At 62.4% G+C, this 54857-nt stretch carries 59 protein-coding genes and 2 pseudogenes; 24 read left to right on the top strand and 37 right to left on the bottom strand.

The genetic code is table 11. From position 1 onward, the window contains the following. Window positions 1-508: 508 nt before the first annotated feature. The 3 genes from CK221_RS24000 to CK221_RS23995 all read right to left on the bottom strand — a co-directional run bounded on the left by CK221_RS24000 (window position 509) and on the right by CK221_RS23995 (window position 1593). Window positions 509-721, bottom strand: a complete 213-nt coding sequence (locus CK221_RS24000) for a hypothetical protein (RefSeq protein WP_095779495.1) — start codon at window positions 719-721, stop codon at window positions 509-511. A gap of 225 nt (window positions 722-946) precedes the next feature. Then, window positions 947-1111 (bottom strand): hypothetical protein, encoded by a 165-nt coding sequence (locus tag CK221_RS30415; RefSeq protein ID WP_156752636.1) that lies wholly within the window; start codon window positions 1109-1111, stop codon window positions 947-949. Window positions 1112-1125: 14 nt separating this feature from the next. Further along, window positions 1126-1593: a hypothetical protein gene (locus tag CK221_RS23995; RefSeq protein ID WP_245430722.1), complete on the bottom strand. Its 468-nt coding sequence runs from the start codon at window positions 1591-1593 to the stop codon at window positions 1126-1128. A gap of 150 nt (window positions 1594-1743) precedes the next feature. Here CK221_RS23995 and CK221_RS23990 point away from each other — a divergent pair, with 150 nt between their 5' ends. Together CK221_RS23990 and CK221_RS23985 are read left to right on the top strand one after the other, a co-directional pair. Beyond that, window positions 1744-2037, top strand: coding sequence for a hypothetical protein (locus CK221_RS23990; protein ID WP_066994860.1), 294 nt, complete (start codon window positions 1744-1746; stop codon window positions 2035-2037). Window positions 2038-2700: 663 nt separating this feature from the next. Continuing rightward, window positions 2701-3615 (top strand): YihY/virulence factor BrkB family protein, encoded by a 915-nt coding sequence (locus tag CK221_RS23985; RefSeq protein WP_095779494.1) that lies wholly within the window; start codon window positions 2701-2703, stop codon window positions 3613-3615. Between the two features lie 199 nt (window positions 3616-3814). Here the strand turns inward: CK221_RS23985 and CK221_RS23980 are convergent, their stop codons facing one another. Continuing rightward, window positions 3815-4252, bottom strand: a complete 438-nt coding sequence (locus CK221_RS23980; protein WP_095779493.1) for a CBS domain-containing protein — start codon at window positions 4250-4252, stop codon at window positions 3815-3817. A gap of 53 nt (window positions 4253-4305) precedes the next feature. Here CK221_RS23980 and CK221_RS23975 point away from each other — a divergent pair, with 53 nt between their 5' ends. The 4 genes from CK221_RS23975 (at window position 4306) to CK221_RS23960 (ending at window position 10543) form a co-directional block, all read left to right on the top strand. After that, window positions 4306-5670 (top strand): chemotaxis protein CheB, encoded by a 1365-nt coding sequence (locus CK221_RS23975; protein WP_348628445.1) that lies wholly within the window; start codon window positions 4306-4308, stop codon window positions 5668-5670. After that, on the top strand, window positions 5624-9217 hold the full coding sequence (locus CK221_RS23970) for a CheR family methyltransferase (RefSeq protein WP_095779492.1): 3594 nt from the start codon (window positions 5624-5626) through the stop codon (window positions 9215-9217). The genes CK221_RS23975 and CK221_RS23970 overlap by 47 nt, the downstream gene beginning before the upstream one ends. Further along, window positions 9214-9618, top strand: coding sequence for a response regulator (locus CK221_RS23965; protein ID WP_066991949.1), 405 nt, complete (start codon window positions 9214-9216; stop codon window positions 9616-9618). Before CK221_RS23970 ends, CK221_RS23965 begins: the two co-directional genes overlap by 4 nt. 361 nt (window positions 9619-9979) lie before the next feature. Then, window positions 9980-10543, top strand: a complete 564-nt coding sequence (locus CK221_RS23960) for a sigma-70 family RNA polymerase sigma factor (protein WP_066992285.1) — start codon at window positions 9980-9982, stop codon at window positions 10541-10543. Window positions 10544-10552: 9 nt separating this feature from the next. On the opposite strand, the gene CK221_RS30410 is transcribed toward CK221_RS23960, so the two are convergent. The 20 genes and pseudogenes from CK221_RS30410 to CK221_RS23860 all read right to left on the bottom strand — a co-directional run bounded on the left by CK221_RS30410 (window position 10553) and on the right by CK221_RS23860 (window position 29139). Further along, window positions 10553-10729, bottom strand: coding sequence for a hypothetical protein (locus CK221_RS30410; RefSeq protein ID WP_082980368.1), 177 nt, complete (start codon window positions 10727-10729; stop codon window positions 10553-10555). A gap of 183 nt (window positions 10730-10912) precedes the next feature. Further along, window positions 10913-11131 carry a hypothetical protein gene (locus CK221_RS23950; protein ID WP_066992288.1) on the bottom strand — a complete coding sequence of 73 codons (219 nt, stop codon included), beginning with the start codon at window positions 11129-11131 and terminating at the stop codon, window positions 10913-10915. Between the two features lie 64 nt (window positions 11132-11195). Further along, entirely contained in the window at window positions 11196-12050 is an 855-nt protein-coding gene (locus CK221_RS23945; protein ID WP_245430721.1) for a methyltransferase domain-containing protein, read from the bottom strand. A 50-nt stretch (window positions 12051-12100) separates the two neighbouring features. Beyond that, window positions 12101-13093: a GNAT family N-acetyltransferase gene (locus CK221_RS23940; protein WP_095779491.1), complete on the bottom strand. Its 993-nt coding sequence runs from the start codon at window positions 13091-13093 to the stop codon at window positions 12101-12103. Then, window positions 13090-14154, bottom strand: coding sequence for a glycosyltransferase (locus CK221_RS23935; RefSeq protein ID WP_095779490.1), 1065 nt, complete (start codon window positions 14152-14154; stop codon window positions 13090-13092). The genes CK221_RS23940 and CK221_RS23935 overlap by 4 nt, the downstream gene beginning before the upstream one ends. Before the next feature lie 22 nt (window positions 14155-14176). Continuing rightward, the gene (locus CK221_RS23930; RefSeq protein WP_095779562.1) at window positions 14177-15109 is read right to left on the bottom strand and encodes a beta-xylosidase; all 933 of its coding nucleotides are present in this window, start codon (window positions 15107-15109) and stop codon (window positions 14177-14179) included. Next, on the bottom strand, window positions 15102-15863 hold the full coding sequence (locus CK221_RS23925; protein WP_095779489.1) for a TIGR04290 family methyltransferase: 762 nt from the start codon (window positions 15861-15863) through the stop codon (window positions 15102-15104). The genes CK221_RS23930 and CK221_RS23925 overlap by 8 nt, the downstream gene beginning before the upstream one ends. Window positions 15864-15865: 2 nt before the next feature. Then, complete coding sequence (locus CK221_RS23920) at window positions 15866-16669, bottom strand: nucleotidyltransferase family protein (protein WP_095779488.1); 804 nt, start codon at window positions 16667-16669, stop codon at window positions 15866-15868. Beyond that, window positions 16669-17769, bottom strand: a complete 1101-nt coding sequence (locus CK221_RS23915) for a glycosyltransferase (protein ID WP_095779487.1) — start codon at window positions 17767-17769, stop codon at window positions 16669-16671. Before CK221_RS23915 ends, CK221_RS23920 begins: the two co-directional genes overlap by 1 nt. Before the next feature lie 13 nt (window positions 17770-17782). Beyond that, window positions 17783-18376, bottom strand: coding sequence for a histidine phosphatase family protein (locus CK221_RS23910; RefSeq protein WP_066991967.1), 594 nt, complete (start codon window positions 18374-18376; stop codon window positions 17783-17785). Continuing rightward, window positions 18373-19476 carry an inositol-3-phosphate synthase gene (locus CK221_RS23905; protein WP_095779486.1) on the bottom strand — a complete coding sequence of 368 codons (1104 nt, stop codon included), beginning with the start codon at window positions 19474-19476 and terminating at the stop codon, window positions 18373-18375. The genes CK221_RS23910 and CK221_RS23905 overlap by 4 nt, the downstream gene beginning before the upstream one ends. Window positions 19477-19667: 191 nt before the next feature. Next, window positions 19668-19826 (bottom strand): DUF3309 domain-containing protein, encoded by a 159-nt coding sequence (locus CK221_RS23900; RefSeq protein WP_095779485.1) that lies wholly within the window; start codon window positions 19824-19826, stop codon window positions 19668-19670. Window positions 19827-20278: 452 nt separating this feature from the next. Further along, a pseudogene (locus CK221_RS23895) lies at window positions 20279-21235 on the bottom strand (UDP-glucuronic acid decarboxylase family protein); the annotation flags it as partial. Window positions 21236-21258: 23 nt separating this feature from the next. Beyond that, on the bottom strand, window positions 21259-22368 hold the full coding sequence (locus CK221_RS23890) for a glycosyltransferase (protein WP_066991976.1): 1110 nt from the start codon (window positions 22366-22368) through the stop codon (window positions 21259-21261). Then, window positions 22365-23459, bottom strand: coding sequence for a glycosyltransferase (locus CK221_RS23885; RefSeq protein ID WP_095779484.1), 1095 nt, complete (start codon window positions 23457-23459; stop codon window positions 22365-22367). The genes CK221_RS23890 and CK221_RS23885 overlap by 4 nt, the downstream gene beginning before the upstream one ends. Continuing rightward, window positions 23456-24586 carry a glycosyltransferase gene (locus tag CK221_RS23880; RefSeq protein ID WP_095779483.1) on the bottom strand — a complete coding sequence of 377 codons (1131 nt, stop codon included), beginning with the start codon at window positions 24584-24586 and terminating at the stop codon, window positions 23456-23458. Before CK221_RS23880 ends, CK221_RS23885 begins: the two co-directional genes overlap by 4 nt. A gap of 2 nt (window positions 24587-24588) precedes the next feature. Next, a complete protein-coding gene (locus CK221_RS23875) occupies window positions 24589-25689 on the bottom strand; it encodes a glycosyltransferase family 4 protein (RefSeq protein WP_095779482.1) in 1101 nt (366 codons plus the stop codon). Then, entirely contained in the window at window positions 25674-26966 is a 1293-nt protein-coding gene (locus CK221_RS23870; RefSeq protein ID WP_095779481.1) for a TIGR04295 family B12-binding domain-containing radical SAM protein, read from the bottom strand. The genes CK221_RS23875 and CK221_RS23870 overlap by 16 nt, the downstream gene beginning before the upstream one ends. Then, on the bottom strand, window positions 26963-28036 hold the full coding sequence (locus CK221_RS23865) for an NAD-dependent epimerase/dehydratase family protein (RefSeq protein WP_095779480.1): 1074 nt from the start codon (window positions 28034-28036) through the stop codon (window positions 26963-26965). The genes CK221_RS23870 and CK221_RS23865 overlap by 4 nt, the downstream gene beginning before the upstream one ends. Continuing rightward, window positions 28033-29139, bottom strand: coding sequence for an SDR family NAD(P)-dependent oxidoreductase (locus tag CK221_RS23860; protein ID WP_067320618.1), 1107 nt, complete (start codon window positions 29137-29139; stop codon window positions 28033-28035). The genes CK221_RS23865 and CK221_RS23860 overlap by 4 nt, the downstream gene beginning before the upstream one ends. 213 nt (window positions 29140-29352) lie before the next feature. Here CK221_RS23860 and CK221_RS30845 point away from each other — a divergent pair, with 213 nt between their 5' ends. After that, entirely contained in the window at window positions 29353-29625 is a 273-nt protein-coding gene (locus CK221_RS30845) for a hypothetical protein (RefSeq protein ID WP_095779479.1), read from the top strand. Window positions 29626-29705: 80 nt separating this feature from the next. Here CK221_RS30845 and CK221_RS29935 read toward each other — a convergent pair whose 3' ends face one another. From CK221_RS29935 to CK221_RS23845, 3 genes are all read right to left on the bottom strand, one after another. Further along, on the bottom strand, window positions 29706-29948 hold the full coding sequence (locus tag CK221_RS29935; protein ID WP_128292676.1) for a hypothetical protein: 243 nt from the start codon (window positions 29946-29948) through the stop codon (window positions 29706-29708). A 63-nt stretch (window positions 29949-30011) separates the two neighbouring features. After that, window positions 30012-31190 (bottom strand): zinc-dependent alcohol dehydrogenase, encoded by a 1179-nt coding sequence (locus CK221_RS23850; protein ID WP_095779560.1) that lies wholly within the window; start codon window positions 31188-31190, stop codon window positions 30012-30014. A gap of 80 nt (window positions 31191-31270) precedes the next feature. After that, a complete protein-coding gene (locus CK221_RS23845) occupies window positions 31271-32056 on the bottom strand; it encodes an SDR family NAD(P)-dependent oxidoreductase (protein WP_095779559.1) in 786 nt (261 codons plus the stop codon). 160 nt (window positions 32057-32216) lie between these two features. Here CK221_RS23845 and CK221_RS23840 point away from each other — a divergent pair, with 160 nt between their 5' ends. Both CK221_RS23840 and CK221_RS23835 read left to right on the top strand, forming a co-directional pair. After that, window positions 32217-32456 (top strand): hypothetical protein, encoded by a 240-nt coding sequence (locus tag CK221_RS23840; RefSeq protein WP_095779478.1) that lies wholly within the window; start codon window positions 32217-32219, stop codon window positions 32454-32456. Between the two features lie 564 nt (window positions 32457-33020). Next, entirely contained in the window at window positions 33021-33887 is an 867-nt protein-coding gene (locus tag CK221_RS23835; protein WP_095779558.1) for a Ku protein, read from the top strand. A gap of 383 nt (window positions 33888-34270) precedes the next feature. Here CK221_RS23835 and CK221_RS23830 read toward each other — a convergent pair whose 3' ends face one another. Further along, window positions 34271-34591 carry a hypothetical protein gene (locus CK221_RS23830; RefSeq protein ID WP_095779477.1) on the bottom strand — a complete coding sequence of 107 codons (321 nt, stop codon included), beginning with the start codon at window positions 34589-34591 and terminating at the stop codon, window positions 34271-34273. A 197-nt stretch (window positions 34592-34788) separates the two neighbouring features. On the opposite strand from CK221_RS23830, the gene CK221_RS23825 reads away from it, so the two are divergent. Then, window positions 34789-35274, top strand: coding sequence for a hypothetical protein (locus CK221_RS23825; protein WP_095779476.1), 486 nt, complete (start codon window positions 34789-34791; stop codon window positions 35272-35274). 337 nt (window positions 35275-35611) lie between these two features. Then, the gene (locus tag CK221_RS23820; protein ID WP_066992011.1) at window positions 35612-36037 is read left to right on the top strand and encodes a hypothetical protein; all 426 of its coding nucleotides are present in this window, start codon (window positions 35612-35614) and stop codon (window positions 36035-36037) included. A gap of 254 nt (window positions 36038-36291) precedes the next feature. Here the strand turns inward: CK221_RS23820 and CK221_RS30400 are convergent, their stop codons facing one another. Then, window positions 36292-36429 (bottom strand): hypothetical protein, encoded by a 138-nt coding sequence (locus tag CK221_RS30400; protein ID WP_156752600.1) that lies wholly within the window; start codon window positions 36427-36429, stop codon window positions 36292-36294. Between the two features lie 44 nt (window positions 36430-36473). Next, window positions 36474-36566 (bottom strand): annotated as a pseudogene (locus tag CK221_RS23815) (DUF2934 domain-containing protein); the annotation flags it as partial. Between the two features lie 166 nt (window positions 36567-36732). Between CK221_RS23815 and CK221_RS23810 the strand changes: the two are divergent. Then, entirely contained in the window at window positions 36733-37050 is a 318-nt protein-coding gene (locus CK221_RS23810) for a hypothetical protein (RefSeq protein WP_066992311.1), read from the top strand. Between the two features lie 72 nt (window positions 37051-37122). Here CK221_RS23810 and CK221_RS23805 read toward each other — a convergent pair whose 3' ends face one another. Then, window positions 37123-39114 (bottom strand): protein-L-isoaspartate(D-aspartate) O-methyltransferase, encoded by a 1992-nt coding sequence (locus tag CK221_RS23805; RefSeq protein WP_095779557.1) that lies wholly within the window; start codon window positions 39112-39114, stop codon window positions 37123-37125. Between the two features lie 469 nt (window positions 39115-39583). On the opposite strand from CK221_RS23805, the gene CK221_RS23795 reads away from it, so the two are divergent. Beyond that, the gene (locus tag CK221_RS23795) at window positions 39584-39847 is read left to right on the top strand and encodes a hypothetical protein (protein ID WP_095779474.1); all 264 of its coding nucleotides are present in this window, start codon (window positions 39584-39586) and stop codon (window positions 39845-39847) included. Between the two features lie 66 nt (window positions 39848-39913). Here the strand turns inward: CK221_RS23795 and CK221_RS23790 are convergent, their stop codons facing one another. Together CK221_RS23790 and CK221_RS23785 are read right to left on the bottom strand one after the other, a co-directional pair. Next, complete coding sequence (locus tag CK221_RS23790) at window positions 39914-40126, bottom strand: hypothetical protein (RefSeq protein WP_245430720.1); 213 nt, start codon at window positions 40124-40126, stop codon at window positions 39914-39916. An 8-nt stretch (window positions 40127-40134) separates the two neighbouring features. Beyond that, window positions 40135-40695 carry a hypothetical protein gene (locus CK221_RS23785; protein WP_066992020.1) on the bottom strand — a complete coding sequence of 187 codons (561 nt, stop codon included), beginning with the start codon at window positions 40693-40695 and terminating at the stop codon, window positions 40135-40137. A 587-nt stretch (window positions 40696-41282) separates the two neighbouring features. Here CK221_RS23785 and CK221_RS30395 point away from each other — a divergent pair. The 5 genes from CK221_RS30395 to CK221_RS23760 all read left to right on the top strand — a co-directional run bounded on the left by CK221_RS30395 (window position 41283) and on the right by CK221_RS23760 (window position 44251). Beyond that, a complete protein-coding gene (locus CK221_RS30395) occupies window positions 41283-41444 on the top strand; it encodes a hypothetical protein (RefSeq protein WP_082953723.1) in 162 nt (53 codons plus the stop codon). Between the two features lie 181 nt (window positions 41445-41625). Next, window positions 41626-42432, top strand: coding sequence for a nucleotidyltransferase (locus CK221_RS23775; RefSeq protein ID WP_067320790.1), 807 nt, complete (start codon window positions 41626-41628; stop codon window positions 42430-42432). Next, window positions 42425-43168 carry a metallophosphoesterase gene (locus CK221_RS23770; RefSeq protein WP_095779473.1) on the top strand — a complete coding sequence of 248 codons (744 nt, stop codon included), beginning with the start codon at window positions 42425-42427 and terminating at the stop codon, window positions 43166-43168. The genes CK221_RS23775 and CK221_RS23770 overlap by 8 nt, the downstream gene beginning before the upstream one ends. A gap of 76 nt (window positions 43169-43244) precedes the next feature. After that, window positions 43245-43421 carry a hypothetical protein gene (locus CK221_RS30390; protein WP_082980371.1) on the top strand — a complete coding sequence of 59 codons (177 nt, stop codon included), beginning with the start codon at window positions 43245-43247 and terminating at the stop codon, window positions 43419-43421. Window positions 43422-43426: 5 nt separating this feature from the next. Beyond that, a complete protein-coding gene (locus CK221_RS23760; RefSeq protein WP_095779472.1) occupies window positions 43427-44251 on the top strand; it encodes a Ku protein in 825 nt (274 codons plus the stop codon). A 16-nt stretch (window positions 44252-44267) separates the two neighbouring features. On the opposite strand, the gene CK221_RS23755 is transcribed toward CK221_RS23760, so the two are convergent. Further along, complete coding sequence (locus CK221_RS23755) at window positions 44268-44549, bottom strand: hypothetical protein (RefSeq protein ID WP_095779471.1); 282 nt, start codon at window positions 44547-44549, stop codon at window positions 44268-44270. Between the two features lie 131 nt (window positions 44550-44680). Continuing rightward, window positions 44681-45712, bottom strand: a complete 1032-nt coding sequence (locus CK221_RS23750) for an ATP-dependent DNA ligase (protein WP_095779470.1) — start codon at window positions 45710-45712, stop codon at window positions 44681-44683. Window positions 45713-45871: 159 nt separating this feature from the next. On the opposite strand from CK221_RS23750, the gene CK221_RS23745 reads away from it, so the two are divergent. Next, the gene (locus tag CK221_RS23745; protein ID WP_066992037.1) at window positions 45872-46480 is read left to right on the top strand and encodes a cysteine hydrolase family protein; all 609 of its coding nucleotides are present in this window, start codon (window positions 45872-45874) and stop codon (window positions 46478-46480) included. 872 nt (window positions 46481-47352) lie between these two features. Further along, window positions 47353-48111, top strand: a complete 759-nt coding sequence (locus tag CK221_RS23740) for a response regulator transcription factor (RefSeq protein ID WP_067320656.1) — start codon at window positions 47353-47355, stop codon at window positions 48109-48111. 149 nt (window positions 48112-48260) lie between these two features. On the opposite strand, the gene CK221_RS23735 is transcribed toward CK221_RS23740, so the two are convergent. Beyond that, window positions 48261-49343, bottom strand: a complete 1083-nt coding sequence (locus CK221_RS23735; protein ID WP_095827585.1) for a hypothetical protein — start codon at window positions 49341-49343, stop codon at window positions 48261-48263. A 548-nt stretch (window positions 49344-49891) separates the two neighbouring features. Between CK221_RS23735 and CK221_RS23730 the strand changes: the two genes are divergently transcribed. Next, entirely contained in the window at window positions 49892-50479 is a 588-nt protein-coding gene (locus tag CK221_RS23730; RefSeq protein ID WP_170950320.1) for a sugar transferase, read from the top strand. 83 nt (window positions 50480-50562) lie between these two features. On the opposite strand, the gene CK221_RS23725 is transcribed toward CK221_RS23730, so the two are convergent. Then, the gene (locus CK221_RS23725) at window positions 50563-50811 is read right to left on the bottom strand and encodes a hypothetical protein (protein ID WP_066992046.1); all 249 of its coding nucleotides are present in this window, start codon (window positions 50809-50811) and stop codon (window positions 50563-50565) included. Window positions 50812-51222: 411 nt separating this feature from the next. Between CK221_RS23725 and CK221_RS23720 the strand changes: the two genes are divergently transcribed. From CK221_RS23720 to CK221_RS23710, 3 genes are read left to right on the top strand one after another with little or no spacing between them, the layout of a single operon-like run. Next, window positions 51223-52527, top strand: coding sequence for an O-antigen ligase family protein (locus tag CK221_RS23720; RefSeq protein ID WP_066992048.1), 1305 nt, complete (start codon window positions 51223-51225; stop codon window positions 52525-52527). Between the two features lie 43 nt (window positions 52528-52570). Then, complete coding sequence (locus CK221_RS23715) at window positions 52571-53404, top strand: hypothetical protein (protein WP_095779468.1); 834 nt, start codon at window positions 52571-52573, stop codon at window positions 53402-53404. An 8-nt stretch (window positions 53405-53412) separates the two neighbouring features. Beyond that, window positions 53413-54417 (top strand): hypothetical protein, encoded by a 1005-nt coding sequence (locus CK221_RS23710; protein WP_095779554.1) that lies wholly within the window; start codon window positions 53413-53415, stop codon window positions 54415-54417. The last annotated feature ends 440 nt before the right edge of the window (window positions 54418-54857 follow it).

Below are 54857 nucleotides of genomic sequence, written 5' to 3'. Positions count from 1 at the left end.
CCCGGTTGGGTCGCGCGGCGTGTGTCTCCGGCCGAGGTTCACCGCGCCGCGCGGAGGCGTAGCCCGTTCGACCCCAGGCGGCCGGGCTCTCTTGTCTGTCTTGGAACAATTCTGTGCCGCTGCAGTTCGCCTTCCGGGCGCAGCTCCCGGCAAACAGGGACGGTCGAGCGCGCCTTGGTCGGGTTGACCCCGACGCAAAGAGCCCGCTCGCGGAGGAGGTGCGGCGGGCTCTTCTGCGGATCCGGCTAATTCAGCCTGGCCGGCGGCTCGCCGGGATAGCAGTAGTGATTACTATCCGCAGGCCGACCGGGGTATAATCTCCAATGGCCTTTCGGATAGCGGTTGTCCTGGCGCTTCTCGCCGCCTTCGCCTACGGATTCGCAAAACTCGTAGAGCGGTATGGCGGTGCGGGCAATGATCCCGCATCACCCTGCGGAAAGGTGCCAAGCGTCGATTGCCCCGACCCGAATGCGCCGCCTCCTTTTCCCAAGCCCGACCGGACGGAGCCTCAAAGGCAGTCCGGTGCGTCAAGCCTGAAGGCATATTTATAAATTGCGCGGTTTCCCTCATCGGTCACCCGCACCCAGAAATGTTCATCCCGTCTCGCCAAGACGTCTTTGCCGGTGACTTTCTGAGCAGCCTCCCAAGGGGCACGGGCATTGGCAACGTGATAAGCCACCACCTGGTCGCCAGCCATCTCTTCAACTCGGTATGTCTTCATGATCGCTCCAAACAGCGACCCGAACTTGGAGCGACGAGGGTTGTTCCGGGTCTTCCATTTCGCTGGCCATAGCGAGGGCGATTGCAGGGCAGCCTTGTGCGCCTAGAGGACGGGGCAGGTGGCCCGGTAGCCTTGGGTGGCTATGGGGTGGCCACCGGGCCTTGGCCGGCAGGGGCTTAGGGAACACGATGCCGGCAAACGAGTATATGCGCATCTACTAATAAATCAAAATTCAGCCAAAAGGCCGAACTTGCCTTCAATTGCCAACATGACGGCTGGACACTCCAAGCGCCGATCGATGCGGGCATGTGTGCCACGGCCGGCAGCCTCAACTGCCGTCGTCAGAAAGCTCGATTGCCGGCGGTCCGCGACCGCTTCGGGCCAGAACATCAATCTGGCCCCAATCAGCCCGGTTTGGAGAGCCGGTTGAAATTTGTTCGGACGCGGCGGCCGGCAGGTTTGAGTGCTGCGACCATGGACTCTTTCAGCGCACCGCCGCTTAGAAAAGACGGGCTCCGGCCGGATAGAACTTCAGGCCAAGACCTTAAAGCCGATCGTAAGATAACCAATTGCGCGGCGGCCATGCCTTCGGCGAAGGCGAGCGCCTTCTCGTTGACCGCAAGCATTGCCTCGATCCCTTTCGGGGCGCGGCTGCTTGCATCCAAAGCAATCAGCGGAAGGCGCATGGCGACGACAGCGGGTGCCAACATCAAGTCTCCACAAAGCGAGAATGCATTTTGGGTGTGGCGCTTCTTGCGAGTTGACATTGTGCCCCCATCTGGACCGGGCTGTTCAGCCAATACGCACCAATCCGGGGTTTGTTCCTGGAGGACGGCGGCCTTCATGAGCTCATTAAACCGGTTGTCGGCCACCAGCCTGCAACAGCGTCCCGCCCAGCAAGGGACTTGGCGTTTTTTATCATCGTTCCTATAATCACAATCATCGCCGGCGACTGGCAAGGGAAGCCGGCCTGAGAGAACAGCTACCGCGCTCCCGTCTGCAGCAAAGGCCGGAGACGTGCCATGTCCGACGATCCCATATACGAACGGCCGCTCCAATCCGAGCATGACAGGAACGTGATTGCTCAAACCAGAGCATCGATTGACCGTTCAAGAAAATTACTACTCGCCACGAAGCTGCCCGGGGCCAAGCGCGGCACCGTTTCCATCAAGAAAGCCGGCGACGAATGGCACGTTTTGATAGAAGAGACGGGACTGCGTGACCGCGTTCGGTCCTTTGATGTGGAGGCCCATGCGCTCAGCTACGCCGAAGAGCAGAAGGCGCGGCTACGGCTCAACGAAGTGAGGCGCATCTAGGCTGCGTCCACCCCTTTGTGCCGTTTCCAGCAACCTCGACAGGTGCAAGTCGTGGAAGGACTGTAAGCTTTCGAGGACTTCTAGAAATTCTTGCGCTTTGTCGGCCGACAACCCGAGGCGCTCCAGTTCGGCAATACGACCCCGCTGCTCGGCGATGTGTCGCTGGCCTTGTCGAACGTGCTGTCGTGCCATTTGAATGTCATCTGCAAGGGCCATTGCCGATAACGGTCTGGCGGGCGAGGCGTTCCGGCTATTTTCCTGCCGTCCTCTGGACGTGACTTCGCCACCTTTATGGCACCGGGCGGCTCAGGGCGTTAGATTCGCCAACCTTGGCCCGGACTTGCGCTATTAATTCTGGTCTGCAAGGAAGGGACCATGCTCGCCGGCCCAATCAAATGATGCAGCAAAGCGTAGGTTTAGAGGTGTCAGCCTCTCCGACTTCTGTCCGAGTGTGGAACATCGCAATCAAGCAGCGTGACGTCCCGCCGAGACATCGAACAGATCGGAACCTCCCGCCCGCGGCGTCATTGATCTCTGCGGGCCGCGTCAGCCGGACCTGGTGGCAAAGAGAACAGGGTGGTTTTTCCGGCTTCACATCCTGGCCAACGAAAAGGCAGTCGAGCTCTTGTCCCACCCGGCCCGCTTCAGTTCGGTGTCGAGCGCATGGCGGAAGACAGGAAATCGAAGATCGGCTGGCTTCAGGAAGCCTGGCTTCTGCTGAAGGAAAGCGTCAGCGGTTATATGGATGACAACGCGCTGAGCCATGGGGCGGCGATTGCCTTTTATGCCGCCACCTCGCTTGCGCCGATCCTTCTCATCGTCGTGGCGGTCGCAGGTCTCGTCGTCGGCAAGGACGCCGCCCAACTCGCGCTATCGGCCCAGATATCGGGCGTGATGGGTCCGCAGAGCGCCGACCTCTTGAAGGCGACGATCGAGACCGCTTCGCGTCCCTGGTCCGGCGCGCTTGCCACCATTATCGGGCTGGTGACGCTCCTGATCACAGCTTCCGGCGTCTTTGGCGAGATGCAGCAGTCGCTGAACGAGATCTGGAAGGTCGAGCCAAGGGCCATGTCGCTCTCGCGTTTGGTGCGGGCGAGGGCGGCGAGCCTTGGTCTCGTCGCCGCGCTCGGCTTCATGCTGCTCGTGTCGCTCGCGGCGAGCACGGCCATCTCGCTGTTGGCCGATGTCATCAACCAACACCTGCCGTTCGGCGAACTGATTGTGAGTTCGATCAATACGATCGTTTCGTTCGCGTTGATCGCGCTGCTCTTCGCGGCGATTTACAAGGTCCTGCCGGACCGCAGTCTCAAATGGCGCGATGTCGCTGTCGGTGCGCTGGTCACCGCGCTTCTCTTCACCATCGGCAAGTCGCTGATCGGCTGGTACATCGGCAGCAGTTCGATCGCAACTTCCTATGGCGCCGCCGGCGCGCTGATGGTGGTGCTGCTATGGGTCTACTACTCGGCTCAGATCTTTCTGTTCGGCGCCGAAATCACGCGCGCCTATTCGGTGAGCAGCGGTAGCCGGGCCGACCTCAGGCGGGTTATGAAGCCGGAGGTCGGAAAGACGGGGAGGTGAGCGTCAAACAATGGCCGGAGAACGCAACACTAGGCGCGACCCTCTGCCTAAAGAGATCAGGCTTTGGGCCAGACAGCGTTGGCTTAGGCTGACATCGCCAGCGGTCGGTCCGCAGGACGTGATCAGGTTGCGAAGCCGCAATGTGGCCGCCGCAACCCAGTCACGCCCGGCGGGCGTCAACCGACGATCGTCGTTGTCATCAATGGGCGGTCTGCGAATGAACACCGCCTGGCGCCGAAATGCCGCTCAAAGCCTCTCCAGCCTCCCGTGTCTCACCCTTTCTTGCGAGGTCTCCAAGGGAGATGATGCCAACGAGCCGTTTGTCTCGGTTCAGAACCGGGAGCCGGCGCACCTGCAAGTCTCCCATGTTAGCAAGAACATGATCGACGTCTTCGTCATCGAAGCAATATCTTACCTCTTGGCTCATGACATCGCGCACCTTGGTATCGGGACCTTTGCCCAGCGCTATACCGCGGATGACCATGTCCCGGTCGGTGATCATCCCCACCAGCCGGTCATTTTCACCGACAGGCACGACGCCGGCGTCGAGCTTGCCCATCATCAGCGCCACCTCGCGGATCGACTGTTCGGGATTCGCGACGGCAACGTCCTTTGTCATGCAACTGCCGACCTTCATGGCTCTCTCCCTTTGTTGCGGAGCCCACCGCCGAACCTGAACTGAGAAAACAAATGCTTGGCGCTATTGGTTCCTTCAAATCTCGCGCGGCGGAAGGGCATGGAAATGTTCCGCCGTGGGGCTCGAATGACAGCCGGACAGGCGACCGGTCCTTGCGGAGGCCCGAGGGAAGCAGGCCGGCACCCCATTGCGCATGTTCGGCCGAGACCCGTTCGTGCTGTTGCCGATCCGGCGATCGTTGCGTGCGCCGCCCATGGAACAGAGTCCTGCCTTCGCCCATTGTGTTATGGGCCGGGGGGCGACCCGATAGGGGTGCCATGGCCGACTTTCGAAACCGAATCTCACCTGCCCGCGAGGCCGAGACGAGTTCGCGGCAAGGAGAGGCGCGCAATCGCTGCATCATCGTCATCGGCGCGTCGGCGGGCGGCGTCGAGCCGCTGAGGAAGATCGTGAGCGACCTTCCCGCCGATCTGCCGGCGGCCGTCTTCATCGTGCTTCATGTCGGCCAGATCAGCTATCTGCCCGAAATCCTCGATCGCGCGGGAGCGCTGAAGGCCTCTGTCGCCAAGAACGGCGCGTGCTTCAAGATGGGAAATATCTATGTCGCGCCGCCCGGCTTCCACCTGCTCCTCCACGGCGATCACATGATGCTGCGGCGTGGGCCGCGTGAGAACCTGGCCCGGCCGTCGATCGACCCGTTGTTCCGCTCGGCAGCGCTGACCTTCGGCGCAAGCGTCATCGGCGTGCTGCTGTCGGGCTCGCTTTCCGACGGCACCGCCGGCTTGCGGGCGATCAAGGCGGTCGGCGGTCTCGCGGTGATCCAGCACCCGAAAGACGCGCTGGTGCCGTCCATGGTGGAAAGCGCGCAGCTTTATGTCGAAATCGATCATTGCGAACCCGCCGCCAGACTGGGCGGCCTGCTGACGAAGCTGGCGGCCGAGCCGGCGGGCGAAACCTTACCGGCGCCGTCAGGCGTGCGGTTGGAAGCGGCCATCGCCGCGCAGGAGCATTCCACCATGAAAGAACCAGATCGACTTGGCGAACTGTCGGTGTTTACATGCCCGGAATGCCATGGGCCGCTGTGGGAGATCGAAGACGGTGACATGCTGCGCTATCGGTGCCATACCGGGCATGCTTTCACCGCCGACGCGGTGATGGAGGCGCAGGCCAGCGAGGCGGATGAGATTCTGTGGAGCCTGCTGCGGTCGCATCAGCAGCGGGCAGAGTTTGCCAGGCGGAGAGCAGAGCGGGAAAAGGCGCAGAATCGCTCCAAACTCGCCAGCGAGATTGGCCGGCGCGCGAAGGAATACGAAGCGGATGCAGCTGTGATCGAGCGCATCCTGGAAAGCAGGCGGGCACGGGTAGCAGACAATGGCGCAGGCGGCGACGAAGGCAACGGCAAGGAAAGCGAAGGCTAGCTCGCGCGGTGGCGCGAGGGAAGCCGCGCCATTCCCCATCATCGGCATCGGCGCCTCGGCGGGCGGCATCGCGGCGTTGCAGAAGTTCTTTCCGGAAGTGCCGGCCGACAGCGGCTTTGCCTTTGTAGTGATCCAGCATCTGGACGCCGAGCATGAAAGCGTTCTGGCCAAGATCATCCAGCGCTCCACCGCGATTGAAACGCAAACCGCGGCCGAGGGCCTGGAGATCGAGCCCGACCACATCTACGTAACGCCGCCCGGTGTCTCGGTAACCACTGAGGGGCAGCATTTTCATGTAGCCAAGATGGCCGCCATGCGCTCCAAACGGACGCCGATCGATGATTTCTTCACGTCCCTGGCACAGGATCAAGGGGAGGATGCGGCCGGCATCATTCTTTCCGGAACGGGCAGCGACGGCACCATCGGTCTGAGGGCGATCAAGGAGCACGGCGGGCTGACGCTTGCGCAGGCAGGCGCCGAATATGACGGCATGATGCGCAGCGCCGTGCAGAGCGGCATGATCGACATGGTGCTTCCGGCGGAAGAAATGGCGACGAAGCTGGTTGGTTATTTCAGCCACGCCACCCGCGACGAAAGTGAGCGCGACCGACGCAAGCGCGACGTGGCCGAGCAGCTTTCGCGCATCGCGGCGCTGCTTCGCGTGCGCACGGGCCATGATTTCAGCGGCTACAAGGACAACACCATCCTGAGGCGCATCCAGCGGCGCATGCAGGTGCTCCAGATCGACGATCCCACCGCGTTCTACGACAGGTTGCGCGACGAGCCGCAGCAGGTCGATCTCCTGTTCCAGGACCTGCTCATCGGGGTGACCAGCTTCTTCCGGGACCCGCAGGCTTTCAATGCGCTCGAACGCTTCGTCGTCCCCAAGCTCTTCGAGAACCGAAAGCCCGACGAGACGATCAGGGTGTGGGTGCCTGGCTGTGCCACCGGAGAGGAAGCCTATTCGATCGCTATGCTTCTGAAGGAGAACGCGCCGCGCGGCGCCGCTTCTCCCAACCTGCAGATCTTCGCCACCGACATCGACGAGCGCGCGCTGGAAGTGGCGCGCGCCGGGCGCTACCCGGCAACGATGGCGAGCGACGTGGCGCCGAAGCGGCTAAAGGAGTTCTTCTCACGCGAGGACGGCACCTACCGCGTTTCCGCCGATTTGCGAGAGGCTTGCCTGTTTTCGGCGCACAATCTGTTACGCGATCCGCCGTTTTCCAAGCTCGACCTGGTCGCGTGCCGCAATCTCTTGATCTATATGGGGCCGGAACTGCAGGAAAAGATCATCCCGATCTTCCATTACGCGCTGCGCAGCAACGGCTATCTCTTTCTCGGATCTTCTGAGAACGTCACGCGCCATGCGCGCCTGTTCTCGACCGTCGACAAGGCGAGCCGTATCTTCCAGAAGCGCAGCGGCGTCGCTGCGCAACGGCTGCCGGAATTCCCGCTTGCCGCCGCGGCCAGACAGGCTGCGCCGGCCGTGCGGCAACGGACGACGACAGGAACTGTGCAGGAAGTCGCCGAGCGTTTTCTCGTCGAGCGCTATGCGCCGGCCTATGTGGTCATCAACGCGGCGGGCGAACTGATGCACAGTTCCGGAGGCACGGGCAAATACCTCGAGCTCGCGGCCGGTGCTCCCGACCACAACGTTTTTTCCATGGCGCGGCGCGGGCTGCGCATGGATCTAAGGGCTGCGCTTCACAAAGCCGTCAGCACCGGCCAGGTGGCGGTTCAGAACAAGATCAACGTCGGTACCAATGGCGGCCGCCAGACGATCAGCCTCGCCGTGCAGCCGCTGCCGGCCGAGGGCGGGACGGACCCACTCTACATGCTGGTCTTCCGGGACATCGGCGGCATCAAGGCGGAGACCGAGGACGAGCCCGTCCACACGACCGACGATGTCGAAAGCGCCAATGTCAGTCAGCTCGAAAAGGAGCTGCGGGAGACCAAGGAGCGGCTCCAGATCACGACGGAGGAGCTCGAATCGTCCAACGAGGAGTTGAAGTCCTCCAACGAGGAACTGTCCTCCATCAACGAGGAGCTGCAGTCCTCGAACGAGGAACTGGAAACCTCGAAGGAAGAACTGCAATCGATCAACGAGGAACTGCAGACCGTCAATGCCGAGCTCAACATCCGCGTCGACGAGCTCAGCCGCGCCAACAACGACATGTCCAACCTGCTCGAAAGCACGCAGATCGCGACCGTGTTCCTCGACCGCGATCTTTGCGTCAAGAACTTCACGCCGACGGCGCGGGACCTGTTCAGGCTGGTCGAAAGCGATGTCGGCCGGCCGCTCGCGCATGTGCGGCCGCGCTTTGCCGCGGACCGGCTGCAGGCAGACATGGAGCAGGTGCTGCAGCGGCTGGGGACGATAGAAAGGCAGGTGGAAGTCATCGAAAGCGCCAAGCGCTACATCATGCGCGTGATGCCCTACCGCACCGTGGACAATGTCATCGCCGGCGTCGTCGTCACCTTCGTCGACATTACCCAGATCGCGCAGGCGGAGGAAAAGATCGGCGCGCTGTCGCACGACCTGCGCAACCGCCTCGAAAGCCTGGAGACTGTTCTGGATCTTGTGCCTGTCGGCATCTTGATCGCCGAAGACGACGACGGCGATGCCATCCGCGCCAATCGCCGCGCGGCCGAGCTCGCCGGCCGGCGCGCCGCGGACGGCAAGCTCAGCACTGTGCCGGCGGTCCTGCCGCTGATGGTGAACGGCTCCGTGGTGGAAACGCACGAGCAGCCGCTGCAGAAGGCGATGCGAACGGGCAAGCCCGTCCCCGGCTACGAAGCCCGAATCGCGCAGGGGGACGGCTCAAGCATCGACGTGATGATGTCGGCCAATCCGCTGTTTGACGAGTCCGGCAGGGTTCGGGGCGCTATTGCGGCCCTGGTCGATGTCTCGAACCATAAGGAGGCCGAGCGCGCTCAGGAGAGGCTGCTGCACGAGCTGCAGCATCGTGTGAAGAACATCCTAGCCACGATCACCGCACTGACCTCGCGCATGATCCGCTCGTCAAGCTCAATGGGGGAATTCGCGACATCATTCCATGAGCGACTGCACGCGATGGCGCGCACGCATGAGGTCCTGTCTTCCCACAATTGGGGCGACGCCGACCTCGAGGAACTGCTGAGGGCGACGTTTTCCCCCTACAGCAGCACGGGACGCCAGAACCTAGTCGTTCACGGCCGGCCGTTCCACCTCGATGCGGCAACGGCGGCGGCACTCGGCATGGTGTTCTTCGAGCTTGCCAGCAACGCCGCCAAATATGGGGCGCTTTCCGCCGAGACCGGACGCGTCGAGGTCTCCTGGAACGTGGTGAAGCCGGGCATGCTTTCGATCAGCTGGAAGGAACTCGGCGGTCCGGCCGTGGAAGAGCCATCCCGCAGAAATTTTGGAACCACTTTCATCCAGCAGAGTTTGGAGTACGAGCTGAGGGGGAGTGTCGAATTGAACTTCCGGCCCACCGGCCTGGAGTGCCTGCTTGAAATCCCCCTTGCCCGAACCGAAGCCTTCGAGCCGCTGCCCGGCTACGCATGAACAAGAGCGCTCCATTATCGGGCCTGCGAATCCTCGTCGTCGAGGACGCTTTCCTGGTTGCGCTCGACCTCTCCGACGAATTGACCGATGCAGGCTGCCATGTCGTGGGGCCCGCGCCTTCGGTCCAACAGGCGCTCGAGCAGATCGATGGCGTCGAGCTGGATGGCGCGGTGCTCGACGTCAACCTACAGGGCGAACGCAGCTTTCCGCTGGCCGAGCACCTCGCCGCGCGAGACGTGCCGTTCCTCTTCCTCACCGGCTATGACAGCGCGACGGTCTTTCCGGATCGGTTCCGGGATTCGCCGAGGCTGTCTAAGCCCGTGGAGACCAAAGTGCTGATCGAGGCGGTCGCGCGATTGGCGCGCGCAGGCACCGAGGCCGCGCGGCGCTCTCGCCTGTAGCAATCGGGCTCCTGCAAGCGTTTCGCAACATCCGATGCAGGCACTGGTCTGGGCTGGAATCGTGCGAGGCTTTTCCACTCCTCCGCTGCTGTTGATCGAACGATCGCAGGATCATGACCGACCAGGTCATAGGGAACACCAACATCGTTCGGGGGGTACGACCGCGGTGATCTTTGCGGCCGCCAGGGGATTGGTGGGAGTTGGTTCCTCTAGCTCGAACCGCGACGCCACCATCGGTTGGCCCAGGTTCAAGCAAGTTCGCTTACAACAGGAACGATCATCATCGTCACGCATTCTCCCTAATCAATGCCCATCAACTCTCTCTGCTGGGGTGAGAACCGTGTTACCCAAAGGCCATGCCGTGCCTGACTGCGTACCGGGCGAGGTCGCTGTCGTCGACCTCATTCCTGCCTTGCGTGCTTTTGCGCGCACTTTTTGCCGCTTGCCCGATGATGCCGACGATTTGGTGCAGGAGACCCTGACCAAGGGGCTTGCGAACTTGGACAAGTTCGAGCCGGGGACGCGATTGAAGTCCTGGCTTTTCACCATCATGCGCAATACGCATTATACGCGGGTCAAGGCGGCAGCTAGGGAGGCGCCCGGTTTGCTTGACTGCGCCTCCAGCCGGCCGATTTCGGAAGCCTCGCAGGACTGGTCCGTTCGGACCAAGGAAGTCTACCGCGCTATGCAGAAGCTTCCGATACATCAGCGCGAGGTGCTGACGCTGATCGGTGTGCTGGGCGTCAGCTATGAAGAAACCGCGGAGATATGCGATTGCGCGGTCGGTACCGTTAAAAGCCGTCTCAACCGCGCGCGTGCAAGCGTCTTGGAATTCCTTGATGAAAGCTCATCGCAAGCGCTGGTCGAAAGACACGACCATGTTGCGGAAGATCACTGGGACAGAAGCGCTGACAGGCATCGATGAGGCTTGCCGTCAGTTCTCCTTTTTGCACCGGCGCTTCTCGATCAGCGCATTCTGCAACTCGATCGCGAGCTTGGTCAGCCGATCAGGAACTTTTTCCTGCTCAATGGCGGTCAACAACGACGCGATCTCTTGGTCTATGCCCAGGCTTGCCTGGCTTACGGGATCGCGCTGGCTCGGACGAGACATGGCATTCTCTTAGCAAATGTGGCCCCTTCGAGATTCACTTGAGACCATACACGGCCGGAGTTTGCAAGGCGCTTACAGCCGCCGATCAGCTTCAGCCCCGCAGCAGATCGTGGCGGAGCGAAAACCCTTTGCCTGAACTGATCCGTTGCGAGCCGGCAAAGTCTTGCGATAGTCCCCGCAAGATCAGTCTTCCGGAATCCGGTTTGCCGCGTGGTCTTGATACTGATCGGACTTGATCCGATTGCTGTCGAGGCCGCGTTCTTTTGTATGCTGCTTCTTATCCCGGTTCGACAGGACGTCATTTTCGCCAATCATGTCTTTCGGAACCGTCGTCTTCGCTCCGGTCCCGGCACCTTTGCCCTGACTGCCGCGTCCCATGTGTTTCTTACCGCCGGACGCCATCTTCTTCTCCTGGGTCTTCCAGATTCTGCGCAAGTGGTCTGGGAGCCGAACTTCGGTCCGTCGGTTATGTTCCGCCGGTACGACGAATAAGAAAGGCGGTGCCGTCCCATCGACGGAAAGGCATCTCGCCATCGATGAGGACGTCCATGGCGCATATTCGGGCGAGATGGCGGATGTCGGAGGAATCGGCGGCGGGCGACATCCGGTATGAATAATTGAGGATTGCCACCATCCCTCCTGGCCGCAACACGCGCGCCACTTCGATAAAGTGCCGCTCGGCGACGCCGGCAAGTACCAGGTAAGGGAAGCTATCGACCGCCAACACGCCATCAAAACCCGCATCGACGAATTCGCCAAGGTCGAGGCCGGAGGTCCGGCGGAATCCAACATTGCCAAGACCGGCGCAGCGTCGGCGCGCGACGGCAACCATCCTTGGCGAGATATCGATGCCGACGATATGCTTAGCTCTGGCGTGGAGCGGGCATTCGAAGCGGCCGATGCCGGAGCCGATATCGAGTATTGTCTTGTCCGCGCCGGTAAAATCCTGTCGCTCCAGCCAAGCGACGATTTCGGCCGTTGCAGCCGAAAGCTTTTCCTCATCGCCAAGCGACGAAAGTTGGACGCTGGCTGCCGGAGAGATGGCGACCGCCTCGTCAAAGCCCTCGGCCAGCCGGCGGATCGTCATCTCACCGGTTTCGCCGCGCAGACGGTCATGACAAACCGAAGCTGCCGTTAACCTCAGACTATCGAAGGCATCTGCCTTGCCTGAAAGAAGCACGGCTATGTCCTCGAGCCAGCCCCTTTGCTCGACAGCGCTTGTACGCATGTCCAATGCGACGTCCGCCAATTCTGGCGCGCGCATATCCGTCTCGACTGCCAATCTGGCGACCGCGACTTCGGCGGACAGGTCGGTCGCCATGCAATTCTCGAGGATATGCCTCGCGGTCGACCTCACTCGCTCTGCTGTGGTCATGGCGAGGCGCTCCGGGTCCAGACCCTTTGCACCGTCCATCGGTCCTCTGCTCCCCAACTGTATTTGTAGCTCTCCCGGCCGCGTAGAAAATCGAACTCTCGCGCGCCGTCCTGAACGGCTTCGGCGATAGCCTTGCCGATCAGAATGGCGCCGGGGCTCTCCGATGCATAGGAGGGGTCGAAGCCGCCGAGGTAGGCATAAGCGCGGTCGCGGTGATGAAAACCGTAATAGGCGCCGACGACGGCGCCGTCGATTTCCATCAGCCAACATCGCGCCAAATGGCTCGCGGCGAGGCGGGGCAAGGCATTGCGATGAAACTCGATCGCGCTTTTGGTCAGCACGCCGCCGCCCTGTCCGGCCCAGCGGGCGTCGTGCAGGCGGATCAGCTGACCGAGAAATATCTCCGGCGCGGCCTCCGCCCGGTTGATCGTCACCCGGCCTCTCCGTTGCGCGGCTCGCAGCGCGCGACGCAGCTGGCGTCTTCGCCGCGCGGGAACGCACCCTGCAAGCGTCTCGTCGCCAGCCAAGGCAAGCACGGGGCAGGCGGCATGGCAGGTAGATCGGCTCTCGTCGATCCCAGGCAGCAAAAGCTCCAGGGATGCGGCTTCACCCGAAAGGTCCGGCAGGATCCATTGCGACCATTTGAGCGAAAGCACAGTCTCAGCAATCAAGGTACCGACGGCTTCTTCGAACTTGGGTGCGCAAAGAATATCGAGATAGTCGCTCAGCGATATTCCGATCGGAAGCAGGCGCAAACCGGAAGTGTGCCGTTCGAGGTAGAGGGGTGCCAGGCCGACGAGATCGTTTCCGTTCCACACGGCGATCGCCGAGAGATCGCCCGGCGCAAATGTCCGCCACCATGGCAGGAGCCAGGCGGGTGACTGGAAAGGCGTAGCAGAGCCGCATTGCGACCAGAGCGACCACCAATGCTGCTCTAGACCGTCGAGCGCATCTTGGTCGCCGATGACATCGGCACGCAGGCCGCTCACCCGACGGCTCCCAATCGTGCGCGGGAATCGCCGAGCTTTGCCAATGCCCGATAGGCATCCATATAGGCCGAAACCATGCGATCGAGCGAAAACCGGTCTCGCGCCTCTGCCCGGCATGTTTCGTTGTCGAGGTCGGCCGAAGCGTCGATGGCTATCGCCATCTCGTCGATATCATTGACCAGGAACCCGGTCTTGCCGTGCTCAACGACATTGGGCAGGGCGCCATTCGGGAAGGCCACAACCGGAGTGCCGCAGGCGAGGGCTTCCATGGCAACGAGCGAGCTCGTCTCCGCGGCGAGGCTCGGAATGACCAGGCAGCGGGCGGCGTTGAGAAGCCGCCGCTTGGCGAAAAACCCGAGCGGTCCCAGGAAACGCCGCCGCCTGTCGAGGCGAGGCTCCACCTCGTCGGCGAAATACTGAACATGTGTCCGGTAGGGATATATCTGCCCTCCAATTGCAAGCGGCACTCCAGCGCGCTTCGCGGCGTCGATCGCCAGGTGGATGCCTTTTTCCGGGCATATTCGGCTTAATACGAGCGCGAAATTGCGATGCGACCGGGGATCGGTAAGCGCATTGACGTCAACCCCGTTTGGGATGGGCGCGATCAGTCTCGATCCGGCCGGCGCGGTTGCTTGCTGCGCCTCCGAGACCGCGTGCAGCCACAGGTCTTCACGGGCCGGGCTCAGCACTCCGGCCGGATACCAGGCAAGCGGCAGGTGCAGTGTCACGAGCGTGGGGCCGTCATCGGGAAGATAGGCATCGAAATCGATGCCATGCAGATGGACGACATCGATCGGCCAGCGCGCACGCGCGGCTGCGATCGCCGCGCGGTGCGCGTCCTGGGCGCGGCTCTTTGCCGTCTCGTCGAGCGCGCCTGTTTCGGCAGGCGTCTCGACCAGGGTCCCGGCCGCGCTGGAGCCCCGGCAGGCGACGACGATGGATTGATGACCTTGCCTGACCAGTGCGTGATCCAGCATCGACAGCACCTGCTCGGCGCCGCCGACCGCATCGAGGCCGACAGGCGCAAGCGGATAGGCGACGTTGAGCACGGTAAGCGTCATGGCTGATCGAGCCGAAGTGACCTCATGCGGCCGAGATCCGCCGCATCGGCATCGCGGCGTCGCGCACGCCAGGTGCGTAGCGGCGCACCATCTTCGCGCAGAATTCGGCGAACTCTTCGGGCGCCTGTGGCGGGCTGGTGTGATGAGGCTGCAGGCCTCGGTGCTCGGGCGTGAAGCAGAAAGTGATGGTGACGTTGAAGTCTGCCAGGGCTTCCATCTGGCGATCGAACCAATCGAGGGCATTCGGTCTGAAACTGTCGGCCCAAGAGAGGCCGGTGCGCAGACTGGTGACGCCCAGCCGCTTCATCCAGGCAACGGCGTCGTCCAGTCGGTGGTCCTCGAAATGGAACCACTGGACGAGGCCCATTTCCGGAGTGTGCCGCACGAACTCTTCGAGCGCGGGCTTGGGCGAGCCATCCTCGCGCAGAAGACCCATGTAGAAATGACGGTAATAGGAGGAGCCTTCCACCTCGCGATGCCGTGTGGTCGCTCCCCAAGCGTGAGGCAAATCATAAAGGCTATACCATTGGACGCGGGGCGCGTTGCCAAGCAGAAGCTCCGCCGTCCGCCGCAGGCCCCAGACCTGGACCTCCTCGGCGCCGAAGCTCGACACGCCGACTTCGCTGATCCAAATCGGCAGATCGGTGACTTCGGCGATCTCGCCGAGCTTTTGCGGCCATTCGTGGATCTGCCAAAGGTTCCAGTCGAGCGGGAAGCCGTGCACGGCGACGGCGTCGACATGGTCGAGGACACCATATCCCTTGATCAGCGACATGAAGCCGGCATCGATCGGCGAAATGCCGCCAAGCACCCTGGTGATCGCCGGGTTTTCAAGCCCGATCGCGTCCGCCGCCAGGATAGTCATGCCGGCGAAGCGGCTCCAGTCCGGATCGAGCTCTGGGTCCCAATGCGACTTGTTGTTGGGCTCGTTCCAGATCATGGCGGCTTCAATCATCATTTCGTCCTTTCGACGGGTAGACCGCACCTTCACCCGCCGGCTCATCGGACGCGCGGCAGAAGTAGACCTCGTCTTCCGGGTGAAGCAGGATCTGGAAGCCGGCGCTGCGCAGCATCGCCTCGATGCAGCCGCGGTTCGGGATCCACCAGTTGGTCGGATCGTCGGCGTAGCGGTGCTCGATGAAGTGCAGCTTCGGGAATTCGGTTCGATCGAACAGGTCGAGCGTCCAAAAATCATAGTTCTGTTCGAGCGCGAGGATTTCGCTGCTCCCGCGTTGCATCGACTGGAAGATCATCAAGTCGCGCGCAACATGCTCGCGGATGAGGTCGAGCGCCAGCAACGGGTGGCGTAGATGGTAAAGCACGCCCATGAAGAGCACGATGTCGAAGGTCTCGCCGAGAGCGCCGACGTCGTAGACCGATAATTGCTGGAATTCGATGTCGCACTCGGCGATTTCGGCGGCGAAACGCGCTTGTGTCAGATAGTCCACGTCGAAATCGATGCCGAGCACGCGATCGGCGCCTCGCTTCTTCATTTCAATGGAATAGAACCCGGCGTTGCAGCCGATATCGAGCACCGATTTGCCCGAGAGATCGGCCGGGATCGCATCCGCGAATTTCTGCCATTTCACCAGAGGATAGTTGCCGAGGAAATGGTCGGGAGCGGTCTCCACGCCCGCCAGTTGCATGTTGTGGAACCACGGTCCAAGCGCATCGATGCGGCGGCGAATTTCCGCGTCGGAATGCAGCATGGTCAGCCTCCTTCGCCTGGCAAGGATGGCACGTGCGAGCGGCTCGGCGGCACGAATATCGCTGTGCCATCGTCTTCCGAGGCGTCGTTGTTTTCAAGCAGTCGGAGCGCCGTGCGGTAGCCGTTGAAGGTGCCGACATCGACATAGGCCGAGCCCGCCTTGATGCCCCAGGCTTTACCACCGGCCGCAAGGTAAGCATTGACCAGCGTTCCGAAATACTCGTCGCAGCCGTCCCGCTCGCGCCAAAGCGCCGCGAGCCGCTGAAAGATGCAGCCCGGCATCTTGAACGCGCCCCAGACCCAGTCCGTGGCTGCGTCCTGCTGCTTGACCTGGATCTGCTCGACGCGGCCGTCCTGATCGACGACCACGGCGTCGAAAAGCTCCGGACGGTCTACAGGAAACAGCAGGAAAGACAGCCGGTCGTCCGGCAGGTGGCAGAAGCCGTCCTCGGGAAACCAGATCGTGTCCGGCAGACCGATCAGGACGGTCTCTTCCGGGGCCACGAGAGGGGCGGCGCGGAAGATCGCGTCGCAAAGACCGACCGGAGAGGGCTGCGCCACGAAGATAGCGGCCGCGCTGTCATAGCCGGCCGCATAGTATTCGAGGATATCGGACTTACCCGAACCGATGATAAAGCAGATCCTGTCGACGCCGTTGCGCACCATTCGGCGCACCAGATACTCGCTGACCGCGCACGGACGCTCGGTTTGCCCGTCCATCCGGCTGCCAACCGGGAGCAGCTCCTTGGAAAAACCCAGTGGTTGAATGCGGCTGCCGCGCCCTGCCGCAGGCACGATACCCAACATCAGACGGTTTCCTTCATCGGTTCGCTTGCTGGCGCGGTGGCGGCTTCGACTAGAATCCGGTCCAGTTCCGCGGCGCGGCGTGCGGATGTGTGTTCGTCGAGGACGCGTTCGCGGGCTCGGCGGCGCAAAGCCTCGAGGTCGCGGTCCGACAAACCGAGCGCGGCGACCACATCGTCGGTGGAATGTGCAAGCAGGATTTCGCTGCCGGGCTCGAAGAAGTCGTCCAGACCCGGCCAGTCGTCGGAAACGATGGCGGCGCCGCAGGCAGCCGCTTCGAACAGCCGGCCGGAGGGGCACCAGCCCTTGCGCGCCATGGCCTCGCGGGTGACATTCAGCGTGAGACGTGACGAGCAGAAGAAAGCCGGATGATCGGCAGGCGGCAAATGCCTGACGAAGAAGATGTTGTCGCTCCACGGAAACTCCTGCGGATATTGAGCGCCGCCAATGACAAAACGGCGATCCGGCAGCCGGACAGCGGGCGCGACGAGCAGCTTCTCGACGCCGGCCTGGCGATCCGCGGCATAAGTGCCGAGGTAGGACAGATCGCCGGCAAACTCGGCCCTGGGCTTAGCCGGCCGATGACGCTCCGGATCTACATGACCGTAGAGCGGCACGACGCTGCGCGCCCCCAGCATGGACTTGAGCGCACCGAGCGCCTCGCCGCCGGTGTAGCTCAGCACCAAATCGAAATCGCGAAGGCCTTCCGGACCGAAATAGGGGGGCTGCTCGCCCTGCTCGATGCGCGCGAGCGTCACCGCGGTGTCGAGATCGTAGAACACCTTGAGCCCACGGCAACTCTCCTGCGCGAGGCGTGAGGCTTCAACAGCATCCGGGCAGTAGGAGGTGACGATGACCGCGTCAGCCTGCCGGACCGCGATTGCCGCAGCCTGGGCAATATCATCCCATCCCGGATAGAGCACCACGTGGCCGCCATCGAGATGGGTGAGATCCCTTGCGCCGGCATAGTAGGGCGTGTCGCGCTCAAAGAAGCTGATCGACCAGCCGAGTGGCGCCAGCGCGCGTATCAGCCCGCGCCAAAGCGTGGCATGTCCGTTTCCCCAGGAAGAGGTGACCGTGAGGCCGAAGATCACCATGCGCATCGGGCAGCTCCAGTCAGGCGATTTCGTTCAGGCGAATGAGCTTAGAGCCCCAGTCGCCATGGACGACGGTGGTGATCGAGGCAGGTTCGATGTCGAAGCGAAAACAGTCGCCGAGCTGAAGACCAAGGACCTTGCACACCGCAGCCTTGATGACGTCCGCGTGACTGATCAGTGCAACGCATCGGTTTGGGGCTTGTTCGCGCAGCACGTCCATGAGGTCGACGATCCGCTGCTGGGTGTCCTGCATGGTCTCGCCGCTCGGTGTTCGGGCGCTCTGTCGCTGGTCGTTCCACATCCGCCAGGCGGCGTCATTGGCCAGCTCTTCGAATGTCTTACCGGACCATGCGCCGAAATCGATCTCGTCCAATTCCTGGCAGATTCCGATCTGCTCAATATTGCAGGCGACAGCGATCGGTTTCGCGGTTTCCAAGGTGCGCTTGCGCGGGCTGCTGAAAATGGCCGCGAGCGGTTCCCTCGCCAGACGGCGGGCCAGACGCAGCGTCTGTGCCTGGCCGGTTTGGCCAAGATTGATATCCTGGCGGCCTGCCAAATAGCCGTTGACGTTGTCATACGCAGCATGCCGCACGAGGAAAATGGTCGTTGTCATTCCGCGGCATCGAGCATCGGCTCGCCCCTACCGGCTATGAAGGCGAGCGTGCGCAGGCGGGCTTCGGCATCGGTGAACTGCTCCGGCGGAGACTTCATGAAATAACTGCAAGGGCCGGTGAGCGCCCCAGCGATACCGCGATCAAGCGCCAGCTTGGCGCAGCGCACCGCGTCGATGACCACTCCGGCGGAGTTGGGCGAATCCCAGACTTCCAGCTTGAGCTCGGCATTCAGCGGGACGCCGCCGAAGGTCGTGCCTTCGACTCGGATATAGGCCCATTTGCGGTCGGTGAGCCAAGGCACATGATCGCTGGGTCCGACATGGATGTTGCCGGGCTCGAGCGGAACATCGATCTGGCTGGTGACCGATTGCGTCTTGGAGATCTTCTTCGATTCCAGCCGCTCACGCTCCAGCATGTTGAGGAAGTCCGTGTTGCCGCCGAAGTTGAGCTGGTAGGTGCGGTCGATACGCACCCCGCGCTCCCGGAACAGATTGGCGAGCAGCCGGTGAACGATGGTAGCGCCGACCTGGCTCTTGATGTCGTCGCCGATCAGGGGCAGGCCGCGCTCTTCGAAGCGCCGGCGCCATTCCGGCCGCGAAGCGATGAAGACCGGTATGCAGTTGACGAAAGCGCACCCGGCCGCCAGCGCGCATTCGGCATAATAGCGGGTTGCCACATCCGAGCCGACCGGCAGATAGGACACCAGCACCTCGGCCCCGCTTTCCCGAAGGCCTGCGGTCACGTCGGCGACCGGCTCATTCGCTTCCTCGATTTCATCGCGCAGATATTTGCCGATGCCGTCGAGTGTAGGTCCGCGTTGCACGCGCACGCCGATCGGCGCCACATCGGCAAAACGGAAGGTGTTGTTCGGGGCGTTGTAGATTGCTTCGGCCACATCGCGCCCGACCTTGCTCTTGGCGACGTCGAAGGCGCAGACGACCTCGATGTCTTCGACATGGTAGCCGCCGAGATCGGCATGCATTAGCCCGGGGATCGGCTCGTTGCTTTTTGCCTGACGATAATAGGTGAGGCCTTGCACTAGGGAGGATGCGCAATTGCCGACACCGACGATGCCGATGCGAACCTTTTTCGATGTCACGAAACCGCCGCCTCTATTGTTGGAGGTAAGTTCCTCGCGCCGAACTGTGACCGGTCGGGAATGTTCCTTGAGAGGTGGAAAATTCGCCGATGCGGTCGACGTTCAATACTCCCGTTGCCGCGTTGTCTCCGAACGGCCAGCGCAGGACGCGACGTTCGGAGTGCGGGTAATGGAATCTCGCCCGCTCGGCCTCAAATCCGGCCCATGAGCGCCATGATCAGCAGGATGACAAGTATGACGCCGAGCACGCCCGAAGGCCCATAGCCCCAGCCCGACGAATACGGCCAGGCCGGGATCGCGCCGATCAGCAACAAGATCAGGATAATAATGAGGATTGTGCCGAGACTCATATCGGGTCCCCTTCATTGGCGAGGTGGACGTTCGGACCTCAGACTGCGGGGCTCATATGCTATTTGTTCGTCATTCGTCTGAGGCGCTGGGGGCTCAGTCCAGCCTGCGCAGCATGTCAGCTTCCCGCTCGAGGATGGTTGCGACTTCTTCGCGTTGAAGATGCGTCATCATCAGGCTGACGCAACATTCGAGGTAGGTGATGGAGGCTCGTCGCAGGAAGGCGGCGGTTTCCGCGGCCGCCATCTGCTCGATGTCCTTGGCTGATCGCTTCGACTGCACGACTGCGTTCTCCGTGCCGGTTATCGGGCCCAACCAGAATCTCGGTCGGATGTTCCGCTTCGGTGAAAAGAACGCCGGACGCATCGGGATCCTGCGGGCCGCCGGTTTCAAATCCGTCTGCTCCGGGCCTGTTGGTCGCGGCGGCGGGCGACACGGTCGCGCTGCCTTCGAGTTCGGCGAAGTAAACGACCGTTTGCAGCAGGCCCTGCCGGAGAGGTACCTTGGGGGCCCATCCGAGAAGCTCCTTCGCACGGGCTATATCGGGGCGTCGCCGGCGAGGATCGTCTTCCGGCAAAGGCAGGAATTTGACGGGCGACCTGGTGCCGGTCAGTTCCCTCACCAGGCTCGCCAGTTCGAGGACGGTGAATTCCCCGGGGTTGCCAAGATTGATCGGTTGGCGCGGATTGGGCTCGATGTCCATGAGCCGCAGCAGGCCTTCCACCAGGTCGGTGACGTAGCAGAAGGATCGCGTCTGCCGGCCATCGCCGAATATCGTCATCGGCCGCTTTTCAAGTGCCTGCATGACCAGATTCGAGACGATGCGACCGTCGGCGGGGTCCATCCTTGGGCCATAAGTGTTGAAGATACGGGCGACACGCACGTCGGCCCGATCGGCCCGAAGATAGTCGAAGCAAAGCGTCTCCGCGGTGCGCTTGCCTTCGTCGTAGCAGGCGCGCGGGCCGATGCAGTTCACATGGCCGAGATAGTCCTCGCGCTGCGGATGCTGCTCGGGATCACCATACACTTCGCTGGTCGATGCTTGCAGGAACCGTGCACCGTCGCGAACGGCAAGCTCGAGCAGATTGAGCGACCCGACCACGCAAGTGCGCGTGGTGTGAACTGGATCGGCCTGGTAGCGGGGCGGTGACGCCGCGCATGCCAGGTTGAAAACACGGTCGACCGGCTCACCCAGTTCCAGCGGGCTGCAGATATCCTGCTCGATCAACCGGAAGCGCGATTGGCCGATAAGCGGCGTAATGTTCTCCATTCGGCCGGTGAGAAAGTTGTCGATGCAGATCACGCGATAGCCGATGCCAAACAGGGCCTCGCATAGGTGCGAACCGAGGAAACCGGCACCGCCGGCGACAAGCGCCGTCCGTGTCTGTTGGGCCTTTCTTGAACGCCGCATCTGTGTGTTCTCCTGTCTGCCTGTCATGCTGCACTTTCGACATCCAGATCGAGCACCGGACGTGTCTGCCTTGCCCGCGCCAGCATCGACGTGAACTCTCGTGCCCGAGCAACTCCGGTGTGTCTTTCCAGGACCAGCGAATGGGCCTGCCTGGCCATGCTGAGCCTGGCGCGGTCCGGCTGTCCCAGAAGAATTCCCGTCACATCATCTGCGCTGCCGGCCGTCTGTATCGCCGTAGCCGGAAAGAAACTGTCGAGGCCGGGCCAGCGATCGCTGATGATCGGCGTCCCGCACGCCGCAGCTTCGAAAAGCCGGACGCTGGGCGACCATCCGGCTTCGACCATCGAAGTGCGTGTCACATTCAGCGTGTAGCGCTGCCGGCTATAAAATCCGGCATGCTCGGCCGGCGGCAGGTGCTCGATCCGCTCGACATTGTCGGGCCAGTCGATATCGTGCGGGTATTGCGAGCCCGCGACCACGAAGCGTCGATCCGGCAGTCGACGCGCAGGCTCGAGCAGAAGCGTTTCCAGGGTCTGCTGCCGATCCGGACTGTAGGTGCCGAGATAGCCTAGATCCCATTTGATCACATTTCGGTTTCGATGGTGCCGCTCGGGGTCGACGGAGCAATAGAGCGGTTCGGCCCGACGCGCGCCGAATTCGAGCTCCAGGCGATGGAGGGTCGGTCCGCCCGTGAAGGAGAAATAAAGGTTGAAATAGGGAACCTGCCGGCGGGCGAGATAGTCGCAGTCATCCTCGGCAACCCTGGCCAGCGTCACCGGCGTGTCGATGTCGTAAAAGCAGAATAGCCCGGTGCACAGCGACGCCAGGTCGTCGATGACCGCCCTGCCTTCGGGCACGAACGAGCCGATGACCACGACATCGGCCTGCTGAAGGTCTCGTTCATGGTTGCGACGAAGCTCCTGGACGGTGTCGTAATAGCGCAAGTCGCAATAATCGGGGTCGCGCAGGTCGCGGTGGTGCGCGTACCAGGGCACGTCGCGTTCGAGGAAGGTGATGCGATGGCCGAGCTCGTCGAGGCCCCGCAGCAGTCCCCGAAAGGTCGTCGCATGGCCATTGCCCCAGGAAGAGGACAGAGAAAGACCCAGGAACACGATGTCGAGTGCCTTCGTCATTCTGCAGCCTCCACGGTCTCGCGCTCGAAATGCGCCTTGAAGATTGCGTCAACCCGTTCAGCCCTCAGTGTGTAGGTGTGCTCGGCCAGAACACGCCGAAGTGCTGCCGCCCCGATCGCCTTTGCGCGCCCTGGTGTGAGCGTGCACATGATCTCGACAACATCGGCGCCGTCCCGCGCCACCAGGATTTCCTCGCCAGGCGTAAGGAACAGCTCGACACCGGCCCAGGCATCGGTGATGAGGCATGCACCGGCGCCGGCCGCCTCGAACACCCGCGTTGCCGGCGAAAAGCCGTTGCTGGCCATGCTGTCGCGGCTGATGTTCAGCACCGCCTTCGGCGTGACATTGAAGGCGTTGTGGTCTCGAGTGCCGACATGGCCGAGCCAGGAGACATTCTCCGGCATCGCCTTGTCGCCCCAGCCTGATCCGCCGAGCAGGAACTTCTGGTCCTCCAGCGCTCCGGCCGGCTCGAGGAAGAAGCCTTCCACGCGGGCCTCGCGGTCCGGCAGGCGATTGCCGAGAAAGGCGAGATCGCAGGCGAAGCGGGGATCTCGGGCGACAGGGAAATGCGTCTCAGGATCGAGCGCGTTGTAGATCGGCACACATTCGGCGGCGCCAAGCGCCCTATAGTCCCACACGACCGGATCTCCGCCGCCATAGGTCAGCACGAGGGAGATCCTTTTGAGCTCCTCGTGGAGAGGATGGGCGGCATCGTTCCGCAACTCGCTGAGCGTCGCGGGGGCGTCGACGTCCCAGAACACCGCCAGCGCGTCATTGCGGGCGTGGTCGAGCACGGCGCGCAACAGCGCTTCATCTTCGAAGCCCACACCGCTTGCCTTGACGACGATGTCGGCCTGCGCGGCGCAGCAAGCGACCTGCATCAGCGCATCCGGCGTCGCCTCGTAGACGACGACGTCGCACCAGTCGGGAACCTCGATGTCGCGGTGCTTCTGCCGGTCAAAGGCGTCCGGCTCGTAGAAGACGATGTCGTAACCGCGCCGGGAAAGTGCCTTCAGCAGGCCGCGATAATAGGTGGCGGCGCCGTTCCAATAGGACGACAGCAGGCTGGATCCGTAAAAGGCGATCTTCATGCGGCGGCCTCCCTTGCTGGCACCCCGTCGACCGCATGGCGATTGCCGCATGCGGCGAGTATGTCGAACAATTCGTCGGCGCGGCGCCGGCATGTGTGCCGTGCCAGGATGGTTTCCAGCCCGGCTGCCGCCAGAGCCTTCGCAAGCCCGGCGTCGTGCAGCACGTCGCGCAGGTGCTGGCGCATCTCGGCGCCGTCGCGGGCAAACAGAAAGTCCTTGCCGGGACGGAACAGCTCTTCCACGTCCGACCATGGCGCAGAGACGAGGGGAATGCCGCAGGCCAATGCCTCGAACATGCGGATCGTGGGAATGCCCGGCAGATGGTCCCGATAGGGTCGGCGCGGGATGTGCACCGTCACGCGATGCTGCGCGAACGCTTTCGGGACGTCGGCATTGGCGATCCAACCCTCGTGGCGCAAGCCGGCGTCGGCGAGCGCGGCCCGCGCCTGCGCTGGGTAGCGCACCCCGTGAACGGTTCCCGACAGGCCAAGCTCGCGTGCCGGCGCGACGAGGAACTCGTGGATTTCGGCGCTGCGTTCGTCGTCGCCCCAGTTGCCGACCCAGATCAGATCCGATACGGCGTCGACATCGGGAGAGGGTTTGAACAACCGTTCGTCCGCTGCTTCATGCCAGGTGAAAGCCCGGCGGCCCCAGCCGGCGCGAAGGTAGCTCTCGCGCAACGCCTCGCCGAAGACCAAGACGCCGTCATAGTGCTCCAGGTTCAGTGCCGAGATCGACTGCGTCGCCGACACGGCGCGGTGATGCGTGTCGTGAAACAGCAGCGTGAACTTGCCGCCGTTGAGCTTGGCCCGCCCGATCCGCGCCACAAGATCTGGATCGGTCCATTCATGGACGATCACCACATCCGCCTTCGCAATCCAGGTCTCGTGATCGAAGGACGCATCGTAGGTCACCGGCATCAGCTCGGGAAAATCCTTCCGGAAGCGCTCGACGGCAAAGGGGCCTTGCTCGGCCAGCAGGTTCGAACGACTCCAACCGTCCGCGGGTTCGAGCGCGAGGGCGTGGTGTCCGTTCGCAACAAGCTCGCGCATGATGCCGCGCTGGAAATGCGCATTGCCATGGTTCCAATCGGAAACGACGGAATGGGTGTAGAATACAAAATGCATGCTCAGCGCCCTGCGACGGCCATCGCCGCGCGATCGTAGATTTCACTCATCGCGACCGCCTGCGCCTGCGGCGAAAATTTGCGCGCGCGACGGACGGCGCGCCGGCCAAGCTGACGCCGCAAATTTTCGTCGCGGGAGAGGTGGGCGATGCATCCGGCAAGCGCATGCGGATCGCGCGTGTCGAAGAACATAGCCGCGCCGTCCCAGAGTTCGCGATAGGTCGCGATGTCGGCGAGGACCAGCGGCGCGCCCGAGAGCGCGGCTTCCAGAGCGGCAAGCCCGAAGGGCTCGTAGATCGATGGCGAAACGAAAATGCCGGCCCGCGCCATCCGCTGGCGCACTTGGGCATGGCCGATCGAGCCGAGCGCGACGCAATGATCGAGACACGCCATCTGCCCGTCCGGCCCGCCGAGGGGGCCGGCGGCATGGACCGGCCATTCCGTCATGGCAGCCGCGGCATCCAGCACAGCCGCGTTCTTTCCTTCATCCCACCAGCGGGCGGCGGCCAGGACGAAAGGCTCGCGGCGCGAGGCGACCGGGCCGGGAAGAGCACTGTTGTGGACGACACTTAGCCGCGCGACCGGCCCGTAGCAGGCCTCAAGCATGTCGGCGTGGCTTCGGCTGGGTGCCACCACAATATCGGCGCGATTGAAACCGGCCCAGTTGCGGTCCTTCTGCCAGGCCCAGCCGTCGGTCGGCACCTGACCGCGCACGGCATGCAGCCACGTCACGACGCAGGAGTGCGAGACCGTGAGAATGGGGCAGGGCAGATCGACCTCGGCCGCCTGGGCCGGAGCGTTAAGATGAACGAGGTCCGCGGCACAGGTCGTTGCAAGCTCGCGAAGCTCGCCGGGCAGGCCGTCGAGATCGCTCTCGTTGCGCGTCATCCAGTCCGGAGGGGTCTCGAGCCAGGCGAGCGTCGCGAAGGACTGCGCTTCTTGTGCCTGCTCCAGAGAAGGCCGAGGCCCTAGCCCGGCCAGCACGACGTTGTCCCCTCGGGCGGTGAGCTCGCGCGCCAGGTCGAGCGAATATCGCCAGACGCCACCGACGGAGTCGGTGGTCATCAGGATGCGCCGCGGGCGATGGATCAATGATTGCAGCATGAGGACTCCAATTCGGCCAGCGCGCGCGGGCGCTGATCCTGGATGTCGCTGAACGTCCTGAACGAAGCCAGATAATGCTCATGCGCGCGCTCCCAGGCGAAATCGTCGGGCTCGCCCCACAGCTCGCGGTAGCTTGGCGAGCTCGGATAGGGATAGAGCGGCACCGGCTCGTTGGCCCAGACACCGTTGTCAATGAGGTGCTTGCGCCAATACTCCACCAGGGCCGGATCGTCCTCGACCACGCCGATCAGATTGGCCTGGACGAAAGGAACATGGCGGCGGGCATCGACCAGCAGCGCGGCCAGTTCCTCAGTGCCCAGCCGACAGCGCTTGGCCAGCATTTCGCGGCCTTCGACGGTCAGGCTTTCCAGGCCAGCTTCGATCGAGACGCAGCCGGCCTCGCCCAACAATTCCAGCAACTCCGGTTTCCAGAGGTCGATGCGCGTCTGAACGCCGAATTGGATATCGCGGTCGACAAGGGCCTCGAGCAGCGCCTTCTGGGGCAGGAAAATCTCGTCGATGAAGTAGATGTAGCCGACGCCCTGGGCCATCAGACCGTCGATCTCGGCGACGACCGCGTCGTGGTTCCTGCGGCGGTAGGCGTCGCGAAAATCGATCTTGGCGCAGAAGCTGCAATTATAGGGGCAACCCCGCGAAGCTTCCACCTCGGCACCGGCGCCCTTCTGGTCCGCGTCGAACCGATGATGGTGGTGCGAATGGGCCGCAATCCAATCGGACGGCCAATGAAGTGCCGGGTGGTCGACGAAGCGGCTGACGCTCACGCCACCGTTGCAGGCCAGCACGCCGCTCTCGAGCCGCGCCGTGTGAGGGACGGCGCTCCATTCGCCGCGCCCGGCAAGCTCCGCCACCACCTCCTCGCATTCGCCGCGCACGACGACATCGACGCCAAGCTTGCGCAGGGTAGGGGCCGGCGTCGCCGAGCCATGCGGCCCGACGGCGGCGGTGCGCCCGCCGCGCCCGGCGAGATGCTTCAGGAATTCTGCCGGCACCCGCAGCTCCGGCGGCGCGCAGCGCCAGAACAGATAGGTCGGCGCGGTGGTCACGACGGTCATTTCCGGCCCGTACGCCGCCACGCGCTCGGCAAGTTCCGCGTTGTCGAGATTCTGCAACTGTCCGTCCAGCATCAGCACGCTGTGGCCGTCGGTCTCCAGCAGGGCTTTGCAGTAGCCAAGCTCCAGGGGCAGATGCGGCTGGCGGCAGCCGAAATAGATGCTGTGTTCATATGTCCAACGCGGGTTGACCAGTGCTACTTTCATGCGACGTACCTCGCCACTTCAGCGTGCGGCTGGAGACGGTGCCGCAACAGCCAGCCGGCAAGGTCGCTGATGCCTTCGCGCCACGGGACATGCGCGCGCCAGCCAAGCGCGGCCTCTATCTTGCGGGTATCGGCGATGAAGAAGGGCTGGTCGCCGGTGCGTTCGATATCCTGCCGGAGCACGATGTCGCGGCCGGTCATGATGGCGATCTCCGACAGGAGCGAGCGCAGGCTGACGGCATTCCGCGGTCCGCCGCCAAGATTGAACGCCTGTCCCTTGAGGTTTTCGATCCTGGCCAGCACTCCGCGATAGGCGGCAACCGCGTCGGACACATGCAGGATGTCGCGCACCTGCTTGCCGTCGCCATAGATGGTGATGGGCCGGCCGCTGAGCGCGCTGAGGAGGAAATGCGCGACCCAGCCCTGGTCCTCGGTGCCGAACTGGCGCGGTCCATAGATGCAGCTCATGCGCAGCACCGCCGTCGGCAGACCATAGGACTTGGCATAATCAAGGACATACTGGTCCGCAGCGCCCTTGGAACAGCCATAGGGCGTGCAGAAACGGAGGCCGATCGTCTCGTCCACGCCATTGGCGCGGATGGCTTCGTCGCAAGGCTCGTAACGATCGTCCGTTTCCCGCACCGCGAGCTGGGGCAAGCTGCCGTAGACCTTGTTAGTGCTGGCGAAGATTACCGGGGCGCTCACCTGGCGCGCCGCCTCAAGCACGTTGAAGGTGCCTTTGAGATTGATGTCGAGGTCCTCCGCGGGATCGATCAGGCTCGTGGTCACAGCGGTCTGGGCGGCCAGATGGAAGATCGCTCTTGCTGGCGTCAGCACCGAGGCCAGTTTGGCTTGGTCGCGCACGTCCACGGCTTCAACCCTGAGATGGTTGCCGTGCTTTTGCGCCAGCCATTCGAGGTTCTGCTCGACGCCGGCTCGGCTGAGATTGTCGATGACCAGAACTGGCTCGCCATCCGACAACAGGCTGTCGGCGAGGTTTGAGCCTATGAAGCCGCTGCCGCCGATGACGGCCACCGGCGCTTTGCCGAGGCCGCGATGCCGCTCGCTCATGACACCAGCCCCCGCTCTTCAAGCTCGCGCTTCATGTCGGCGCCTCGGTCGATGACGACGGTGTTGCGAACCCAGGCCGCGAATTCACCGAGGGAGTTCTCAAGCCGATGGCTCGGCTCGAAGCCAAGCAGCTCGCGCGCCTTGGCAATGTCGGCAAAGCAGTTGCGGATGTCGCCGGAGCGCGCCTTGCCGAGGATTTCGGGCGGCCGCTTCGGAACGCCCATCGCTTCTGCAAGCAATCGAGCGACCTCGCTGATGGTGTAGGACCGTCCGCTGCCGATATTGATCGCGTGGCCGGCTGCCTGGCGTTGCTCCAGCGCCAGGCGGAAAGCGCGGGCGACATCGCGCACATGGACGAAGTCGCGCTTTTGCTCGCCGTCCTCGAAGATCATCGGCCGCTTGCCGTTGGCGAGCCGCGAAGCGAAGTTGGCAAGCACGCCGGTGTAGGGATTTGCGAGCGCTTGACCGGCGCCGAAGACGTTGAACAGGCGCAATGCCACAGCATCCACGTCATAAGCCTGACCGAAGATCAGCACCGCGCGTTCCTGCGCATATTTGGTCAGCGCGTAGATCGAAGCGAGGTCAGGACGTTTCTCCTCGTCGGTCGGAATCGGCGACAGCGCTTCGCCGGCAGCCGACAGCGGGTCCCATTGGCCGATCCTGATGTCGCTTGGCTTGCGATGGGCATCGTCGATACGCCGCCCGTCTGGTGTCTTGTAGAGGCCTTCGCCGTAGATGCTCATCGACGATGCGACGACAATGCGTTCGACTGGTTTCTTGATCAACGCCTCGAGCAGGGTCGCGGTGCCGAGATCGTTGGTGCCGACATATCGGGCGATCTCGTACATGGATTGGCCGACGCCGACCTCGGCAGCGAGGTGGATGACGGTGTCGACATCCGCTACCGCGTCGGCGACCGCGTCTCGATCACGGACATCTCCCCGTATCAGCTCGGCGCCAGCTGGAATGCTGACGGCTTCATTGCCGTGCACTTGGTCCAAGAGTGCGTCCAGGACACGGACCTCGTAGCCATGCTCGATGAGTTCCTGGGCGACATGCCGGCCAATGAAACCGCAGCCTCCCGTAACCAGGACACGTTTCACGAGAACTCCTTGCCGAGTTAGCGTTGGGGCCGATTTAGCGTTGGGGCCGATTTAGCGTTGGGCTCCCGAACTTCGGGACAAAAGGTTTGTTCCCTGCTTCATCAAAGTTCCCTCCGGGGCGAAGCTGTCGGCGGGTCGCCCGCATGCCTGGGAACATTGCCCTTTGCGCGCTGTTAGGGCCGCTCACTGACGTGCGGCGAGAAAGGGAATGCCATGTCTGAAGCGAAGACGACCACCAATCACGACGAAATTCGCAAATGGGTTGAGGAGAGGGACGGCCATCCCGCCGTGGTTCGCACCAAAGGCGAGGGCGGCATCCTGCGCATCGACTTCGGCGAGCCGGAGGAAGCGCTCGAACCGATCGAGTGGGATGAGTTCTTCCGGATCTTCGACGAGAACGACCTTGCCTTCCTCCATCAGGACAAGGCCGGGAGCGGAGGAAAGAGCCGCTTCAACAAATTTGTCGAGCGGAGCGGGAATGGTTGACGCGGGCGGCGGCAGGTAACCAGCAACGAACGCACGCAAGCGGCCCGACCGGCGGAGGCTGCCGCGCCGCCCCGGTTGCCTCAATCCAATGGCTTGTCGGTTGGGCGCGGGGTGGTTCCGGCCTCGCGCTTGCGACCGGCATTGCGATTGGCAACCTTGCTGTCGAGCGGTGATGTCGACTGTTCCTCGGCGGCGCCGGCTGTTTTGGGAACTGCCGGTCTCGCGCCGGCGTCGCTATCCATAGCATCGCGGTTAGGACGCGGAAGGCCTTCGGCGTTCGGTGACCTGGTGGCCGGCCGAGATGTGTTTTTCAGTTGAGCCATTTGATACCTCCTTACCTGATCGCAACGACAGGGCGCCCGGGCGAGTTCCGGGCAAAGGCGTGGTCACCCGTGTGGGCGCATCACGACCTTGATGCAGCCGTCCTGCTTGTCGCGAAACTTCCTGTAGAGGTCGGGTCCGGCCTCGAGCCCGGCGCGGTGGGTGATCACGAAGGACGGGTCGATGTCGCCGCTTTGGACCTTGTGCAGGAGAGGCTCGAGATAGCGTTGCGTGTGGGTTTGTCCCATGCGGAACGTCAGCCCCTTGTTCATCGCCGCGCCGAACGGGATGTGGTCGACAAGGCCGATATAGACGCCGGGCACCGAAATGGTGCCTCCCTTGCGACAGCAATAGATCGCCTCGCGCAGCACATGCGGCCGGTCGGTGCCAAGATAGACACTCGCCTTGACCTTATCGAGCATGGAATCCGGGGTGGCGCTGGCATCGGCTTCGGTGCCGACACAGTCGATGCAACTGTCCGGGCCGCGACCGTTGGTCATGGCCATCAGGGCATCGTAAATATTCAAGTTGCTGAAATCGAGGGTCTCGGCCTTGCCGTGGTCGCGCGCCATAGCAAGCCGCTCCGGCACCTTGTCGATGGCGATCACGCGACCGGCGCCAAGCATGCAGGCGCTCTGGATCGCGAACTGGCCGACCGGCCCGCAGCCCCAGATGGCGACGGTGTCGCCCTCCCGGATGCCGGCGTTCTCCGCCGCCATATAGCCGGTCGGGAAGATGTCGGAGAGGAACAGGACCTGTTCGTCGTCCATGCCGTCCGCCACCTTGATCGGGCCGACATCGGCAAAAGGCACGCGCAAATACTCGGCTTGCCCGCCCCAATAGCCACCGACCAGATGCGAATAGCCGAATAGGCCCGCGGGCGACTGGCCCATGACCTTGGCGGCCTGGTCGGCGTTGGGGTTCGACCAGTCGCAGAGTGAAAACAGGCCGTTCTGGCAAAACCAGCATTCGCCGCATGAGATATTGAAGGGAACGACGACGCGATCGCCCTTCTTGAACTTGCTGTGTCCACGGCCGACTTCCACCACTTCGCCCATGGTCTCATGGCCCAGCACGTCGCCCGATTTCATCGTCGGCATATAGCCGTCCATCAGATGCAGGTCCGAACCGCAAATGGCGCAGCAGGTAACCCTGATGATGATGTCGCGGTCGTCCTCGATCGCGGGATCGGCGACCGCGTCGCACCGGATATCGCCCTTGCCGTGCCATGTCAGCGCTTTCATCGTGCCGTTCCTGTCGATTGGAGGATTGAGTGCATCGAACTTGCGCCCGGCTGGAATGTTCCCCGGGCGGCGCCTCGCATTCATCCGTTGTTCGCGGAGCCCGGTTCGGCGGCCTTGCGATGCTGCTCGGCCAGCGTGCCGGCCGGCGTGACGTGGGCCGCGGCAGCCTGCATCTTGTTCTTCAAACCGCTAACGACCTGCTCTTTTCCGGCCATCATGGCGTCATAGCCGTCCTTGGCCACACCGGCCGGATTGTCTTTCTCCTGAGTCCCGATTTCGGTGTCCATCATGTCGGCCCGCTCGAAGAAGCGGGTCTGCGTCGCGCCGGGCATCAGCACTGTCACGGTCACACCGCTGTCCTTCAACTCATGGCGCAGCGCGATGGCGAAAGAATCGATGAAGGCCTTGGTGCCGTTGTAGACCGCTTGGAAGGTGCCGGGCATGAAGCCGGCGATGGAGCCCGTGAACAGGATCCGGCCGCGGCCACGCCGGACCATCTGCCGGCCGAGCCGATGTGCCAGATAGACCGTGCCGGTGATGTTCGTGTCGATGACGCGGCGCGCCTTGGGCCAGTCCTGATCGATGAAGCCCCGGCCCAGGCCTCGTCCCGCGTTGAGGAACAGAAGGTCAATAGCGCGGTCACCAATCCTCGCGATCAGTTGATTGGCCCCTTCCTCGGTCGCGAGGTCGGCTTCTACCGCCTCGACTGCAACGTGGTGAGATTGCAGCGCCTCGGCAGCCCGCTCTATCGCCGGCTCGTCGGCCACGATCACCAGTTCGTAGCCATCTCTCGCGCATAATTTCGCCAGTTCCTTGCCGATGCCGCTGGAAGCGCCGGTCACCACGGCGAGCTTTCCGCTTTCCATTTCGTTCTCCGACCGTTCGAGTGTGGTCCGGCCGAACATGCGCAGAGTGCGATTGTTCCGTTCGAATTCTTGGGATTCGGCAACGCGCGGCAAACGAGGCTCGGCGAGACGGAACCAATTCGGGGCACGGCTGTTCCGCCGTCAATGTGGAGCGACAGCCATGGGCATCTTTTCCGATCTGGATAAGAAACTTACCGACAACCTCTATGAGCATGGCAGCCAGCTGACCGATCCCAGCGCTGATCTGCCCCGTCGGGTCAAGGAGAGGGTCGATCTCCTCATGCCGTTCATCCAGCCAGAGGCGCGTGAGGCGGTGAGGCTGCAAATCCTCGGCATCATTCACGAGCACATATTAGATGAGACCGAGATTGGGCCTGGAGAGCCAGCGGCCAAGGAATGAGAGAAGCTGGCTGGACGCGTCATCGATTTCCGGCCGCCCTAAAGCGGCAGCGCCGAACGGAGCCAGGCGCTAGCTGATATCTATGATTTTTCGCTTCTTGGGCGTCCGGCCCGGCCTGGCCGCGGGAGGAGGTGACTTTGCCGCCGGTGCCGCGGCCAAACGCTGCTCGCGTAGTCGCGCTGTCTTTGCCTGGCGCGCCAGTCGTTCCGTCTCAAGCAGTTCGCGCGCCGCATTCGAGGTGCGCTCACGCCTGTCCTTGTCGATCTTCCGCGTCGCCACGGTCGTTCCAGATCAATTCGCCGTTGGAGCCGTATCCAACTTGCCCGAAGGCCCATTGTTCCGAATGCTCCCGCGACGGACGGACGTTTCGAACGAAATGTCTGCAACTCGAATATGTCGGGCCAAGCCCTTGTCGGAAGCTCCCGTTGCTTCTCCCGCCGGGAAGTTCAGCGCTGCTTCCCGGTTCAGCCGGCTGAAGCCGACGCGATGCGCCGGCCTGCGACGTCGGAACCGAAGCGGTGCGTTCGCCGTTCCGGCTGCATTCCTGTCGCCAAGGAGATCGCCATGGCGCCGCGTCCCGCCTGGAGCGGTTATCTCAAACTGTCGCTGGTCACCTGCGCCGTCGAATTGACGAACGTCGTGACCCATGCCGAGAAGGTTTCCTTCCACGTGCTCAATCGCAAGACCGGCAACAGGGTCCGGCGCGTCTATGTCGATGCCGAGAGCGGCAAACCGCTGGATAAAGACGACGAGGTCAGGGGCTACGAAGTCGGCAAGGACGAATTCATCTTCATCGAAGAGGAAGACATCGAGGCGGTGCAGATCGAGTCTTCGCACACGCTCAATCTCGACGGCTTCGTCGACAAATCGTCGATCGAGCAGATCTATCTCGACGCGCCCTACTACGTCACGCCCGCCGACAAGGTCTCGGAAGAGGCCTTTGCGGTGATCCGCGACGCGCTGGCAGAAAAGAAGATGGCCGGGCTCGCTCGCATCGTGCTCTATCAGAGGGAACGCCCGGTGGTGGTCGAATCACGCGGCAAGGGCATGATGCTGACCACCCTGCGTTATGGCGACACCGTGCGCGAGCCCGCCGGCGTCTTCGCCGAGATCAAGTCGGGAAAGCCCGACAGCGAGATGATCGGGTTGGCCGAGCACATCATCGATAAGCAGAAGGGCAAGTTTGATCCCACCGAGTTCCGGGACCGATATCAGGAGGCACTGCTGGAACTGGTTCGCGCCAGAAAGGCCGGCAGGAAGGCGCCGAAAGCCAAGGCGGAACCCAAGCCATCCAATGTGGTCAATTTGTTCGATGCGCTGAAAAAGAGCCTCGGCGCGGAGGCCGGGGCAAAGTCCAAATCCCCGAAGTCCAGGGGAGCGCCGAAGCGAAAAAAGACGAAGAATTCTGCACGGGGGCGCAAGTCGGCATAGCAGTTGTCTGTGCGGTGAGCGACATCAAGCTGGCTTGCAGGCCGAGGCAAACAAAGCTGGAGGCTTGGCGCCTTCGCCGAGGAGGAATTCGGGTAACGCTCAGCGCGGGCTAAAACACCGTCCGTGGCAGAAGAGCACGAGCTCGAGGATTTCGCGCGCCGGCGGCACCGAGCACGATCCAAAAATCTATCCGTTGCGTTCCTCGCTTTCACGCAACAGCCGCACGATCGCATCGACTGGGGACGGATCGGCCGCCGGCTGGATTTTCCGTCGCCAAAGATGGCGAAGAAGCTTTTTCAACATGGGCATGCACATACTCCCTAGCTACCAGACCTTGCATCGGGCGTTCCGGGTTGGAGCGCCTCGGCGAGCCGGCATCGGCATCAACCCAGGCGAGCGGCAAGCAGGAAAGCGGCGCCCGCCAGAACCACGAGCGCTGCAATCACCAGCACCGGCCCGTTTCTGCTCGGCTGAAGGCCGGGCGCGTTCTGGGGGCGCTGCATGGCGTCGGCGAAGCTCGCCTGATTGGTGAATTTCGGTTCATCTGATGCGACGCGATGGGCGGAACTCGTCGACCCTCCCGCCTCTGCATCCGTTTCCTGCGGGGCGGCAGAAGGGTCGAATCCGGGCGTCTTGTCCCGGGTAAAGCCCATCTGCATTTCGCCTCGACCCTCGGCGGGTCTTCGCTTGCTCGGTGAGGTCATCGGACAGCTCCTTCGCTACCAAACATCTGTCCGGCGTCGGTGTTCCCACGGGATCTTGAACGCGAAGTAGAAACGCTGCTGTGCGGGAACTCGTTTCCGGGAAGGGGGAACTATCGCTGCCGCCAATCGCTGAGCGCGGCCGGAACATTTCCTGTTGGGCAGCTTTTACCTTCGTTATCTAAGATGACGAGGCACCGATGCAGGTTCTCGATACCCAAATAGTTTCCAACTCGGAAGGCGTGGTGACAGTCGAATTTCTCGGTGAGGGCGGCGAAAAGATTGCCGTCACAATGGCTGGATCCGATCCACGGCCGACGTACGGCGACACCGCTCTTATCGATCGCGCCAAAGAGATGATGGTGCAGTGCGCGGTTTTCGAGACCGTGGAACACCGGTCCGCGCAGGAGAGCAACCGCGACTTCAGCGAGCCCGCCAAGCCGGACAGCCCCTTCACATTCGAATATCGCGACCATGATGGCATGCGGCAGCTGAAGGGCGTGGAATTCCCGAATCTGGAGGCCGTGCATGACGAGGCGCTGCGTTCGGCGATTGATTTGCTTGACGACACGGCCGCCGAAGGTGGGCAGCAGGGCTGGGCCGTCCGGGTTCGCGACGCCAACGGAAAGATCGTGCTGGCGATCGACTTCGACGAGGCGAAACGGAAAAAGGCGGCAGCGGAATGAGGACCGCGGGCTGCGTGGCCTGAGAAAGAACCATGCTCCCGTTCCTATCACTGGATATGATATATTCGACAAGCGCCTGCATCTTAGTCCAGCCTGGGCTCGCAACTGAAACGCCGTGCAGTCCGCACTTGCGGAACCTGTCGATTGTCTGCATTCCAAATGAATTCCGTGTTCATCCGGAACTTTGGGGACGACTGTCAGTTCGATGATTTGCAGGCGCCGCTTTTTGGCGCCTGCCGGAGATCGGTGGGAAACACTGATCGGCCCGCACCTCAGACGCGGGCCTGCCGACCCCGCCAGGACAAGCCGGTCAGCCAAGTATGGACGGGAGCCTATCATGAAACACCAAACGCTCGACCAACTGCACGCAGTCGCTGATATCAATCCGCTGGTGCCGCTCACGACAAGGACTGAAAAGATAGAGAGGTGGGCAGAACTGCTCGAGCGGAATCCGTTGCGCTGTCTCGCCGCGCTCACCGGCACCGAGTATCTCTATCCAGGCATGCGGGAAGAGGCGCGGGCGGCTGGATCCCCGCTGACGGTTGCGTTCGAAGACCCCTTGCTCAGGGCCTCGGGCCTGCAGTCCGATACCTACGGGGAAGCCAAACGCTTCTTTGAACTCTCCGATTGGCAGTTGCATGAAGTCGTCTGCAGCTGCCATGCCGGCGCAACCATGCAGGCCAGTTGGGCTGCTGGACGCGTCCGGAGAATTGTCACAGGCAATCGCATTTTTGCCTGGCTGAGAAGCCGCTTCATACACTGACTGCGTCTCAACCTGCTCGCTATCGCGGCTGTTGCGACAGCCGCCGGCGGCGCTCGGACGTTGATCCATCCGCGGAGCGATAGGTCCATGAAGAAGGCATGACTCGCAAATAGTTCGGCGCCGGAGCCTTGCTCGCGCGAGCTCCCGCCGGCTTGTCCCTCCAAGGCCTGGCGAACCAAGGGCGCGCGAGACCGCAATGCAGCGAAGACGGCGATGCGGTGAGAACGGCAAGTCGCCGATCGAAAGGCCCTGCCTCAGCCGTTCTGGTCGATCGCGTGGGGCGCTGGCTGCTGGCTCCCGCCGCTCGGGCGCTCGGGCTCTCGGCCGATCCAGGCCCACACGGTTATCAATAAAATCACCACGATCGCGATCACTGCAACGATCCGGGGCATCAGAAATCCTTCCTCGGCGCCTCTGCTAGCCGCCCGGCTTGTTCCTGATCCCAATGTTCCTGTTGCCGACCTTGCGGCCGACCGGCCTGCTCCCAGATTTCGGGGGCGCGGCGTCTGATGCGTTCTTCCCTGTCCATGACTGCTGCCTCCTCGTGCCGGACCGCCGTCTGTTCGCCTAATTGGGCGATGGCGTGTTTGTTCCATCGGACTGATGGGAGCCGATTGCCCGCGTCCCTCATCGGCCAGGTCGGGGAACGCTCTTCTGACGATCTTGTTATCCTCCAGATCAACCCGGAGAGAGTCATGGGCAAGGAAGAGAACCGCCGCGAGACCGGCGCCAGGAAGTACCCGGCCAACACCGATCCGGATCCCTCAGACCGGTTTTCGCAGGCTGCGGCCAGCAACGAAAAGCCTCACGATCGCTTTGGGCTCACCCGCAGACAGGGCGAGGTGGAAGACAAGACGCATCAGTCGGAAGGGCAAAACCCTTCGGGACGGGCGACGCCTGGTCCTGCGACGGAAAAGACTTCCGGAGCGGGCCCATCGGTCCCCGAGCAATCCAAGGATGCAAGAGCGCCCAAAGGCGGCCGCCGGCCTGGTGCCTACGTGAAAGAACAGTAGCGTTCGCTCGCCGCATCACCTCTGCGCCGAAGTTCCCGCATCAGCGCGATGTCGAATGCATCCGTCCATCGCCTACACCCCGAAGGGGTAGGTGTCCGGGACACCGCTCGTCGCATGCTCCGGCCCGAAGGGCGTCACGGCGGTGGTTTCATCGAACCAGACGAAGGCGTCGAATTGCCGCGCAAGCGAGGCGTCGGCATAGTGGCTGTGCAGTTCCGTTTCCGGCCGATAGATCACTCCGATGAACCGTTCCAGCCGACGTTCGGTCAGCCGATCATGAAGGACTGGATCAGCTCCAAGGTCGAGCAGGAAACGAGCGGTGCCGGCGTCGTGGCAAAGCCGCTCATAGCTGTCCTCGCGCGATGGCCGCACGGACATGATCTCCATTTCGCCGTCCCAATGCTTGGCTGCAGCGACCGTGCCGGCATGCGTGCCGAAGCCGATGAGGGCTACGTCGTCGCCGAACCGCTGGCGGCAGAGCTGACCGATGTTCACTTCGTCCCTGACGATTCCCATCTCCGTGAAGCGAGCGTCGCCGATATGGGAGTTGTGCGCCCAGACCACGGCCTTGGCATCGGGGGAACGCGCTTCGATAACATGTTGCAGCGTGTCGAACATGTGCGTGTCGCGCAGGTTCCAGGATTGCGCGCCGCCATAGTACATCACGCGATAGTAGTGCTCGGCGGAGGCGATGAGCCGGGCGTTCTGCGCGGCATCGAACAATTCGTCGCCGTCCTGGCCGGCGTGAGCGAGCTGACGCGACAGCATGTCCCGGCACTGCCGCAGCACCGCCTCCTCGCATTCCCGGTAGCCTCGGGTTAGCGCCGCCCGGCCATAGGTGGCGGGTTCGTGCTGCCACGGCGTCAGGCAGCCGTAGCGTTCGCGGGCAATGCTTGCCGCCTCCGGATCGATGCGGTCGAGATATTCCAAAACCGCCGCGATCGAGCCTCTCATATTGTAGATATCGAGGCCGTAGAACCCTGCCTGGCTTGCCGGTGTTTCGATCTGCTCGTTGTGCGCACGCAGCCACTCCACGAATGCCGCGAATTCGGCGTTGCGCCACATCCAGGTGGGAAACCGCTGGAAAGGCATGTCGGCGCGCGGCGAAGGTGGGCGGTGGCGCACATAGCGGTCGATCGCCGCGGCGTCGGGCCAGTCGGCTTCAGCGGCGACGATCGTGAAGCCATGTTTCTCGATCAGTCTTCTGGTGATCCAAGCCCGCGCCCGATAGAACTCGGATGTGCCGTGGCTCGCTTCGCCGAGCAGCACGATCCGCCGGTCGGCAAAGCGATCGAAGGCCTCCACAAAGGCGGGATCATCGAATTCAGGAAGCGGTTCGGCCGCCGCGGCAATCATCTGCGGAAGACTGCGCGCTGGCAAGAGCGGGGAGATACGGCTGGTTCGGATGCGGTTGTCCTCCTGCCAGCCTTCTTCGCCGATCAAAGGGACAAAGCGCACCGCACCGAAATCTTCCTCGCTGTAGGTGGAAGCGCCAGTGCGGGTGACTTTGAGGAGACGCTGCTCGTCAGGGTCATCTCCGACCGGAATGACCAACTTGCCGCCGACATCCAACTGCTGCTGCAGCGCGAGCGGCGCGCCGGGCCCGCTCGCCGCGACGACGATGGCATCGAACGGTGCCGCTTCGGGCCAGCCCTTGGTGCCGTCGCCGGTGCGCACCTCGATGTTGCGATAGCCAAGCGTCTCGAAGCGCCGTCTCGCGGTTTCCGCCAGGCCGGCGTGCCGTTCCATCGTGTAGACATGATCGACGATGCGGCTCATCACGGCGGCGGCGTAGCCAGATCCCGTGCCGACCTCGAGGACGTGATCGCCGGGCCCGATCTCAGCCATTTCCAGCATGAACGCGACGATATAGGGCTGCGATATCGTTTGGCCCTCGGCAATCGGCAGCGGTCCATCCTCATAGGCAAATTCTTCGAAGCCAGGGTCCACGAAAGTCTCGCGTGGGACCTCGCGCATCGCTGCCAGGATCTCACGATCATGAATGCCGCGGCGGCGGAGATGAACATCGACCATTCGGCGACGTTCGCGGGACAGGTCGAGCATGTGCATCCTCAACAGGAAGTTGGAATCGCAAGCGGCTGCGGCAACGTCATCCCTCGGCCTCCATCATCGTCCTGGCCGGCTCTCGCGCGACGTTCTCCTCGATCCGCTCGCGCCCCGGAGTCTCCGGCAGCGCCTTGCGGAATTCTTGGCATAATCGGGTGGCATCTTCGGCGGTTTTTCCGCAAAGCCTCCATGACGCCGTTGATGCCATCGCCGGGCAGGCCGAACATGACCTCGACATCCCAAGCAACTCGAGTGTCGACGAAGATTTCGGCTGCATTTGGCATGGCAAGGTTCCAATGATTGCCTTCCGAACCAGTAGGGCGGCAGTTGGTTCCCTTGCCCACGCCATCAGGCCACCGCCTCGCAAGGAGCGAATTCGCGGGAACGAGCGAGCCGGACGCGGATTGAATCCCCAGTCGCTGACGAGCAAAGCGCCAGGATTGGCGATTAGCCGGAAGGGTTGATCATGAGCGAGCCACTGAAAACCACAAATCACGAGGTGATCCGGGCTTGGATTGAAGCCCGCGAAGGCAGACCTGCAGTCGTGCGGACTGCAGGCAAGGGAGCGGTGCTGCGCGTCGACTTCGGCGAGCACGAAGAGGATCTGCAGCCCGTCGAATGGGAAGAGTTCTTCGCCATATTGGATGAGAACGAACTTGCCTTCGTGCACCAAGACCTAACGGCGGAAGGTTTGCCCAGCTGTTTCAACAAATTCGTCGAGCGCGGATGAGAGAAGCGCCAGGCGATCGGGCGGAAAGCAACTCGCTCGCCTGATGCTCGCTGCTTACGCCTGCCGCTATTGATTGCCCGGCATTTTGTTGCTGCCTTGCGGATCCTTTTCTATGCCGGCGGCGGGAGACGTGTCCTGGGGTGCGTTTCCGCCCTGGTTCTGCTCGGGTGCCCGCTTCAACGGTGCCGTCGGCCAGCTACTCTGGACATAGGCGAAGGCCCAGTAACATGCCAACAGCACAACCACCGTCAGCATCAGCGGCAACAGCACTCGTCTCACGCTGACTCCTATTTGCTCTGCTGACGGTAATCGCCGGCCCGCGGATCGAATCCGGTCCAACCGCCAGCTTCGTAGTCGTTCCGCCGTTCGCCGATGTCCACCGACCTGGAATCGTGGAGGATCGCTTGTGCTTGCGGAGCGAGGTCATCTTCGACGCGAGCGGTAAGCAGAGTGCCGCCCCGGCGAATGCCTTCGGCATAGACATGGGCGTCGCCCTCCGACACGCCGCCGTCGGTCAGACTGCCGATGATGCCGCCGGCCGCTCCACCGACAACTGCGCCCGCGGCCGCGCCCGCGGCTGTCGCCGCCAGCCAGCCAGCCGCCACGACCGGACCGACGCCAGGTATTGCTATGGCGCCGAGGCCCGTCGCCAAGCCGCCGGCGCCGCCCACGACCGCCCCGATCCCGGCTCCACTGGCTGCATCTTCGGCGGCCGCGGAAGAATGCCGGCCGTCGGCATTGTTGGCGATGATGCTGAGATCGCTCGGCGGTACGCCCATGGACTCCAGCTCGCCCACGGCATCGGCGGCATCGTCATAATCGTCGAACAGTGCGGTGATCGTCTGCATTTTGATGTCTCCTATCGATTACTATCGGCCGGCAAAGGTTTGCGCGTTATCGGCTGCGACCGCCGGAAAAAACGAGGAGGTCGCAGCGACGGCTAATGGCGCGAGAAGTGTCCGCATGTTCATGGCTTCCAGCTCCTGTGCTCGATGGGCCGGAGCCGAACAAGCGACTCAGGGCTTTGTTCCAGTCCGAGCCTGTCGATTTTCAGATGGCGTCTGCCGGAAATGTGATCCGAAGGCCGCGTTCCACGACAAGCCCACCTCAGAGGTTCTTGCTCGCCGCAGTCGCTTGGACGGAACGGCCTTTCCTGCTGCGGTTTGGTAAAGAGGTCGCTCTCGGCAAAGAGACAGCGCGCATACCGGCGGCTCAAACGAACTGGCCGGTACCGTCTGCGATTTCCTTCGGCCGTTTGGCTCAGGGTGCCGCAACGGCCGGACATGGTCGCCAAGGCGATCCCGCCGGGCGCGTAAGCGGCTGACCACGCAGGCCGCCTACTCCCTTGGACAGGAACATTTGCAGCCCTTATCGGTTAGCTCAAGACCAGCGATACGTTGCTGGAGAAACCACCTTCGACAGGAAGGGAAACGCCATGTTCGGCTCCGATTTATGGCTGTTCGTTGTTGCCGGCGGTCCGCTGATCCTTCTCATTGCGATCATCTACGTGCTTTTCACCCGCCGTCACAGAGGCCCAGTCGAACGGCGCGAGAGCGACCGCGCGACCGAGCGCTTGTACCGCGAGCAAAAGGACTAGCGCACCAGCCAAGCTGTCGCGCCCAAGTCGTTGTTTTCACGCGATTTCGGCAACGCTCCGCGCGCGGCGCGGCTTGCCTGATCTCCGGACGGTGTTGCCGGGCCCATTTCGCAAGCTCCGACAGCGGAACAAGCGGGCCCCGCGGCTGTTATCGAAAGGTCCGAAATCGGAGCAGCAGTTGATGACCAACGACGAGTTGCCGGGTCTGCCAGCATCGCTCCCCGTGATCGACGCGAAAGCCGAGCCAACGCTGAGAAGCGCCGCGGCGGAGGCGTTCTACACCCATGCGATCCGCGAGCTCGCCGCTACCGACATTCCTTTCCTGGTCGCCGGGACCTACGCGGTGAGCGCCTATACGGGCGTGGTTCGGCAAACCAAGGATCTGGATATCTTCTGCAAGGCCGGAGACTGCGCGCGCATACTCGAGCATTTCAAGAACATCGGCTATGCGGTCGAGATCCGGGACGACCGCTGGCTCGGGAAGGTCTTCGAGGGCAAGCATTTCTTCGATGTGATCTTCGCCTCGGCCAACGGCACGATGCAGGTCAAGGATCAGTGGCTGGAGCATGCCCGCCAAGTCGAGCTGCTGGGCAGCCGGGTTCGGATCATCGGCCCAACGGAGCTCATCTGGTCGAAATGCTTCATCCAGGACAGAGGACGCCACGACGGCGCCGACATCGCCCACACCATCCTCAAGGCGCACGATCAGATCGACTGGCAAAGGCTGCTCGCCTATCTCGATGTCCATTGGGAAGTGCTGCTGATGCAGGTTCTCAACTTCCGGTGGATCTATCCCAGCGAACGGGACCGCATCCCAGACTGGCTGCTCGACGAACTGCTGGGCCGGCTTGCGCGACAACGGCAGCTGCCGTCGCCCAAAATGAAGATCTGCCGCGGCCGCCTGCTGTCGCAGGTCGACTATGAGATCGACGTCAAGGAATGGGGGTTTGCCGGCGTCGGGGGCGTTGGAGAGATGCGCGATGCCTGAACCAGCCACATCAACGAAATCAAACGGCAATGTCATCAAGGTCGCCGCCATGGGCGACCTGCATGTCCAGGAAGATGCCCAGACCTCGTACCGCGACCTGTTCGGCGAGATATCGCGCGAGGCCGACGTCCTGGTCCTTACAGGCGATCTCACCAATCTCGGAAAACCGCGTGAGGCGGAACTTCTTGCCGAGGATCTGCGCGCATGCTCGATTCCCGTGGTCGCGGTTCTCGGCAACCATGACTACGAATCCGGTTGCGTCGAGCAGATCGCTGCAACGCTCCGCCAGGCGGGGGTCCATCTCCTCGATGGCCAGGCGATCGAACTGAACGATGTCGGCTTCGTCGGCGTGAAGGGTTTTGTCGGCGGCTTCGGTCGAAGGATGCTGGGCTCCTTCGGCGAGCCGGCCATCAAGGCGATGGTGGCCGAAAGCGTCAACGAGGCAATGCGGCTCGAGAATGCTATGCGGCAGGTGCGCGCCAAGCGCACGCTCGTGGTGCTCCACTATGCGCCGGTCCCGGAGACCGTGGCGGGAGAGCCTCCGGAAATCTTTCCGTTCCTCGGCTCCTCGCGGCTGGCCGAAACCATCGATCGCTTCAAGGTAAGCGCCGTGGTGCATGGCCATGCCCATCGCGGCTCGTATGAAGGCCGGACCCCTGGTGGGGCCAGCGTCTACAACGTCGCCATGCATATCGCGAAGCCGACCGGCCGTCCTTACGCGCTGCTCGAAATCTGAGGCGCAGCGCTGCCTGCCGCTTCGGAACCATGCCGGCAGCGATGAGTTGTGCAGGAGACCAACGGAACCAACTTCGATGCCTGACCCCAGACAACCGGATCCCGATCGCGACACGCCGATGCCGGCGCCCAGCTGGAAACCGGAGCCGGTCAGGAAGCCGGAGCGGCACGGGCTGCCGGACGAGGCGCCGCGCCCGAATGCCGATGAAACCGACGATCCGCCGGCGCCTGCCGGGCGCATCCGGACGGAGTAAGCTCGATGGCTGCGCCTCGCGCGATCTGGAAAGGCTTCATGAAGGTCGGATCGGTTTCATGCGGCGTCAAGATCGTCGGCGCCACCAGCGAAGCGTCGAAAATCCATTTCAGGATATTGAACCGGAGGGACGGCCTGCCGGTGAAAAGCGCCTATGTGGATGAGGAGACCGGCGAACCGGTGGACGCCGAGGACCAAGTCAAGGGCTTCGAGACCGACAAGGAGGATTTCATCCAGATCGAGCCCGAGGAGATCAAGGCGCTGAAACTCACCTCCGAGCACACGCTGGAAATCGGCGAGTTCGTGCCGGTCGCAGACATCGACACGCGCTATCTCGAAAAGCCCTATTACCTCATTCCGGCGGAGGATGCTTCCGCAGAGGCGTTCAACGTCCTTCGGGAGGCCATGAAGAACAAACGGGTGGCGGCGCGATCCTGTGTCGTCCTTTACCAGCGCGGACGCGAGGTTCTCATCCAGCCCTTCGGCAAGGGAATGCTTCTCACCGAGCTGCGGGACCGCAATGAGATGGTTTCGGAGGCGACGGTGTTCGAAGGGCTGAAGAAGCAGGACTACGAGGCGGACCTGCTCGAGATCGCCGGCCTGCTGATCGACAAGAAGGCGACGAAGTTCGATCCTTCGAAATTCGAGGATACATACGAGAACGCGCTGATCGCCATGATCGAGGCCAAGCGCAAAGGCAAGAAGCTGCCCAAGGCGGCGCCGAAACCGCGTGAGAACGTCATCAATCTGGCCGACGTTCTGCGCAAGAGCCTTGCCAAGGAGGGCATCGCCGCGAAAGGCGCGAAGCAAGGCAAACGCAAGTCAGCTTGACGCCAAGAAAGGCCGCTCAGACCTCGTCGAACCGGCTTCCTTCCTTGGAGGGATCGCGCGCGAGGACCCGCTCCTCCTCGTCGTCCGGGAGTGCCTCGTCACTTTCCTGATAGGGATTGTCGTCTTCTTCTTCGGGGAGCGTTCCCTCCGCTTCTTCATCGTCCTGCGGGTCGCCGTTGACGGCGACGCTGTCGGGCAGGATCCGGCCGCCCTCAAGCGCGTCCCAGTCCTGCTGCTCGACTGCCGGAGCTTCGGTTTCGTCCTGATTTGCGGTGCGTTGCTTTTTACGCGGGTCCATCTCGTTCTCCAATGCTGCAAGCCTATCCGGCTCGCGGTTCGCTCAGTTGGAAAACCGCTCAGGCGATTGGTGGTTCCGCCCGTTGCAGCAAGTGGCGGCCGTTGTGGCGTCGCCTCTCCCTGGTAGGTGTCCTACGCGATCTGTTCGAACGTGCATTGGCGCGGCGCCTTGTCGGGCCGCCAGCGCACCAGCCTTGTTCCATGCCGGAATCGGTCGCCGGTGACATGGTCGAAGCGGACCTCCACGACCAATTCGGGCCGCACCGGCTCCCATTCTCCGCTGCGCTCGGTGCTCCAGCGGCTCGGGCCGCCGGGTGCCTTGCCGGTGAAGCCGAGCCCGCCGCGCAACGCTTCAAGCCTCTTGGTCAGCGCCGCTCGCTCGTCACTGGCGATGGTCGAGGTGAAGCCGACATGGTCGAGCTGGCCACGGTCGTTGTAGAGGCCAAGCAGCAGCGAGCCGATCTGGCGCTTGCCGCTCAGGTAGCGAAAGCCACCGACCACGCAGTCTGCTGTGCGCAGCCGCTTGACCTTGATCATGGTTCGCTCGCCCGGGCGATAGGGTTCGGCCAGTGCCTTGGCGACCACGCCATCGGTGGCACCTCGGCCGGCGCCGCGCAACCATCGTCTGGCGGTCGCGAGGCTCGTTGTGGCCGGCGAGAGCTTCAGCCCGGCGTTCTCTGCCCTGGCAACGAAGTCCTCGATCGCCCGGCGCCGATCGGGCAAGGGCAAATCGAGCAACATCTCGCCTCCCGGGGCAGCCAGTGCATCGAACAGGATCAACCGCGCCGGTGTTTCCGCGCTCAGCTTGCGGATACGGCTCTCGGCCGGATGAAGGCGCATCTGCAGCGCGTCGAAGGAGACGCGCCCGTCGATCTCGATCACGATCTCGCCGTCCACGACGAATTGCCTTGCGGCGAGGTCGCGCAGCATCGTGATCAGTTCGGGAAAATAGCGGCCGAGCGGCTTGCCGGATTTGGCGCGAAGCTCGACGGCGTCGCGGCCCTTGAAGGCCAGGCAGCGAAACCCGTCCCATTTGGGTTCGTACTGCCAGGGACCCTCAGGCAACGCGTCCGCGGTCCGCGCCTCCATCGGCGGCGTATCCAAAGACAGCGGAAACTCGGGGCTCGATATCGCCGGTTGGGACGTGGTCCTGGAGGTCTCCATCTCGGTAGAACGTTCGACCACACCTGTAGTTTCCGGTCGGCGGGAACGAGTTGCACGGCGAGGCGTTGCCTCACCAAAGTTCTGAAACCAAATGTCGAGCTTTGACCGCGCCGGGCACTTCTTCACCAGAGCGAACATGAACTTCCGACAGGAAATCCGATGTCGGCTTCCGGCTTGAGCTATGGTCCTCTGGGCGAGCGCTGCGCGCATCTATGCGTCGACATGCAGAAATTGTTCGCGGAACCTTCGGAATGGGCCACGCCGTGGATCACCCGCGTCCTTCCGAGGATCGTCAGCCTCGTCGAATGGAAAGCCGAGCAGACCCTTTTCACGCGCTTCGTGCCGGCTGAAAAGCCTGGCCTGGGTGCCGGCACCTGGAGGCGCTACTATGAGCGCTGGGCGTCGATGACGATCGAAAATGTCGGGCGAGAAATGGTCGGGTTGCTGCCGCCGCTGTCATCCTTCTGTCCGCCGGCGCAGGTGATCGACAAGCATGTTTATTCGCCCTGGCCGGAGGGCAGACTACAGACGGCACTTGCCGCGCGCAGCATCGACACCCTGGTGGTCACGGGAGGCGAAACCGATGTTTGCGTGCTCGCAACCGTCCTGGGGGCGATCGACATCGGATATCGCGTGGTGCTGGTCACGGATGCGCTTTGCAGTTCATCGGACGCGACGCACGATGCCCTGATGACCGTCTACCATCAGCGCTTCGCGCAACAGGTCGAGACCGTCGAGATGGAGACGGTCCTTTCGGCCTGGACCTGAACGTTATGGGACGATCCGCACCGGCTACAGCCGAAAGCGACCGATCAACTGCTGTTTGACGGGAACCGCAATGTTTCTCCGAAATTGCGCAGGCAGGGAGTGTGTAGATGCCTAAACCAGCGAAACGGGAAAAAGCTCGCAAGCCAAATCCGGCTGACCCCAACCCAAAGCAAAAGCCGCCGAGGGACACGCGCGAAAACCCGACACGGAATCCGGATGGTCCTGGCGAATTGCCGGACACGGCCACGCGAGAAGAAGTCGAGACAGTCAGGCCTAACCTGAAACGCTAGTACCGGTAGGCGTGATTTCCGAGGCACGACGCATTGATGTTGTGGAGATAGGCCGCGCGAAGATTGACCTTGCCGGCCCGACAAGACTGCGATTGCCGGCCAAAAAAGAAACCCCGGCTGCAGTGGTTGGGTGGGGGGCACCGCAGCCGAGGTCAATGTTTTTCTCAGAACTGTGGCGCCGTTTGCTCCAAACCGCAAATCTCGCTCTTAAGGTCGAGACAGGCTTGCGCGCAGCTTTGAGGAGCATAATTCCTGTTTAGCAACTTAAGGTTGTCATCCTTTCGGTCATATTAGCCACCTAAGATATAATTACCAAATTGTTAACCAGGATTAATGCGCCTTTTCCACAGCATCGTAGTATGCGTTTGAGGCTGGATTACCTCAATGGAGCGGGGATCCCATACGTCCGTGGGTTGGGCCGGCGTATGCACTACTCCTTGAATCTATTCCTCACTTAGCAGCTAGTCGCCCGACACAACGGTAAACGAGCGTAACAGTTCATGCCGCTGACAAGCCCTGCGTGGGAGTCAAAACAAAAAGGGGAGAGAGCAAAGTCGGCGGCGGAGAGGAGTAAATAAGGCGATGGGACATCTTCAAATTTCCGAGTCTTGGAAGGATGCGACGGGGTCGTTGCAGAACGGGCATCTGACGGACGTGAACGGGCTCGGCACGTCTGATCTCGAAGAAGGACACCCGACCGAAGGTCTGGTGGTAATTGTGGACAAGCGGGCACTCGAGCGCGAATGTCTTGCTCGAGGCCTTATCGAACATAATCCGGCTTTGCGCGTCAGCGCCGTAGGATCTCTTGATGAGATTCAGCACGTCGCCGGCGGGGCGGAGGCTTCCGCGATCCTCGTTATTCTCGGCGCCAGAAAGGTGACCGACCAGAGCGTTCGGGCGGAACTTGTGCACCTCATCTCCGAGGTCGGCGCCGTACCCGTAATCGTCGTGGTGGATTCCGACGAGCCGGGGGAGATCCTTGCGGCTCTCGAATGCGGCGCCCGCGGCTACATTCCCACGAGCGTCAAGGTGAAGGTCGCTGCCGAGGCCATCGGTCTCGCCCGCGCCGGAGGAATCTTCGTGCCCGCCAGCTGCGTGCTGGCGCTTCGCGAGATCATCCATTCGACGGCAAATGGCGCCCGTCCGCTCGCCGGAATGTTCACCTCGCGCGAGGCCGCGGTCGTGGAAGCGCTCAGGAAAGGCAAGGCCAACAAGATCATTGCCTACGAGCTCAACCTCTGCGAGAGCACGGTCAAGGTCCATATCCGCAACATCATGAAAAAACTGAAAGCCACGAACCGCACTGAGGTGGCCTACAAGCTTAGACAGATGATGCTTTGAAGGCTGCCCAGGCCTGGTGCCTGGCAATAGAACGACGCGCACGCCGATCCTCGACGTGGAGGCGGACCTATTTCAGGTCCGCCTCCCTTCGAGATTCAAGAGTAGGACCGTGCCTGCAGGTCTTGAAACGGATGCGCTCAGGCCGATGCTCAGGCATGTTCCCGGTCGAGCATCTCGAATCCTGCCTTCACGAGAAATCCAACACTGTCGCGGCCCAACTCCGCACCGCGATATGCTGCTTCGGCAGCCTTCAGGCCTCCCGTCAGTCTGCGGATCACCGGAGCCGCTCCGAGTATCTCGAGCGGCAGGCCCAGCTCGCCGCGGTTGGGGCGCTTCGGCGGCCATACCCTCAGGCCGAAATAGCTGGCGGCCGAGCGGTCGATCCCGCCGCTGAACTGCACCAGCAGCGCCTGGCGCGTTCTCCTGGCGATGCGGCCCAGGCTGTTGATGTCCATCGGTGGTTTGGCTGAGGGCCGCATAGCGACGATGATCACCTCCCATGCATCATCGGTCAGCAGAACCGGATGGGAAAAAACACCAACTCTTGCTCCACGTTCGGCGAGCATACGCTCGAGGAATGGTGCGCAGGGCGTGTCGCAGACGACGGCGAATCTCGAGGCACGCTGATCGACGCCGGCATCCTCGAGTAAGACCCGGCATAAGCGCGCGAATTCCGGCATCAGGTCTATGGCCGGGTGACCGAGATTTGGAGCAGCAACCTTGATGCCGGCCTCGTCACAGGCATCGAAGTCCAATACGCCTTGCCGAAGCTCCCAAGGCTCGGCCATGAGCGAAACGACCGCATGAGAGGGCAAGAGCTCGATGAGCGATCTCGAAATCGGTCCGACCTGGGGACAATTGGTGATGAGGTCGACCTCCTGCCATTTGCGGCTTTCGATGCGATTCGTCACTTCCACGCGTTCGGCGACCTTGGCGTATTCGGCAAATGCCAACGTCGCGTCCGCGGCCGCCGCCAGGCTCGGATGTCTGGAGGATACGCGGGTGAGTGCAACGACACGGTCCGCATTGGCGAGCGCCGCGGCTGTCGCAGTCACCGCCTGATAGCCCGTCGCCGCGCCAACCACCACAGTGAGGCCGGAGAGATCAAGATCGAGCAAAGCTATCTGCTTGCGGACGACGGCAAGTGCTTCCGTATGGTCGACCTCCAGAACATGACGAGTGCCCGGTCTTGCGGGGAAGTCACCGGACGAAGGCTTCGGAATGGGCGTCACGTTGCGTGCTCCACTGACAGGCTGGCAGGCATTCTTTCGACGCGGAGATCTGTCTCGTCGAATCTCGTCGCATGCGCGCGCATGGTTTTCAGGCATTGCCAGACGGCTGCCGGCTCGCCCATCCGGCACCAGTGGCTCCAGACATTCTCTCGGCATCCTCGCCATCAGAGCTAGGGCCTGAATTCAGTCGGCGGTCTGGATCGCCCCTAGCCGGACCAGTTGCATTTCGTCGATCACGAATACAGTCGAACTTGCCCGAACTGCTACTGCAGAAAATGGGTGCCAGTGTTACGCCGTTTGATCAGAAGGCTTATCGACACCGCGCCGGCAATACGCGTTCAGGCTAAGAGGCTAACCGGCGCCAGATCGGGCGCTACCTCCTTTGCGGTTCTTGCCGGGAATGATCCGCCGCGTGAAGTTGAGCGCTAAAATCAGCCGTTTCCTTGGCGAAGCTCATGACAATCAGCGCATTCGACACGAACCCCCGCAGACCCGGAATAGGCGTCGGTCAAAACCATCGTCCGCTTGGGGGGCGGCGCAAGAGGATCATGGACGTCGCCGTCGCATCGATCGCGCTTGTGCTTGCCGCTCCGATAATGCTTGTGGTTGCCCTCTTGATTTTGGCGACCGACGGCGGACCGGCGATATTCTCTCACACCCGGGTCGGCTTCAACGGCAGGCGTTTCGCCTGCTACAAATTCAGGACCATGGTTGCCAACTCCCAGCAGGTTCTGGCCGACTATCTTGCGAGCAATCCCGAAGCTGCCAAGGAGTGGGAGCAGAATTTGAAATTCAAGAATGATCCGCGGGTCACCTTCCTGGGGCACATTCTCAGAAAGTCGAGCCTGGATGAGTTGCCTCAACTCATCAACGTGCTGCGCGGCGACATGAGTTGCGTCGGTCCTCGGCCGGTCGTCCCCGACGAACTGCAACGTTACGGCGCCTGCGCGATCGATTATCTTCGAACCCGGCCCGGGCTGACCGGCGCGTGGCAAGTGACGGGCAGAGACGCAATCGACTATCCCAGCCGTGTCTCCCTCGACAGCCGGTACGTGCGAAACTGGTCCATATGGGCTGACGTCGTCATTCTCGTTCGGACGGTCTTCGCCGTGATGAGATTCGATCATGCGTCCTGACTGCCGAGGAAGGCAGCGAGCATTGACGGCATCGCCGCTTTAAAAAAGTCCGGCGTCAGCGACGAAATGGCAGCCGCAGTCCGTCAATGCTCATCGGTCACGGCGCGACGCCACACGATGCCGAGGAAGACGCCGAGCAGGTAGGCGCCCTGCAGCGTGACAACGAAAAGCAGGATCGAAAGCAGACGGTCCCAGGCAAACAGGCTGCCGATGCCGCCTGCAATGGCGCTGAACACCACAATCACCGCGGTCATGACGATGAGCGCCGGCGCGCGAACACGAAATCCGAGCAAAATGCCGATCACGCCGACGGCGACAAGACCCCAAAGCACGGCGATCTCCTACGGTGTGAAAGACTCGGTGTGCCGCGCCCAAGTCTCCCACATATGCAAATCCGCACCAACACCGAATCCCCGCCGCGGCTAGACGGGATCTCGACCAGGCAAACTGGAATCGCAGCACCACCAGCCCTTGCACAAAAGGCGTAGGACACCTTGTCCCAATGACGCGTTTTCGCTCATTTCCTTGTCATCCCGCTGCGCCTACGCTGCTTATGAAATAGGTACGCGGAGTATTCACCCGCGGTGCGGCAGCGCGCCTTGAATCACCGTCCTGGAGTGAACGTTGTGTCTCTATTTCTTGGCGTTGCCGTTCAGGACACAGGGGCACCGGACGCAGCCTGGCGAGGCAAGAGCGCGTCGGCCCGCGGTTGTTGCATAGCATTTTCAGCGTGACGTCCATCGATGCTGCAGGCTTCCATCCTTTTGCTGATCGTGTCGATATGGTTCCCTGGCGCCACGCGGATTGCCGGAACCGATGGCTCGATTTCCTTTTTGCTCGCTTTGTTCTGCGGCCTGGTAAGCCTCGTTCCCTACGCCGAAGCGACAAAACGTCTGCATCGCACCGACACGGCCCTGGCGGCTGCTGTGCTGACAACATCTGCCCTCATCATGGTTCTATCGCTGCTGTCGGCGCTACACGCGGACAATCCGGTCAGGACCATGCGCGCTGTCTTCGCCCAGGTGTTTGGTTTCGCCACTATCCCGACCATTGCATTGATCGCCGCGAGGCCTAGGAGTTTTGAGGCAATCGACAGGATTGGGATGACCATGGCCATCATGGTTGCTGTTACATCCTGCCTTGTCGTTATTGGCCTCGGCGATGCTCGATTCGCCGATCGGGCGGAAGGCTATTTCAAGCATGCAAACCAGCTCGGAATTGCCTTGTCGGCCGGTCTGCCGCTTGTCGCCGCGAAGCTGGTCGCTTCTCGAAGGCACCGAATCCTCCTTTCGGTTTGCCTCCTCGCGGGGTTGCTGGGTTTGGTCAAATCGGGATCCAAGACGAATTTCGTTCTTGGGGTCGTCGGTCTCGGCACGTTCTACGGGCTATACTGCATCTATCTGGTGATAAGGAAGCAGCGTCCGGTAACAGTGATCGCGGCGACCGTTACGGCTCCGATATTGTTCCAGGCTAGCTTCATGATGTTGCAGTTCCTGAACCCACGGGCCTACAAGCTGCTGTCGCTTCAGCTCTCCGGCGGGGAGGCACATTCGATCGTTTCGCGGCAACGACTGTGGTCGATATCAATCGATCTGGGCCTGTCACATCCGTTCATGGGCGTGGGCGCAGGGCAATGGGTGGGCGACATCGCTCCGCACAGCCACAACCTGTTCATCGATTATTTTAGAACGCTGGGAGTGCCCGGCCTCGCCTTGGTGGTGATCATGGTTCTGCTGGTGGTGGGTTATCTGATCAGCGCCGTTCTTCACACATTGGTCGACAGGGGCAGGAGCGAACAAGCGACCGAAGTGAATGTCATGGTGCTCGGAACATCGGTCGCCGTATGGAACTACTTGGTCGCCAACCAGATGAGCGATTCCTTCGGGCCGTCAACCGCGGCCTTCTTCTGGCTGCCGCTCGCTTTGCTCATAGTCTACCGCGGCATGCAGCGATCGCTGCAGACCGGCCTTGCCAAGACACCGAGGTTGTATGTCGGGACCGGGTCTCAGCTGCTTGAAGTTGAGTATGCCCCTCGCACATCGCCTTGACTTCATTGGCGTTCCAAGAGTTCATCGTACCACCCGAAATCCAATGACTTCGCACACCGTTGGTGACCTGGCGGCAAGTCTCCCGCCAAGCGTCGAAGCACGCGCGCTGCGGACAGACATTCGATTTGTCGAATTCTTTGGTCTGCCCGGGGTCGGAAAGACAACCACCTCCGGCCTGCTGGCGAACAGCCTGCGACGGTGCGGCCTGCTGGAAGGCGACGTGCGAGTGGCGTGGGAAGGAAGAACATTCATCGAGAGGCAGATACACAGAATGGGCGTTGTCGCCCCTCGGCTGCTAGATCGTGAGTTTCGCTCGTTGCTTGCTCGAATTGCCCGTTTCGTCATCGAAAGCAGGCAAGTGTCGCGCCTTGATGCCATCAGGCTTGTCTGGAATCTTATCAGCCTGGTCGCATTTATCCAGCATGAGAGGGCAAGGAGAAATTCAATAATCATAATGGATCAGGGGTTGCTGCAGGGATTCTGGTCCATATTGCTGAAGAGCAGATGCAGAAAAACATCCGAGAATTGGCTGGATATGCTTTCTGCCGTCGGATTGCATGACATGGTTTTTGTCCACCTGCGCAGCGAGACCGGCATCGCCAGAGACCGGCTCCTGACCAGGGGGGATCGCTCCTCGCGGCTGCAACGGACATCTCCGGACAGCGATCCCGACCTTTGGTCTGCGGCGGATCGGGCTTGCCGCGAAATGGCGGCCGCTCTTGAGCGGGGAATGGGAACGGAAGATCGCATGGGCGTGCTGGCGGCTATCGAGATCGAAAGGCTTGCTTCGCCCGAGGCCGTGGCCTCGAGAGCTCTCGAGGCGGTCCGTTCGGCCTGTCTCGACCGTCATCGGCAATTCGCTTCTTCAGGTCAATGAGGATGAGGATGGACCGCCGTTCATTCATGGGTCTTGCTGGGCTGTCTCCCGTGTTCGCCCTGTTGCCGGGCACGTACCAGGCGGAGGGCGGGCAGATGCCGGAGGGCAAGCAGCTCGTTCTGACGGGCGAGCATGGCTACGAACAACAAATGTTTCGGGATCTCGAAGCCGGGGCGACAATCGATGCCCGGAATGCTTCCTTCACAGTCGCCAACAGCAGAAATCCTGAGCCCAGCGCGATGATGGGCTGCGACGAAGGAAACCTGCCAGTCAATCGCTACCCGGTGGTCATCCGCAACTGTCCGGGCGTTCATTTCATCGGAGGGCGCTTCGACGGCCAGGTGCCGCTGACCTCCGATTGGCGCGACACCTACTGCAACAGCGCGGCTCTGCTTGTCAGGGACGGAACCGCCAATGCGACAATAGAAGGTGTCCGCGCGCGGCGCTGCTGGGATGGCGTGCGTTTCGCGGCGCGGGCCGACGGCTTTCACCTGAAAGGCTGCTGGCTCAGCGAAATCAGGGATGATGCGGTGGAGAATGACTACCTGCTCAGCGGCATTGTCGAGGATTGCCTGTTCGACGGCTGTTTTTCGGGGATCAGCGTGGATCCTGCCTCAAACGAGCGGGATGGGACACGGGAGACAGTGCGGATCGATCGAACCCTCATTCGCATGCACCCGTTTCTCTCCAAGGACGAAATCACACATCAGGCGCCGATCAAGGCCGTCGATCAGTCACCCAGGCTGAGGATAACGGGATCGGTTTTCGCATTGGCTTCGGTGAACATGCGTGGACTCCGTCGCCTGGAAAGAACCTGGGGGCTGGCTATCGAAAGCCGGGACAATGTGCTGCTGTGGCTGCCCGACGAACCAATTCCTTCGGAATTGCCGCTGCCGCCATCCGGTTTCAAGGTGCTGACGGGCGCTGACGCGCGCGAATACTGGAACAAGGCGCATCTGCAATGGGTTGCGGCGCATCAGAACGTGGCCCGGTTCTCCGACGAAGCGCTGTGACAAGTCGCACTCGGGGGCAAACATTCGGTTGCTTAGCTGTGTTGGGCGAAGCTGTGTTGGGCGAAGTGAACTCCTGCCGAAAGGCTTGCCAATTCGCCCATTGAACGTACCTGTTTCGCAACGACAGGTTGGACCGCCGTCGCGTTCCGGCAGAGGGGGAGAGGACTACTCGATGAATCACGAGGCGGGTAACGGAACGGCGCCGCCAGGCTCCACCGCTCATATCCCGGCCACGTTTGTGACCCAGGGACGGCTGGCACGCGTCAGGGGGCAGAATATTCTGTTCAGTCCTTCCCAGCGGGCCATCTTCGCCGTTAACGATACTGCTGCCGAGATCTGGCGCTCCCTAGAAGAGGGCACATCGGCGCGGGGGGGGGGGGGGGGGGGGGGGGGGGGGGGGGGGGGGGGGGGGGGGGGGGGGGGGGGGGGGGGGGGGGGGG

It is taken from the genome of Mesorhizobium sp. WSM3868 (assembly GCF_002294785.1).
Taxonomy (GTDB): domain Bacteria; phylum Pseudomonadota; class Alphaproteobacteria; order Rhizobiales; family Rhizobiaceae; genus Mesorhizobium.
Note: the sequence above shows the minus strand (reverse complement) of the source record. Positions and strands in the feature narration are given on the sequence as shown.

Excerpts from the sequence above, each read along its gene's own strand:
- CK221_RS23980 (WP_095779493.1), bottom strand. The coding sequence starts at position 4,252 with ATGAAGGTCGGCAGTTGCATGACAAAGGACGTTGCCGTCGCGAATCCC.
- CK221_RS23770 (WP_095779473.1), top strand. The coding sequence starts at position 42,425 with ATGCCTGAACCAGCCACATCAACGAAATCAAACGGCAATGTCATCAAG.
- CK221_RS23825 (WP_095779476.1), top strand. The coding sequence starts at position 34,789 with ATGCAGGTTCTCGATACCCAAATAGTTTCCAACTCGGAAGGCGTGGTG.
- CK221_RS23900 (WP_095779485.1), bottom strand. The coding sequence starts at position 19,826 with ATGAGTCTCGGCACAATCCTCATTATTATCCTGATCTTGTTGCTGATC.
- CK221_RS23870 (WP_095779481.1), bottom strand. The coding sequence starts at position 26,966 with ATGAAAGTAGCACTGGTCAACCCGCGTTGGACATATGAACACAGCATC.
- CK221_RS23820 (WP_066992011.1), top strand. The coding sequence starts at position 35,612 with ATGAAACACCAAACGCTCGACCAACTGCACGCAGTCGCTGATATCAAT.
- CK221_RS30415 (WP_156752636.1), bottom strand. The coding sequence starts at position 1,111 with ATGTTCTGGCCCGAAGCGGTCGCGGACCGCCGGCAATCGAGCTTTCTG.
- CK221_RS23810 (WP_066992311.1), top strand. The coding sequence starts at position 36,733 with ATGGGCAAGGAAGAGAACCGCCGCGAGACCGGCGCCAGGAAGTACCCG.
- CK221_RS23745 (WP_066992037.1), top strand. The coding sequence starts at position 45,872 with ATGTCGGCTTCCGGCTTGAGCTATGGTCCTCTGGGCGAGCGCTGCGCG.
- CK221_RS30390 (WP_082980371.1), top strand. The coding sequence starts at position 43,245 with ATGCCTGACCCCAGACAACCGGATCCCGATCGCGACACGCCGATGCCG.
- CK221_RS30400 (WP_156752600.1), bottom strand. The coding sequence starts at position 36,429 with ATGCCCCGGATCGTTGCAGTGATCGCGATCGTGGTGATTTTATTGATA.
- CK221_RS23730 (WP_170950320.1), top strand. The coding sequence starts at position 49,892 with ATGGACGTCGCCGTCGCATCGATCGCGCTTGTGCTTGCCGCTCCGATA.
- CK221_RS23715 (WP_095779468.1), top strand. The coding sequence starts at position 52,571 with ATGACTTCGCACACCGTTGGTGACCTGGCGGCAAGTCTCCCGCCAAGC.
- CK221_RS23970 (WP_095779492.1), top strand. The coding sequence starts at position 5,624 with ATGGCGCAGGCGGCGACGAAGGCAACGGCAAGGAAAGCGAAGGCTAGC.
- CK221_RS23740 (WP_067320656.1), top strand. The coding sequence starts at position 47,353 with ATGGGACATCTTCAAATTTCCGAGTCTTGGAAGGATGCGACGGGGTCG.
- CK221_RS23920 (WP_095779488.1), bottom strand. The coding sequence starts at position 16,669 with ATGTTGGGTATCGTGCCTGCGGCAGGGCGCGGCAGCCGCATTCAACCA.
- CK221_RS23835 (WP_095779558.1), top strand. The coding sequence starts at position 33,021 with ATGGCGCCGCGTCCCGCCTGGAGCGGTTATCTCAAACTGTCGCTGGTC.
- CK221_RS23720 (WP_066992048.1), top strand. The coding sequence starts at position 51,223 with ATGCTGCAGGCTTCCATCCTTTTGCTGATCGTGTCGATATGGTTCCCT.
- CK221_RS23865 (WP_095779480.1), bottom strand. The coding sequence starts at position 28,036 with ATGAGCGAGCGGCATCGCGGCCTCGGCAAAGCGCCGGTGGCCGTCATC.
- CK221_RS23910 (WP_066991967.1), bottom strand. The coding sequence starts at position 18,376 with ATGACAACGACCATTTTCCTCGTGCGGCATGCTGCGTATGACAACGTC.
- CK221_RS23935 (WP_095779490.1), bottom strand. The coding sequence starts at position 14,154 with ATGACGCTTACCGTGCTCAACGTCGCCTATCCGCTTGCGCCTGTCGGC.
- CK221_RS23990 (WP_066994860.1), top strand. The coding sequence starts at position 1,744 with ATGTCCGACGATCCCATATACGAACGGCCGCTCCAATCCGAGCATGAC.
- CK221_RS30410 (WP_082980368.1), bottom strand. The coding sequence starts at position 10,729 with ATGTCTCGTCCGAGCCAGCGCGATCCCGTAAGCCAGGCAAGCCTGGGC.
- CK221_RS23875 (WP_095779482.1), bottom strand. The coding sequence starts at position 25,689 with ATGCTGCAATCATTGATCCATCGCCCGCGGCGCATCCTGATGACCACC.
- CK221_RS29935 (WP_128292676.1), bottom strand. The coding sequence starts at position 29,948 with ATGGCTCAACTGAAAAACACATCTCGGCCGGCCACCAGGTCACCGAAC.
- CK221_RS23885 (WP_095779484.1), bottom strand. The coding sequence starts at position 23,459 with ATGAAGATCGCCTTTTACGGATCCAGCCTGCTGTCGTCCTATTGGAAC.
- CK221_RS23840 (WP_095779478.1), top strand. The coding sequence starts at position 32,217 with ATGGGCATCTTTTCCGATCTGGATAAGAAACTTACCGACAACCTCTAT.
- CK221_RS23925 (WP_095779489.1), bottom strand. The coding sequence starts at position 15,863 with ATGCTGCATTCCGACGCGGAAATTCGCCGCCGCATCGATGCGCTTGGA.
- CK221_RS23850 (WP_095779560.1), bottom strand. The coding sequence starts at position 31,190 with ATGAAAGCGCTGACATGGCACGGCAAGGGCGATATCCGGTGCGACGCG.
- CK221_RS23845 (WP_095779559.1), bottom strand. The coding sequence starts at position 32,056 with ATGGAAAGCGGAAAGCTCGCCGTGGTGACCGGCGCTTCCAGCGGCATC.
- CK221_RS23965 (WP_066991949.1), top strand. The coding sequence starts at position 9,214 with ATGAACAAGAGCGCTCCATTATCGGGCCTGCGAATCCTCGTCGTCGAG.
- CK221_RS23760 (WP_095779472.1), top strand. The coding sequence starts at position 43,427 with ATGGCTGCGCCTCGCGCGATCTGGAAAGGCTTCATGAAGGTCGGATCG.
- CK221_RS23775 (WP_067320790.1), top strand. The coding sequence starts at position 41,626 with ATGACCAACGACGAGTTGCCGGGTCTGCCAGCATCGCTCCCCGTGATC.
- CK221_RS23785 (WP_066992020.1), bottom strand. The coding sequence starts at position 40,695 with ATGCAGACGATCACCGCACTGTTCGACGATTATGACGATGCCGCCGAT.
- CK221_RS30845 (WP_095779479.1), top strand. The coding sequence starts at position 29,353 with ATGTCTGAAGCGAAGACGACCACCAATCACGACGAAATTCGCAAATGG.
- CK221_RS24000 (WP_095779495.1), bottom strand. The coding sequence starts at position 721 with ATGAAGACATACCGAGTTGAAGAGATGGCTGGCGACCAGGTGGTGGCT.
- CK221_RS23915 (WP_095779487.1), bottom strand. The coding sequence starts at position 17,769 with ATGCGCATGGTGATCTTCGGCCTCACGGTCACCTCTTCCTGGGGAAAC.
- CK221_RS23930 (WP_095779562.1), bottom strand. The coding sequence starts at position 15,109 with ATGATTGAAGCCGCCATGATCTGGAACGAGCCCAACAACAAGTCGCAT.
- CK221_RS23950 (WP_066992288.1), bottom strand. The coding sequence starts at position 11,131 with ATGGCGTCCGGCGGTAAGAAACACATGGGACGCGGCAGTCAGGGCAAA.
- CK221_RS23890 (WP_066991976.1), bottom strand. The coding sequence starts at position 22,368 with ATGACGAAGGCACTCGACATCGTGTTCCTGGGTCTTTCTCTGTCCTCT.
- CK221_RS23880 (WP_095779483.1), bottom strand. The coding sequence starts at position 24,586 with ATGCATTTTGTATTCTACACCCATTCCGTCGTTTCCGATTGGAACCAT.
- CK221_RS23985 (WP_095779494.1), top strand. The coding sequence starts at position 2,701 with ATGGCGGAAGACAGGAAATCGAAGATCGGCTGGCTTCAGGAAGCCTGG.
- CK221_RS23945 (WP_245430721.1), bottom strand. The coding sequence starts at position 12,050 with ATGGCGACCGACCTGTCCGCCGAAGTCGCGGTCGCCAGATTGGCAGTC.
- CK221_RS23805 (WP_095779557.1), bottom strand. The coding sequence starts at position 39,114 with ATGCTCGACCTGTCCCGCGAACGTCGCCGAATGGTCGATGTTCATCTC.
- CK221_RS23755 (WP_095779471.1), bottom strand. The coding sequence starts at position 44,549 with ATGGACCCGCGTAAAAAGCAACGCACCGCAAATCAGGACGAAACCGAA.
- CK221_RS23710 (WP_095779554.1), top strand. The coding sequence starts at position 53,413 with ATGGACCGCCGTTCATTCATGGGTCTTGCTGGGCTGTCTCCCGTGTTC.
- CK221_RS23750 (WP_095779470.1), bottom strand. The coding sequence starts at position 45,712 with ATGGAGACCTCCAGGACCACGTCCCAACCGGCGATATCGAGCCCCGAG.
- CK221_RS23795 (WP_095779474.1), top strand. The coding sequence starts at position 39,584 with ATGAGCGAGCCACTGAAAACCACAAATCACGAGGTGATCCGGGCTTGG.
- CK221_RS23830 (WP_095779477.1), bottom strand. The coding sequence starts at position 34,591 with ATGACCTCACCGAGCAAGCGAAGACCCGCCGAGGGTCGAGGCGAAATG.
- CK221_RS23975 (WP_348628445.1), top strand. The coding sequence starts at position 4,306 with ATGCTTGGCGCTATTGGTTCCTTCAAATCTCGCGCGGCGGAAGGGCAT.
- CK221_RS30395 (WP_082953723.1), top strand. The coding sequence starts at position 41,283 with ATGTTCGGCTCCGATTTATGGCTGTTCGTTGTTGCCGGCGGTCCGCTG.